Raw genomic sequence first — 57671 nt, 5'->3', positions numbered from 1 at the left:
TACTTAATTATTGTGCTTGTAAAAGCACAGCGACAAAACGCTCTAAGTACTGTTTATCCACCTCATCGAAACGGTCTTTCACAGGGCTATCAATATCCAACACCCCTATAAATTTCCCCTCTACCACCATCGGGACGACAATCTCTGATTGGGAGGCAGCGTCACAGGCAATATGACCTGGGAATGCATGAACGTCCGCAACTAGCTGCGTTTCTTGAGTGGATGCAGCCGTTCCACAAACTCCACGGCCGAAAGGAATTCGGACGCAAGCAGGAAGTCCTTGAAATGGTCCTAGAACGAGCATGTTTTCCTTTTGCTCATCTGTAAGGTAAAACCCAACCCAGTTAACTTTATCTAAAAAAGCATTAAGCAGTGCTGAGGCATTAGATAGGTTTGCAATAACGTTTGGTTCGTCCGCAATCAATGCCTGTAGTTGTTTTATCACTAATTCATAATTTTCTTCTCGCGTACCTGTATAATTTTCGACTTGGAACATCATAAACCCCTCACATTTTTAATAGAGATTGTGGAAAAAATCAATTTTTAGTAGAAAACCAATTAAACTTGTCGACATTTAATAAAAGGATAATGGTTTCATTTCTAGAAATCAATAAATAAGATTTCAGCACTGGGAAAGGGTGAGGGAGATGGAAAGTACAAAGCAACGAATAATTGACGCAGCTGTTTTATTATTTAATACCAAAGGATATGATGGAACATCCATTCGAGAGTTAGCTAAAAAAGCAAAAGTCAATGTTAGCCACATTTCCTATTACTTTGATAACAAAGTGGGCTTACAGGAATATCTGTTAACAAGCTTTTTTGATCAGCATGTCAAATTACTCGAAGCAGAGTATAAAAAGCTGCCGAATAAATCTGCTACAGAGTGTCTTCTTCAAAGTGTAGATAGTGTTATGAAGTTTCATAGAGAAAACCGACAGCTTGCAAGATACGTCTACCGAGAAATTACACTAGATACCATCTTAGTCAGAGAAATTATGTCTACTTATCTGACAAAAGAAAAGTTTTATTTCAAAGCGATAATTGACAAAGGAAATAAAAGCAAAGAATTTCATGTGACGTCTCTGCTGCAAACCATCATGCAGTTGAAAAGTATGATTAGCACGCCATTCCTTCAATCACAATACCTTGCGGAGGTTTGGCATATTATGCCTTATGAAACCACCGCTGTTGATCAATATGAAGAAATCATTAAACAATGGCTTGAAAAAACAGTATTCAGGCAAAAGGTCAAACAAATAGCTCTTTAGTCGTTTAACGTTGCTTTTTCCAACCTGTTATACCCTTGCGCTAATCCCTTTGCACTGTGGGCATCTGAGCCATAATGCAAAGGGATTTTTCGTTTGAATGCTTCAAGAGCAATGTGACTAGGAGGATAGGAATCTTTACATAAGGGCTTCACGAAACCTGCGCCATTGTAATCTAATTCGTATCCTTTCTTTGCGATTTCATCCAACAACGGAATAACATAATGATCAATCCCAATAGCATGAGGGAAGCGATGCTTGAATTTTTCAACTAAGGTAATATGACCAAGCCGCTTTGGTTTAAAGGGACCAAGGTCACTGTTGATGGACTTATAAAGAGTAGCAAAGTAAGTGTTATAAATCTGCTCGAGACTGCCGAAATGGCCGATCATCCGATCAAACTCCTCTTCACTAAAGTCCATACAAAAATAGCTATCCTTGTTTTTTAAAAAATGCACAGACAAAATACTGTCATCAAGATAGGGTCCATATTCATTTAAAAATTCTTTTGTCTCGTGTTCAAAGCCTTCAATATAATCAATTTCAAGTCCAATGTTTATTTTCAGTGCATTTCGATAGTAGGACTTTAAATTTGTTAATTCTTGAAGGTAAGAAGCCAAATTGGATATATCCATGGCACTATCTTTATCAGGTGCAGGATCCACAAAATTTTTTGGCAAGGGCGCATGCTCGGTAAAGGAAATTTCCGAGTAATGTAAGCTTAAAGCCTGTTCAATGTACAATTCAAATGAATCTGTGCTACCATGCGGACAATAAGGTGTATGGACATGTTTGTCGATAATCACGAAAATCCCTCCGAACAATGAGAAATATGTAAAAAATTTAAAATTATTGGTCAAAAAATGTCGTATACATGGTATCATAAAGTCATTGTTACATAAATAAAATGGGCTAGATGTACATATCGACAACTATTCTTAATTTACTTAAGCTCTTTTCTAAAAGATTTTGAAACTCCTCCACGGAGGGTCTTAACTATACGCAGTAGCAACAAAGTTTGCGAAAGCAGCCTTTACAAAAGAGCTTTCACTAATTATATGACATATTATTCATTTTTAACATGCGAGCTTATTATTGTAGACAGGAATCACCATCCGGTAGAAGGGGACTAGGTATGGAAATTATCATTGGGATTATCGCAATTATCGTACTATTTATCACTTTTGGTTATTTTAGAAGAAAAAAAATCTATACAGAAGTGGATCGCCTAGAAATGTGGAAGGTATCCATCATGAACAAGCCTGTGTCAGAAGAGCTTTCCAAAGTGAAGGATTTAAATATGACGGGCCAGACTGAGCAATTGTTCGAGAATTGGCGCTACCAGTGGGATGATATTCTATCAACAGAACTAATCAATATTGAAGAGTATTTATTTGACGCAGAAGATTATGTAGATAAATACAGATTTGGAAAAGCCAAACAGGTTTTGCAATTGGCAGATACGAAGCTTCAAGATATAGAACAACGAATTAACGAGATTTATCAAGAGTTAGATGAGCTTATTGGCAGCCAAGCGAAAAGTGTCCAAGATAACGAGAAGCTTGTAGAGAAGTTCCATGGTATAAAAAAGCAACTTCTTAACCAAAGACATCAGTACGGAAGCACCACTTCTTTATTAGAAAAAGAGATGGAACAGCTACAAGCACTTTTTGCTGATTTCGAGGAAGCTATTGCCAATGGAAATTATTTAGTTGCTAGAGAGCTAGTTGCTAAGGTCGAAAATGACTTATCAGAGCTTGAGATGAAAATCGAGCTTATTCCATCCATGCTAATAGATTGTCAGTCTGTTATCCCAAGTCAACTAGCAGAAGTGGATTCTGGCTATAAAGAAATGCTAGAACAAGGATACATACTAGATCATGTTAACCTTGAAAAAAGCATCGAGAGCCTTCAAGATAAAATGAAGCATATTTCAAGCCTTCTCCTCGAGACGAAGGTAGCAGAAGCAAAAGAAGGCATGGAACAAATTAGACGTGAGATGGATCAATTGTACGACGAAATTGAGAAAGAAGTACTTGCTAAGCATTATGTGGTAAAAGAACTTCCATCTGTAAAAACAATTCTAACTGCTCTTACTACGGCCAATGAAAAAACAAAGCAAGAAACGTATGCAGTTCAGGAAAGCTATCAGTTGCAGGAAGAGGATTTAAAAACCCAACGAAAAATCGAGGACTCCATCTTCACGCTAAACGACCGCTACGAAAAATTAAGTGGTCAATTGGAAGAACAAACGGTGGCGTTTTCTATCCTAAAAGAAGAGTTAGAGGATATTTGCGAACAAATAAACTCATTGCAGGAAATTCATCAGCAGTACACGGAAATCCTCACCACACTTAGAAAAGATGAAATGACTGCCAGGGAGCAGCTTGTTTCACTTAAAAAACTACTCTTGGAAGCCAAAAGATCTATTGAAAAAAGTAATATTCCTGGCTTGCCGAAAAAAGTTTATCAAGACCTGTCACTATCACATGATTTAATAAGGGCGGTAACAGATAAGCTTGAAGAAAAGCCTTTAAATATTACCGATGTTAATGTTCTCTTGCAAGAAGCGGTTTCGAGTGTCGAAAAGATTCATGAAGAAGCAATGGATATTTTAGATCATGCTTACCTAGCGGAAAGTGTTATTCAATACGGTAACCGCTATCGCAGCAAACATCCTTCTATCCATGAAAGCCTTATTGAAGCAGAGCAGCTTTTCCGAAACTATGAGTATAAATCTTCGTTAGAGGAAGCAGCGACTTCCTTGGAAAAAGTTGAGCCTGGCGTGATGAAGAAAATTGAAAAGATACTACAAAAAGAAGCGTAAAAAAGACCCGGATAAGAGTTCCGGGTCTTTTTTCTATGCGATGCTTTCTTCAGAAGATTTGGAGGTTAATGTCCCGATGAGCATACCTAAAAGCATCCCAATAATGGCAGGAACTAACCAACCGACTCCTTCATTGTAGAAAGGAAGCACAGAGAAAACTTTTTGTATAAACGTAATATCTATCCCTGCAGTTGCTAGGCCGTCAAAAAAGCTAATAACCCCTGTAAAAAGTAGGGCAAAGCCAAAGACATAAGATTCATTTTTCCAGCGAATGAAGGATAGTAAAATTAAAACAATCGCTAATGGATAGATCATGATTAACACAGGCAAGGAAAGGGAGATAAGCTGATCCAAACCAACATTTGCTACAAGCAAACTAAAGGCACTAAAAATCCCTACATATACTCTATAGGAAACTGCCGGCATTATCTTGGAGAAAAACGTACTTGTTGCTGATACTAATCCCACTGAAGTAGTTAAGCAAGCAAATGTTATAGCTGTTCCAAGAATGACAGCACCGATACTACCGAATAGGTAGCTCGCGGAGCCGGAAAGAATTTGGCCGCCATTTTCAGCAATGCCTACCGCCTTCAAGCTTGTAGCACCTAAATAGGATAGGCCACCATACACAAAGGTCAACCCGGCTGCTGCAATAAATCCAGCCTTTAAACATAAGGACGTAATTACTTTCCTATCTGTAACCCCTTTATCTTTAATTGCTGAAATTACAACAATTCCGAAAACTAAGGCAGCAATGGTGTCCATTGTAAGATAACCTTCTAAGAAGCCTTTGAAAAATGGGGAGCTTGTGTAATCCTCAGTGGGCGCCCCAATTCCTCCCATTGGTGTAATGATGCTTTTTATCACCAGTAAACCAATAACCGAAAGTAAAATCGGAGTTAGTATCTTCCCAATTCTATCAACAAGTTTCGTTGGATTTAAAGAGAGATAAAATGTAATGATAAAAAAGATGATAGTGAATATAAACAAGGCAATGCCTCCTGAATTCATAGATTCAGGTAGAAAAGGAGTCGCCCCAATTTCAAACGCCACTGTTCCTGTTCGGGGAATGCCAAAAAACGGCCCAATTGCTAAATACATCACAATGGTAAAAACTATTCCGAAAATTGGATGAACGCGATTAGCAAGTGATTGTAAATCCCCGCCAGTATACGCAATCGCCATCACCCCAAGCAATGGTAATCCGACTCCTGTAATGAGGAAGCCTAATACCGCAACACCAACATTATCACCTGACGCCTGTCCTAGTAATGGAGGGAATATCATATTTCCTGCTCCTAAGAACAGAGCAAAAAGCATCAACCCTAACACTAATATATCTTTATTTTTGTATACCTTTGTTTGCATGAATGATCCTCCTGATGACTATAAGAGATGAATACGTTTTCATCCTATCATAATTTTGATGAATTTTGTCGAATAACTTAAAAGTTCAATAATTCGCTATATTTGAAAAACATTAATATGGTAGCATGTCTATACAAGTTTGAAAAGAGAAAATGGGTAATTTCCAAAAATCCACTTATCTTTTCTGAGAGACGAAAGTATGCTAACATTATTAGTTGCTTAAAGATTCGTTATAAATAATAACATCTTTCAAAATTACCATATTATCCATAAAGGATTTTCTTTGGAGGATCTCGATGATTTATTTAGATAACAGCGCAACAACGAAACCATATCAGGAAGTTTTGGATTCATTTCTAACTGTTTCAACGGATTTTTTTGCTAATCCTTCCTCTCTTCATTCTCTTGGTGGGAAAGCGGAAAAGCTACTGCACCGCTCGAGAGAAAACATTGCATCCTTACTCGGGGTTGATGATAAGGAAGTAATTTTCACTTCTGGAGGAACAGAAAGCAATAATCTTGCCATAAAAGGAACGGCCATGGCCAAGAAACACTTAGGAAAGCATCTGATTACAACATCCATTGAACATCCTTCTGTACATTTTGCCTTTCAATCACTTGAAAAAGATGGCTTTCAAGTAACCTATCTACCTGTTGATACGTCTGGAAAGGTAACTCCTCAACAGGTAGAAGCAGCTATTACAACAGAAACGATTCTGGTTTCCGTAATGCATGTTAACAACGAGACGGGAGTAATTCAGCCCATTGAAAGCATTGCAGAGCATGTAGCCAAGTATCCTCGTGTTACACTGCATGTTGATTATGTTCAAGGCATAGGAAAGGTACCATTAAGTCTAACTAATATTGATTTATGTACAATGTCAGCACATAAATTTCATGGCCTAAAAGGAACAGGTATGTTAATTGCAAAGGCAGGAACAAAACTTACTCCACTGCAACATGGTGGTGAACAAGAGTGGGAGTTAAGGTCAGGGACGGAGAATGTAGCAGGTATCGTAGCGATGACAAAAGCACTGCGGATGACATTAGAAGCTAGCGGTAAAAGTCAATCTCATATGGAAGCGTTAAAAAATTTTTGCATATCAGAATTACTAAACATACCCGCTGTACATGTCAATACACCAGTCCATCATTCTGCTCCACATATCGTGAACTTCTCTATTCCTGGATTAAAATCGGAAGTCCTTGTCCATACATTAGGAAACAAAAACATTTTTGTTTCGACAACTTCTGCTTGTTCCTCAAAAAGGAAAACTCCAAGTCGAACTTTGACTGCGATGGGGACAACGCAGGCGATTGCAGATAGCTCTATTCGTATAAGTATGAATGCTGAGACAACAAAGGACGAAATAGAAGAATTTTTAAAAGAACTAAAAAATGCAATATACACCATAAAAGAAGTAATGAGGTAGAAAAAATGAATTATGATCATATATTAATACGCTTTGGAGAACTATCTACAAAAGGTAGAAACAGAAAGCTTTTTATCCAAAAGCTCAGTCAAAACATTTTAGAAAAAATAAAAGAATTCCCAAAGGCCAAGATTGAGAAAAGCAGAGACAGAATGTTTATTATATTAAACGGAGAGCCTCATGAGCCAATCATAGATAGACTCCAATATATTTTCGGCATTCATTCTTTTAGCTTAGCGGTAAAAACCAAAACAGATATCGAAGACTTAAAAAAAGGAGCACTCTTTGCCTTAAACGCTCTTCCTTATCAAAATAAAACTTTTAAAGTAACGGCAAAACGCTCCTACAAAGGCTTTGAACTCGATACAAACGAACTCAACTATGCCATCGGCTCGCACCTTTTACGAAACACAGAAGGATTAACTGTGAACGTGAAAGAGCCTGATATTAATGTAAGAGTGGAAGTGCGCGAAGAAGCCTCTTATATTACGTGTAAAGACATAAAGGGATCTGGTGGGCTTCCTGTGGGAACAAGTGGAACAGGCCTGTTAATGCTTTCAGGAGGAATTGACAGCCCAGTAGCAGGCTACCTATCCATGAAAAGAGGAATAAGGTTAGAGGTAGTTCATTTCTTTAGTCCACCTTATACAAGTGATCGTGCGAAGCAAAAAGTGATTGATTTAACGAAAAAATTAACGGATTATGGACATTCCATTAATCTTCATATCGTCCCATTTACCGATATTCAAGTGGCCATTCAAAAGCAGGTGCCAGAAAATTACACGATGACCTCTACAAGACGGTTTATGCTTAAGGTAGCTGATAAAATACGTGAAAAAGAAAATGCGTTAGCAATCATTACTGGCGAGAGCCTTGGTCAAGTTGCAAGCCAAACGCTAGAAAGCATGTTAGCCATCAATGAGGTAACATCAACACCAATCATCCGCCCTTTAATAACAATGGATAAACTTGAAATTATGGATATAGCTAAAACCATTGATACAATGGAAATTTCAAACAGACCATATGAGGATTGCTGTACCATCTTCACACCAGCCTCACCGAAAACAAAACCAAAAAAGGAAAAGATCAATTTTTATGAAAGCTTCTTAGATGGAGAAAAAATGGTGGAAGATGCCGTCGAACGCACAGAGAAGCTGTTAATTACCGGAAAAGAAACGACAGAAGACAAAAGAATAGAGGATCTCTTTTAACCTCCAATTATTGTGAAGAATTACCATTTTCATTTAATGAATGATGCCATGTGTTTTGACACATTCTAAAGTCACAAGGAGGTGAAAACACATGGCATACAACTCATCAAACCAACTAGTTGTACCAGGTGTACAACAAGCTCTTGACCAAATGAAATACGAAATCGCTTCTGAATTCGGAGTTCAACTTGGTCCTGATGCAACAGCTCGCGCTAACGGTTCCGTTGGTGGAGAAATCACTAAGCGTTTAGTTCAAATGGCTGAGCAAAGCTTTGGTGGCAAATAATTATATATAATTGGCTACGAGGCGGGGGAAACCCCGTCTTTCTTTATTTTCTGAAAATCCCGTCAAAATAATTCAAATTATTACAAAAATTATGTATGATAGGAGTAGTACTTATTCAAAGGGGATGACTTCAGATGAAAAGAGAAGAGTTATTGGCACCGCAAAGATACAATCTAGTTGAAGAAGTAGAAAAGTACGCAAAAGATAGTGAAAGGCTTGCCTTAATATGGGAAAGCGAACAAGGGGAGAAAAAACAAGTAACATATCAACAACTAATAAAAGATGCAAATAAAATTGGAAACGCTTTACTTTCTGAAGGGCTGCAAAAGGGAGATGTAGTTCTTGTCATGATGCCAAGGCTGATTGAATCTTATCAAGTTTACCTAGGTGCCTTAAAAGCAGGTCTTGCGGTTATTCCATGTTCTGAAATGTTAAGGGAAAAAGATCTATCGTATAGAATTGAGCATGGAGACGTAAAAGGAATTATTACTTATTATCCATTTGTTGAACAAGCAAACCAGCTCGAAGAAGTTAGAAAACTTGTACGTTTTAGCGTTGGTGGGATGCCAGAAAAAGGCTGGACAAACCTTGAGGATGCGATGGAAAAACAAAAGGATGAGCTTGCATTTGCTCAAACTACGAATGAGGATATGGCTTTCTTGTCCTATACGTCTGGAACAACGGGAAATCCAAAGGGTGTTGTTCATACACATGGCTGGGCATATGCACATCTGCGCACAACAGCTAAAAACTGGTTAGGAATCGAAGACAAGGATGTAGTATGGGCAACTGCAAGTCCAGGATGGCAAAAATGGATTTGGAGTCCATTCCTATCAACACTTGGTTCAGGAGCAACAGGCTTTGTCTATCACGGGAAATTTGATCCCAACACGTATTTAAAGCTTTTGGAATCATATGAAATAAATGTGCTTTGTTGCACGCCAACAGAATATAGGCTGATGGCAAAAGTGGACAATTTGAATGCTTACAGTCTTCCGCATTTACACAGCGCCGTTTCTGCCGGCGAGCCATTAAATCGTGAAGTAATTGAAACCTTCAGAAAGCATTATCGAATAGACGTACGGGATGGTTATGGGCAAACAGAGAATACTCTCTTACTTGGTGTATTAAAAGGAATGGAGATTAAACCAGGATCCATGGGAAAACCAACCCCTGGAAACAGAGTGGCAATTATAAACGAAAACGCCGAAGAATGTGAAGTGGGAGAAGTAGGAGATATTGCTGTTCATAGAGAAACACCTGCATTATTTAAGCATTATTATAAAGATTCTGAACGTACCTCAAGCCAATTCAGGGGTGACTATTATATTACCGGAGATAAAGCCAAAAAAGACGAAGAAGGATATTTTTGGTTTGAAGGACGAAGTGATGATATAATCATCAGCTCCGGCTACACAATCGGACCTTTTGAAGTGGAGGACGCTCTGGTCAAACATCCGCTTGTCCGTGAATGCGCCGTGGTTGCAAGCCCAGATGAGGTTAGAGGAAACGTGGTTAAAGCATATGTTGTCCTGCAAGAAGGTGTGGAACAGGATGAAGAGAAACTCACTAAACTTTTGCAGGAGCATGTGAAGGAGCTGACAGCGCCTTACAAATATCCTCGAAAAATAGAGTATGTGACGGACTTACCGAAAACTACGTCAGGAAAAATCCGCAGAATAGAGCTTCGACAAAAGGAGCTTGCTGCAAAATAATAGGAATAAAAAAGGCAGGTGAATGGCTGTAAGCGGTCAGTAGCCTGCCTTTTTTGAAAAGGAGTATACGATTATGGGAGAAATTTGGTTTGGTGGAACCATCTACACGATGCAGCGGGATGGACACAGGATTGATGCAGTTTACACGGAGGAAGGAATCATTATAGAAACAGGCACAGTTGATAACCTAATGGCTGCCTATCCAAATGCAAAGAAACATGATTTACGCGGAAATATCATGTATCCTGGCTTTACGGATAGCCATATGCACCTAATAGGTCACGGAGAGAAACTGCTTCGTCTTGATTTATCCACTTACACATCATCACAAAGCGTGAAAAAAGCATTGAAAACGAAAGTAAAAGAAACACCTGAAGGAGAATGGATTTTTGGAGAAGGGTGGAACGAGAACAATTTTGCCGATCGCAAAATTTTTCACCGAGAAGAGCTAGATGAACTCACCATGAACCACCCTATGATTCTCTCAAGGGTGTGTAGACATGCAGTTCTAGTTAATTCAAAAGCCTTGGAATTAGCTGGTATCACTAAAGAAACCGAAAATCCACCAGGTGGAGTAATTGTGAAGGATGTTTCAGGAGAGCCTACAGGATATTTACTAGATCAGGCGCAGGAGCTTGTAAAAAAAGTCATACCAAAGGCAACAGAAAACTACCTTTATCATGCATTAAAAACCTCCATAAAGGACTGCATGAGACTTGGATTAGTTGGAAGCCATAGTGAAGATCTCAGCTACTATGGTAGCTTTCGCAAAACTTATGGGGCGTTTGAAAACCTTATCGAACGAGATGGATGTAAATATCGCGCACATTTACTCGTTCACCATGAAGTGGTTGATGACATGCATGAAGAAGGGCATCATTTTAAAAAAAGCACGGACTTCATCACGCTCGGAGCAATGAAAATTTTTGCTGATGGTGCTCTAGGAGGACGCACTGCGCTATTAAGTCGTCCTTATAACGATGCACCAGAAACGTCAGGTGTAGCCATTCACTCGAAAGAAGGTCTGATCACACTTGTCAAAAAGGCTAGAAATTACGGAATGACTGTTGCTGTTCACACGATTGGTGACCTGGCTTTTGAATACATGCTCGACGCAATTGAACAGTATCCACCCCAAAAAGGAGAGAGAGACAGGCTCATTCATGCTCAAATTCTTACACGGCCATTAATTGATCGGGCGAAAAAGCTGCCTTTGATTCTTGATATACAGCCTAGGTTTGTGGCTACTGACTTTCCTTGGATTGTGGAAAGGTTAGGAGAAGAGCGCCTTGCTTATTCCTACGCTTGGAAAACGTTATTAGATGAGGGGTTAATTTGTGCAGGAGGCTCAGATGCACCAATCGAGCCAGTGGATCCACTGTTAGGAATCCATGCTGCAGTAACTAGGCAAACCCCAGGCGATAGACTGCAAACAGTGTATCAACCAGAGCAACGTCTCTCTGTTTATGAAGCGGTCGGGTTGTTTACAAAAGGGAGTGCATTAGCCATTTCCGAGGAAGACAAGCAAGGGAAAATTGAGAAAGGTTTTTATGCAGACTTTACTGTATTAGATAAAGACCTTTTTGAAATTCCTCCAGAAGAAATTTTAAATACGAATGTCATGATGACCGTTATTGATGGTACGATCATGTACGAGAACACTCAAGTCACTAGTTACTAATAAAAAGGCAACCACGCATAGCAGCGATGGTTGCCTTTTGGTTCATAGGAACGTCCTTTTGACTTTTTCCCAAAAACTATTGTCTTTTAATTTAACGGTTTTGATTTTCTTGTCCGTTAATTGAATGTCCAGACGTTCTACATGACGGATACTTAATGCCTCGTTATCAATTCCAATGGTAGGATAATCATTTCCATCCTGTATTATTTTAAGTGTTAGCTTTCTTGCACCAGCTAAAATAAAGGGCGAGCCTAGGGTACGATAGCTATTATTGTTAATGGATGCTAGCTCGCTCACTTGAAGGCATGGAAGCATCGGGTCTACCACTGCTCCTTGAACAGATTTATTATAGGCAGTGCTTCCCGTTGGAGTGGAGACAATCATGCCATCGCCTCGGAAAGTCTCAAAATGCAACTCATCTATAAAAACATCAAGGGCAAAGGTCTTAATGATAGCCGAACGGATAGAGCATTCATTTAAGCATTGAAAGGTGGAAGTGCCATCAATTGTTACTTCGATCGTTGGATATTTTCTTACTTCAATTTGTTCAAATCTCATTGCTTCGACCATTTTTGCTGTATCATCCACATGGAAATCACAATAAAAGCTAGACGTATGCCCAGTATTGATGCCAGCGTACAAGCAATCTTCTTTGAAGCCTGTTTTCTGAACAGCCTGTAGGAACGTCCCATCCCCACCAACTGCTACAATTATGTTTGCTTCTTTGTAGTCAGATAATACTTCAAAGTTATTTTGCTCTGCTAACTCAATTAGATTTTTCACTTTTTGTTCAATCTCTTCCTCACGCTTATAAAAGAAAAAAACTTTACGACGATCATTCATGTTTTTTCTCTCCCATCATAAAAAATGAAAAAATATCCAGTTTGCATTATCATTTTGGTTATTTTTTTAGTACAATTCTATATTGTGATAAGTTTACCATTTTGATGAAACTTTTTAAAACGATTATACGTATTAGAAAAGGAAGATTACTTAGGAGGGAATACAATGAGTGGAAAACGTTGGGCAGCATTAGGAATTGCAGCACTGTTGTTTTTTGTATCGATAATTACAAATGTGGTAACCAGCCCATTTGAAGATAAGGGTAATGAAGCATCCTCATTCGCTAGCATGTTAGGAACAGAGGAAGCATTTGTAGAAGAAGTTATAGAAGATGGAATATCTAATCGAAAGATCTTAGTGATGGAAGTGAATGGAGTGATTCAAGATACTGGAAGTGATGTCACCTCCTTATTTGCTCCTGGTTATAATCACCGTCAATTTCTAAAAATGATGGATCAGGCAAAAGAAGATTCTTCTGTAGCAGGTATTATCGTTCGTGTAAACACACCAGGTGGTGGAGTATCTGAAAGTGCGGAGATACATAAAAAAATCGTAGAAATTCAAGAGGAAACGAAAAAGCCTGTTTACATCTCTATGGGTACGATGGCAGCTTCTGGTGGCTACTATATTGCAGCTCCCGCTGATAAAATTTTTGCCAGCCCTGAGACCATCACTGGTTCCATTGGGGTTATCATGCAGGGAATTAATTATGCAGAGCTTGCAGAAAAATATGGCGTGAAATTTGAGACAATCAAAAGTGGTCCTTATAAGGACATCATGTCCCCAACAAAGGAGATGTCCAAAGAGGAACGCGAAATTCTCCAAACAATGGTCGACAACATGTACAATCAGTTTGTGACTATCATCTCTGAAGGCAGAGATATGAGTGAAACTGAGGTAAGAAGCATTGCAGACGGAAGAATCTATGACGGACTACAAGCCAAAGAAATAAACCTAGTAGACGAACTTGGTTATTTTGAAGATGTAATTGCTAGTATGAAGAAAGACCATGACCTTGGTAATGTGAAGGTTGTACGATACACGGAAAATCTGGGCTGGGGTTCCTTGTTCACAATGAATGCTAAATCCCTATTACAACCAGAATCAGAAATGCAGATGCTTGCAAGGCTGATTAACCAGCCGAATTCTCCAAGACTGATGTATTTATATGCGGAGTAGGAGGAGAGCATAATGAGAGATGAAAATTTCAAAGAAAATGATGAGCAAATCATAAAAGAAGAATACAATCACGAAAAGGCATTCAACGACAATAGAGTAACTGTAAAGACAGAAGAGCAGCATCAAGGGCCTTCTTACCGATACGCTGGTTTTTGGATGAGATTGTGGGCATTTTTGCTTGATATGATTGTCATCTGGAGCATTGGAGCAATAATAATTTTCCCTGTGTTCCGCCTGACGGGAATATCTACTAGCGAGAGCTTCATGTTCTCACCAGCCTCCATTGCAACGGCCGTCGTTCTATACGGATACTTTATTTTAATGACAAAATACTTCCAACAAACATTAGGGAAAATGGTTTTTGGTTTAAAAGTAGTAGATTTGAGACATGCTGAACTGTCCTGGAAAACCATTTTGTTCCGAGAAGGGATAGGAAAATATATTGCTTTTGTGTTCCAGCCACTCACCTTCATCGTGTTTCTAGTAGTTGCTTTTACAGGGAAAAAGCAAGGTGTACATGATCTATTTGCAGACACAACCGTTGTACACGAAAAATAAAAAATAAACCTGTCGTCAGACTATCTGGCAGACAGGTTTATTTTTTTTTTGCAAGGAAATAATGAGAGGATGTAGGAAAGGGTGTGAAATGATGATTTGGACCAGTGTTATATTCGCCCTTCTTTTCATTCTAATAGTTAGTGTTATTTTGACCCGAATAACCGTCCATTTTTATTTTCACCATGCAGAGGATAATGATCAATTAACCATAAAGCTACGAGCTTGGTATGGATTGCTGCGGTACACCATCGATGTTCCATTGATCTCCATAGATAAGGATACGGCATCCATTCATGTAGAAGAGAAAACAAAGGTGGGAACTGGAGACCCTGCAAAAGGAAAGCAGAAGGAGAAGGATTTCTCGCCAAAAGAAATACTACAAAGCTTTCAAGACACATACGAGCTAATTCGTCATGTTGTTGGAATGCATGAAATAGTAAGGCGGTTTCTCTCAAGATTAGAAGTGAAAGAAGTCGAATGGCATACAAATATCGGAGTAGGAGATGCTGCACATACAGGAATGGTAACAGGTGCTGGTTGGGCAATTAAGGGCGGAATTATCGGGATTATTAGTCATTATACAAACTTTCAAGCTCAGCCCATTATTTCTATCACACCATACTTCCAACATAAGGTTTCGCAAACACTTTTTACGTGTATGATTCGCTTTCGAATCGGGCATGCTATGTTGGCAGGTATAAGAATCGTTAAATATTGGAAGGGTGGCAGGCCGAAATTTAAAACCCGCCCACTTTCTGTTTTGTCCAAAAATGATGGTCAACAATCTATGTAGCTGTTAAGAGGAGGATCAAGATGAGCGAACATCCAATTAAAAGTTTAATGACAACAGCAATGGAAAATCTGAAGGATATGATTGATGTAAACACCATTATTGGTGACCCAGTCGAAACACCTGATGGCAGTGTCATACTAACTGTATCCAAAGTTGGCTTTGGATTTGCCGCTGGAGGTAGCGAATTTAAAGGAAGCACAGGATCTGGACCAGAAAAACAACAGGATGGTCAGTCCCAGCAAAACCAACAAGGTGGCGGACACAAGCTGCCATTTGGTGGAGGTAGTGGGGGAGGAGTTTCCATTACTCCTATTGCATTCTTAATTGTGAATTCCCATGGTGTGAAAATGCTACATCTTGATGAAAGCACACATCTTTATGAAAGACTGTTGGATTTAGCACCACAGGCAGTGGAAAAAATCCAACACATCCTAAACAATAATAAACGACATAAAGGAAGTCATTCCGGTAGCAATTATAGTGACCACAAACAGGATGATCTAGATTTTTAACAGAAAAGATAAGACCAGCTGTAAGACAGTTGGTTTTTTTTATGGCATTCTATCTCCCCATATTAATTGCAAATCAATAGAAAGATAGCTATCATAATCAGTGTAGTGTACATATTTTTTGAAGGAGGGAATTTTCATGGCAAATGTTACATTTAAAGGGAATCCAATGACTTTAGTAGGCAACGAAGTAAAGGTAGGAGACAAAGCACCTAATTTTTCTGTTTTAGCAAATGACCTTTCAGAGGTTACCCTTGATAAGTATAAAGGTTTCAAAAAGCTAATCAGTGTCGTACCTTCCGTTGATACGGGAGTATGTGATGCACAAACACGTAAATTCAATGAAGAAGCATCAAAATTAGATAACGTAAAGGTTATTACGGTAAGCATGGACCTGCCTTTTGCTCAAAAGCGTTGGTGTGCAGCTAGCGGACTTGATAATGTAGAAATCGTTTCTGATCACAGAGATGCTTCCTTAGGAGAGGCTTATGGCGTATTAATGCAAGAGCTTCGCTTACTTGCTCGTTCTACATTTGTTGTGGATTCCAATGATACAGTGACATATGTAGAATATGTCGGAGAAGGAACAGACCATCCTGACTACGCTGCTGCAATCGAAGCGGTAAAAGCAGCGGAATAATAGCATCATACAACAAGTAAGGCAGGCTGTTGTACTAGCAGTCTGCTTTATCTTTTTACTTTATCCGTGTAAAATAAAAATTTAAAAGGGAAGGAGCGGGACCATGTCCATAACAAAATTGGAAAACACATTTAGTTTGTTTGATTCCACAGCAAAAATGATGCAAGAAGAATTACAATGTACATATTTGGAGGCATTAGCGGAAACGGCAGAAAACCTTTTTCATGGAAATGTGGTGCAAGAGGAACTTTCTGAAGTGACGAAAAGAAGACTAGAAAAGGAATACAGCAAAGCAAATCTCGCCTCCTTGCAAAAGGAAGAGATTCGTAAAGGGTTTCAGCTGGCAATCTTAAAAGGAATGAAAGAAGGGGTACAAGCGAACCATCAAATGACTCCTGACGCCATTGCTATGTTTATGGGGTACCTCATCGGAAAATTCACCTCACATCTCTCACAACTCTCCTTATTGGATCCTGCCATTGGCACAGGCAATCTCCTTACGGCTATCATGAACCAGCAAGCAAGTAAAAAGCTTGAAGCTTACGGAGTAGAAGTGGACGATTTATTATTAAAGCTTGCTTACACAAATGCTAATCTTCAGGAACAGCCAATCAGTTTATTCAACCAAGATGGTTTGAGCAATCTTTTTGTGTCCCCGGTGGATATTGTTGTAAGTGATTTGCCTGTGGGTTATTACCCAAATGATGAGAATGCTGCAAACTTCAAATTAAAACGAGATGAAGGACACTCGTATGCACATTACTTATTTATCGAACAAGGGCTTCGCTACACAAAGCCGGGCGGCTATTTATTCTTCCTTGTCCCTAACTTCATGTTTGAAGAGGATGAAGCAAAACACGTGAATGACTTAATAAAAGAAGAAGCCTACATTCAAGGCATGCTGCAGCTTCCACAAACGATGTTTCAAAATAAAAACAATGCCAAGAGTATCTTAGTACTCCAGAAAAAGGGCATTGGGGTAGAAGCACCAAAAGAGGCGTTGCTCGTCAACCTACCAAGCTTCTCCAACCTACAAGCAATGGAAAAAATCATGGCCCAAATCAACGAATGGTTTAGTGGCAAATAATATAAAAAAAGCGATATCCTTTGTGGATTTCGCTTTTTTTATGTTTCATTTCTCTGAAAAAAAAGAATATATATGGTAAGCGTTATCATCTTCGGAAGCCCCTTGCAAATGAAGAATGACGGTGTTTAAATGGAAAAGGTATATAGAAAATTGGAACTTTGCACAAGATAGGTAGAGTGTGAAATACTGAAAAATTTAAACAAAAGTTTGACCATATAAAGGAGTTGTACCAAACAATATGTCAAAAGTCATAGCAATTAATGCTGGGAGCTCTTCCCTTAAATTTCAATTGTTTGAAATGCCAAGTGAGAATGTCATCACTAAGGGATTAGTAGAGAGAATTGGCTTAAATGATTCAATTTTTACTATTAGTGTCAACGGAGAAAAAGTCACTGAAATCACGGATATTCCTGACCATGGAGTAGCAGTGAAAATTCTATTAAGCAAACTTATTGACCTTGGAATTCTGCAAAGCTTTGATGAAATCACAGGTATCGGTCACAGAGTGGTTCATGGCGGAGAAAAATTTAATGATTCTGTAGTAATTACGGATGAAGTGCTTGCGCAACTTGAGGAGCTATCTGAACTTGCTCCCCTTCATAATCCAGCAAATATTGTAGGAATTCAAGCCTTCAAAGAAATCCTACCAAATGTGCCGGCTGTAGCGGTATTTGATACTGCATTTCATCAATCTATGCCTGAAAAATCCTTTCTTTACAGCCTTCCTTATGAATATTATGAGGATTACGGGATTCGTAAATATGGTTTCCACGGGACATCTCATAAATATGTTTCCGAACGTGCGGCTGAACTATTAGGCAGACCAGTAGAACAGCTTCGACTAATCTCGTGCCACCTTGGAAATGGTGCAAGTATTGCAGCTATTGAAGGCGGAAAGTCTATCGATACATCTATGGGCTTTACACCGCTTGCAGGAGTGGCGATGGGAACTCGTTCTGGTAATATTGATCCTGCTCTGATTCCATTTATTATGGAGAAAACAGGCAAATCTGCCGATGAAGTACTAGATGTGCTTAACAAACGAAGTGGAATTCTAGGTGTATCTGGTTTCTCTAGTGACCTTCGTGATATTGAGTCTGCTGCCCAAGAAGGCAATGAACGTGCAGAGCTTGCATTAGAAGTGTTTGCTAGCCGTATTCACAAATACATCGGTTCTTATGCGGCAAGAATGTTTGGAGTAGATGCCATCATCTTTACTGCTGGTATTGGTGAAAACAGTGATGTTATTCGTGCAAGAGTTTTACAAGGCTTAGAATTTATGGGTGTGTATTGGGATCCTGCTTTAAACAAGGTCAGAGGAAAAGAAGCGTTCATCAACTATCCTCATTCCCCAGTAAAAGTAATGGTCATTCCGACAAACGAAGAAGTAATGATTGCAAGAGATGTTCAAAAACTAACGTAATACTTTTCTTATTACAGTCCTTTTCTCCAAGTGAAAAGGACTGTTTTTCATTTGTAAAACCGCTATGATATAATGAAGAAAATATGGTAGGGTAAGCGAGGGGAAAAGTGTGACTAATAAGTACCAAGGGGATCGGTTTATGCAAGAGCTTGCACAATGGGAAGAAACCCTAGCTACATATGAGCCATCTCAGTTTTCAGAAACGCTAGATTATTGGATAGAAAAGGCCTTTGATTTATTGCCTCAGGAAAAAAGAGACCTGTTTTTTGCTCAAATTGACACATGGTTGTTTCATTTGCACGGATTTATCCAACAATCCTCATTTCAATCCCAAGCCGAAGAAAGGATTGTTTCCATGGCCAAAAGCTATGATGAAACGATTCAAACGATTGAAGATATAAAAGAGTTAAAGCTTTCGCAAAAGGTGTTTATTGCAGAACAGCAAATCTCAAAACAAAAGCTTTATTCTGTGATACAGGGCGGAATGACGGGAACTGCTAAGCTATCCACCATTGCAGTGGACCTACCGGCTTTTGCAGCATTGAATATTCGAACCACCCAGCTTGTTGCCATGTCCTTTGGGTATCGTTCAAGCTCCCCGATTGAAATGGTAAAATCGTTGCAGCTTTTTTACAGTGCAACCATACCAAAAAAATATCAATATGAGCGCTGGCTTGAATTAAAGGAAGACCTGGAGCAGGAAAAGGATTCATACTTTGATGTGCTGTCTGAAAAAGACCATCCAACAGTCTGGTTGCAACAACCCCTCTTACATCTGATGAAGCTGCTATTTGTAGCCGTTGTTAGTGGGAAAAGAATAAATAACCTTCCGTTTCTTGGTATGCTAACTGCAGCTGGAACCAACTACTACTGGACAAAAGAAGTGGCAGCCTACTCGAAGCACTATTATATGATGAGGCATTTTATAGAAACACAACAGGAGATCAATACAGATACATATTAAAAACGCAGCTCCCTTTTAATGGAGCTGCGTTTTTTAGGGATGAATTTTATCGTTGGTTAGATGCTGGTTCATTCTATACCAAAGCCATAGGTCATTAATAATACTGGCAAGCTCTGCTATTTCCGCATTGAGCTCACAGGAGCGCTCAAAATTGGACTCATCATTAAGCATTGCTTGTTTATTATTTATTGACGTTTCTAGATCTTTAATTCGGTCAGGAATTTTCCCGCGTATCTTTTCCCATTCCAGTAGAATACTTTGTTGTATGGCTTTATCATAATGGTTCCAGTCTAACTCTAAATATGGTAGTGCTATTCCTAGACGTTTGTCTTCCTTAAAAGAATACATTGATTCGACCATCCTTTGTCTCCTCTTTCGTCCATTGTATACCAACTAGACACAACATTCTACGCTGGGTTATATTCAATTTTTTTCCATCATTAAAACGCAAGAGGTTTGAAAAGCTAAGAAAGAGTTATAGTTCAAAGGAAGGTGGTTTTGGAGATGAAGAAAAAAGACCCAAGAGAAGTGTATTCATATGATGATGCAGCAGTCAATGAGGTGCACAACCAGATTACCGATGCATATTCCAGTGGTGTAGTTGGCGAGCAATACAGCTCTAACGCGTATCAGCCAGTAGAAGAGGAAAGCGACGATACGACAAAGCAATAATGGCAAAAAAAATAGGTGCCCTTTTTGGACACCTATTTTTGCAATTTGTAATAGAGGAAATAAATGCCTCCGGTGAAAAGAAAAGCGACAAAGCCCGGAGAAAGGGTTTCTGGTACAAGTAGGTATAGCAATATTCCTGCAGCAATACAAACAAACGCAGGCTTATTATAGGAAGGTAATCCTTCTATAATCTCAATTTTTTTCTTCTTAATCAAAAGAAAATCTATCACGATCACAGCCGATAATGGAATAACAAATGCACCAATAAAAGAAATAAATTGCTTTGCTTCTTCCACTAAATATGGTGTAAGAGAAAGAGTGATTCCTATTAATCCAAAAATTACACAGCTCTTAATACGGCCAAGCCCAGGGAAGGAGTTTAATAAGCTGAACCCTCCAGTATAAGCGTTGCTTAAATTTATCGATATCATGGAAAGAATAGCAGCTCCAAGAATGATAGAGGTGAAAATAGCAGAATCTGTCAAGCCACTTGTCACGATAAATGGATTGCTGCTTCCTGTAAGCACTGCTGAAAAGGCACCAAAAAAGGCGGTTAACATAAAGCCAGTTACATTACCCAAAAATAGACCCCAAAATCCATGGTTCGCATGAACGGCGTATCTGGTCATGTCAGCAGAGGCGGACACCCCTGACACATATTGAACAAACGCTAAGCTACCAAAAAACAACATAACAGGAATGTTCCAAGACCCCTCAGAAAAAAGGATTTCTCCTTGGCCTTTTATTCCATTATTCGTTAGAAGGTAAATCATGAGAAGCTGTCCAATTAATAAAATCGGCATAAAGTATTTTGTAGCATTTTTTACAGCTTGAAAACCTATAAGTGCTAAGAGACTCATAGTTGCGGCGAGAAAAAAAGCAATAACAGAAAAGGATGGAGCAATGGAGAAGCTCTTTTCTAGTATGTACTGAATGACCAACGTTCCTCCAATGGTTTGTACAGCAAACCAATATAAGGACGTAATGGTGCGAATGGGAGACGAGATAAATCTGGCTCCTTTCACTCCAATAATAGAACGGATAGCAAATTGAGCCGGTATTCCTTGATTGGCTCCAGGTAAAGATAAATAGGAGACGAAGAGGAATGCAAGCATGGCACCAAGGACGGTGGAGACAAAAGCTGCACCAAAGCTAAGTCCACCTTGTATCACGGCAAAAGCGGGAACTAAGAAATTTCCAGCATTAACGGAAAATGCAATTTGAATAATACTATACTCATACCATTTTGTTTGTCTAAGCTCTAGTGGAATTGCCTCTAATCCAAAGCGCTCTATACGATTTTTAGAAGCAAGGGTGGCTGGCTGCGCGTTAGCCATTACAAGTATTCCTCCTTTTTTTCGTGGACCTAAGAATCATTTTATCGTATCTTCGCAGCTTATATGTTGTAAATTTTTTTAAAGTGCAAGAAAATAGAGATGGAACGTAACCAATTAAAGGGGGAATCCAGTTTGAAACATGCAGTTATTACGGCTGGTTCCAAAGGACTTGGCAAAAAAGTAACAGACATGCTGTTAGCGAAAGGCTGCTCTGTTACCGTGAATTTCCGGAGTGACGTAGCTGCAATAAACAGTTTAAAAGATGAATGGAGCCATCTTGGAGAAGAAAGACTCCATTTTTTCCAAGGTGATGTGACGAAAAGAGAAGAGATGCATCAGCTTATTGAAGAAGCCTTAGAAAAGTTCGGCAGAATTGACTATTTAGTGAATAATGCCGGTCCCTATATTTTTGAAAGAAAACGACTGGCTGATTATTCTGATGTCGAATGGGATGAAATGATTGAGGGGAATTTAAGTGCGGTGTTCCATCTCGTCCGTAAAGTTATTCCTGTGATGAGAAAGCAGAAGTTTGGAAGAATTATTACATACGGATTCCAAGGAGCTGAATCCTCTCCTGGTTGGATTTATAGGTCCGCTTTTGCTGCTGCCAAGGTAGGTCTTGTTTCCTTGACGAAATCCATCGCAATCGAAGAAGCCGAAAACGGCATTACCGCAAACATGGTTTGTCCAGGTAACATCATCGGTGAGATGAAAGAAGCCACTATAGAGCAGTCAAAAATGCTCAAGGACAGTAAGGATACTCCAATTGGAAGATCTGGTACTGGTGAAGATATCGCAAGGGCTATTGGCTTTCTTTGTGAGGACAATTCCGATTTAATAACCGGAGCAGTGTTAGAAGTAACTGGTGGGGTAGAAGTCATTAATCGCTTGCGATAAGATTGACAATTCTGCCTTTTTGAAGCGCTTTCAAAACTATTGAAAAAACTATTTTACATTTTCTAGTTTAATGTTATATTAGTTACGTCTTAACGCTTTCTGACATATATAGAAGGAGGTATTTGATCCATGAGAATTGGAGTACCTAGAGAAATAAAGAATAATGAAAATCGTGTTGCGATGACACCTGCTGGCGTAGTGAACCTAGTTGGATTCGGACACGAAGTATACATAGAAAAAGAAGCTGGCTTAGGGTCTGGTTTTACAGATGAGCAGTACATTCAAGCTGGTGCCCATATGGTGGACAATGCTGAAGAAGCTTGGTCTATGGATATGGTCATGAAGGTAAAAGAACCTCTTCCTGCAGAGTACCATTATTTCCGTGAAGGACTTATCCTATTTACTTACCTTCACCTAGCACCAGAACCAGAGCTTACAAAGGCTCTAATTGATAATAAAGTTGTCGGAATTGCTTATGAAACGGTACAACTTCCAAACGGCTCTCTACCGCTTTTAACTCCAATGAGTGAAGTTGCTGGACGCATGGCAACGCAAATTGGCGCTCAATTTTTAGAGAAAATTAAAGGCGGAAAAGGGATTCTTCTTGGAGGCGTTCCAGGTGTTCGTCGCGGAAAAGTAACAGTTATCGGTGGAGGAGTTGCAGGAACAAATGCAGCGAAAATGGCAGTTGGTCTAGGTGCTGATGTAACAATCCTTGATTTAAATCCGGACCGTTTACGCCAGTTGGATGATATTTTCGGAAAAGACATCCAAACGCTTATGAGTAACCCATTAAATTTAGAAATCGCCGTAAAAGAATCTGACCTTGTCATCGGAGCGGTGCTTATCCCAGGAGCAAAAGCACCAAAGCTTGTAACAGAAGACATGATTAAGTCCATGGGAGCAGGCTCTGTTGTGGTTGATATCGCGATTGATCAAGGTGGAATTTTTGAAACAACGGACAGAATTACCACTCACGATGATCCAACCTATGTGAAGCATGATGTAGTGCATTATGCAGTGGCAAATATGCCAGGTGCGGTACCGCGTACTTCTACAATTGCCCTGACAAATGTAACGGTTCCTTATGCAGTACAAATTGCGAACAAAGGGTACAAGCAAGCATGTCTTGATAATGAAGCATTGCTAAAAGGTATCAACACGTTAGACGGATATGTAACCTACGCAGCTGTTGCAGAATCACACGGCTTGGCATTTGAAAGTGCAAGCAATTTATTAGTAAAATAATTTTAAAAAAGGCCACCAATACCGATCCTTCGGTTGGTGGCCTTTTTCTTATGGTTTAATGATTTTTAAATCTTTTGGATAGCTTGTAAGAAGCTCCAATCCACTGTCTGTTATTAAGATATCATCCTCAATTCGTACTCCACCTACACCCGGCTTATAAATGCCAGGCTCAATCGTGAACGTCATGCCCTTTTGCAGGTTCATGGTGTTCATAGCATTCATAGAAGGATACTCATGCACTTCAATTCCAAGTCCATGTCCGATGCGGTGAGTGAAATACTCGCCATACCCAGCATCTGTAATAATAGACCTGGCAAGCCGATCCAGCTGCCCAATTTCCACACCCGGCTTACAAGCATCCACTGCAGCAAGCTGAGCCTTTAACACTGTTTCATAAATTTCTTGCTGCTTGTCATTTACACTACCAAATGCAACCGTGCGGGTAATATCAGAGCAATACCCATTTAGTACAACTCCTAGGTCAAATAAGACAAGGTCACCATCCTGTACCGTCTCTAATCCAGGCTTCCCATGGGGAGCAGCTGTTTTCTCTCCAGTTAGCGCCATGGTCGAAAAAGACATCTGACTGATTCCTTTTTTCTTCAGTTCGTATTCAATAATAGCAACTAGCTCTTGTTCCCTAACCCCTTTTTTTAGGTGATGAACGCCAACTTCTACCCCGTAATCAGCAAGCTTTGCAGCTTCTCGTAATATAGCGATTTCATCCTCATCTTTCAATAGGCGAAGCTCATACATCTTATCTTCCGCAGAGGCTAATGCTACGCCTGGAAAAATAGACTCTAATTTATGTAATCTTGCAACTGTCATATGTTCTTTTTCAACCGCTAGCTTCTCCACAGTTATTCCCTGCTGCTTCACATACTGCCCAACTTTTTGCCAAGGGTCATCTGTGTCATCATAACCAATGATATCAAAGTTCCAACCCGTCTTCTTAACCTGCTCTACCTCCATGTTCGGACACACAATAGCAGGGTTATTATGAGGAAAAACAAGCATCCCTAGAAGTCGCTCATGTGGATCTGTGTAAAAACCACTGATATAAAAAATATTTGGTGTAGATGTTAAAAAACAAGCAGATAACCCCTCTTGCGTTGTCCAGTTCACAAGCTGTTGCAAACGATTCTCTTTCATCTTTAGCCAATTCCCCTCTCGTTACTTCTAGTTACGAAGTATTATATGTTTACAAATAGATTAACAGGGAATCATACATCTGTAAATTTTAAAAAAGAAGGAATTCGTATAAAAAGAGAGAAGGAATATTGGAGAAGTTGATGATTAAAGGCTATGTTATAGTTGGAAACTCAAAGCATGAGGTATTTTAGCTGTAGCTTATAGCAAGAGGCGTAGACTCCTATTTTCTGCGTGCCATGTATCGCTGCCGCAGCATTCCTTTTCCTACGGGAATGAAGCGACAATCTTGTGCCCCCACAGGCGAAAAGTCGAGGTGGATCATGGTCGCCTGTAGAAAGCTTAGCCAATTGCGGAAAGTTACAAATAGCCTTCACAAAAGGAGAGGTTTCGCATGAACGTATCGTATCATGGACATTCAGTGGTAAAAGTAGAAGCAAACGGAAAAACGATTCTTTTTGATCCATTTATTACAGGAAACAGCTTAACAGACTTAAAAGCAGACGATGTGAAAGTAGATGTTATCCTCCTCACTCACGGTCACAACGATCACGTGGGAGATACAGTGGACCTTGCCCTAAAAAACGACGCACTCGTCGTCGCTCCTTTTGAACTTGCAGAATACCTAGAATGGCAGGGGTTAAAAGTACATCCAATGCATATAGGCGGCAGCCATGAATTTGATTTTGGAACCGTAAAGCTAACACAAGCATTTCACGGCTCAAGCTACACTGATTATGAAACGAAAACCATCATTTATACTGGTATGCCAAGCGGAATTCTTTTAACCATTGATGGCAAAACTATCTATCACGCTGGCGACACCGCACTATTTTCTGATATGAAAATGTATGGAGAGCAGCACGATATCGACCTTGCCTTTCTTCCAATTGGCGATAATTTCACGATGGGACCAGGTGATGCTGCGATTGCAGCAAAATGGCTAAACGCCGCCACCGTTGTCCCTATCCATTTCAACACCTTCCCTGTAATTGAGCAGAATCCGCATGCCTTTGTTTCTACTCTTGCCAATGGAGTTGGAAAGGTATTAGAGGTAGGAGAATCTATCAAATTTTAATGCTAGAAAGAAGCGCGTATTTTCGCTTCTCAGCTTGTAGAGAAACCCTATGTTTTTCTCTACAAGCTTTTTTATTTTGGTGGACCATGTGATATTATCTTGCATCACACTTGAGAGAAAAAGGTTCCCACACACCTAGCCTAGCCGGGCTAGGTGTGTGGCAATCTTCTTCATGTTTTGGCAGGCTGCTGTGAGTAACACTTGTTCACTCACATTGCCTTCTCCCCTCAACCTACAGTAGCGAAGCCCATGCAGTTCTTTTGAATCTGCAAAGCTTCGCTCCACTTTTTCTTTCCTGTATTTATAAAGCATTTTTCCAGACTTAGAAAGCCTGTTTAATCGAACCTGTTCTTTATGATCTTCCCATACGTGACGGGTGACCACTTTTTGATGATTTTTGGATTGTGTACACTGATCAAGTAAAGGACAAACCTTACATTTCGAAGGATCCGATTTATACTCTCGATAGCCTTCGCGCGTGGTGGTTCGATAGGTTAAGACATCTCCGTTTGGGCAAATGTATTGATTGTTCTCTGGTTGATAGGTGAATTTCCATTTTGGAAAGAGACCTTTGATAGGGTGAAACCTTCTATGTGCGATTACTCCAAAGATGTTCCTATCCGATAATCCCTTACAAATGGGATTGGTAAGATAACCAGAGTCAAGTGCCACAGCTTCCACTTTAAATTCAAAGCGTTCCATTTGGCGGTCTATACGTGAGAGATAAGGAACAGAGTCATGAACGTTTCCAGGAGTCACAAAGGCATCAGTAATGATGTTAAATTTCATATCCGTCGTACGATGGTCAAGGTAACAGAACATTTCTTGCTTTTGATCTCGTGACATAAAGCCACAATCCGGATCCGTTAAACTTTTGCGGATTTCTTTGGTCTCTTTCACCTCCTCCCGTTCTTTTAGAGCTTTTTTCCGTTCTTTTCTCGATCCTCGCTGATAGCTTGATTTAATTCTTCTATGTATTCTCGTGTCTCTACTTCAACGGTTTTTCTTGTGAACTTATGCTTATTGGCGTTTGCTTTTAAATGGGTAGAATCCGTAAACAATACGCGTCCACCAACCATTTTGTGGTTCATGGCTTGAAGGACGATTTCATCGAATATCTCTTGGAAAATATTCGTCTTGTTAAAACGTTTGCGTCGATTCCAACTAATTGTGGAGTGGTGAGGAACAGGGTCGGTTAAACGTAATCCTAAAAACCAACGGTACGCGATGTTCATTTGAATTTCTTTTTCAAGTTGTCTTTCGGAGCGAATTCCATAAAAGTAGCCAATAAACATCATTTTGAAAAGTACGAGAGGGTCTAAAGAGGGACGTCCATTATCTTCAGAGTAGTAGGGGCGAACGCGTTCTAGGATGAAGGAAAAATCAATGTACTTATCAATTTTCCTGAGTAGATGATCTTGGGGAACGAGGTCTTCAATTGAGACAAACTCAACTTCATTTTGCGTTGTATTTCTTGTATTAAACAATAGAATCACCGCCTATATGTATTAACTATATTATAACATATTAACGCGGTAATTTGTTGAAGTTATTGAATATAAAAATGGCTGTCGAGACTTTCTCGACAGCCTGAGAAGCGCGTATTTTCGCTTCTTTTTTTTATGTGTACGCATATATTTGATACAAGCTATTTTAAAAGGAAAGGAGTGCAGAATCATGAAAAATCGTCTACTATTAGCCATGCTTTGTATTGCAGCCATGCTCTATATTGCCATCCCGCGCCTACCACTCGCTGCTGATGGACTTGCTGGCTTGTTTGCTCTTGCCTGGATACTGCTTGCCATCATGGCTGTTGGAGGCAATATCGCCGCTCTTCTCTACTTGCCAAAAAGAAAAAGAGTCATCCAAAAGGTAAAACTAGCCGAAGCAAAAAGGGCAAGGTTACGTCAATATCAGTAAACACATTGAATACGAACGCATTCATCCGTATAATAAAGATATAAATAATTAGTGGACGGGTGAAAAAATTGACGAAGCATGAGCAAATTCTCCAATATATTGAAGAGCTACCTATTGGAGAAAAAATTTCAGTTCGACAAATAGCAAAAGCACTGACAGTAAGTGAAGGAACCGCGTACCGTGCAATCAAGGATGCAGAAAATAAAGGCTATGTCAGCACCATTGAACGAGTCGGTACCATTCGTATTGAACGTAAAAAGAAAGACAACATTGAGAAGCTAACCTTTGCCGAAGTTGTCAATATTGTGGATGGACAAGTGTTAGGTGGCAGGGAAGGCTTACATAAAACCTTAAACAAATTCGTCATCGGCGCCATGAAGCTTGAAGCGATGATGCGCTACACAGATGCCGGAAACCTATTGATTGTCGGAAACCGCACCAATGCCCATAAGCTCGCCATTGAAGCCGGTGCAGCCGTGCTCATTACCGGTGGCTTTGATACCGATGATGAGGTGAAAGCCCTCGCTGACGAGATGAAGCTCCCAATCATCTCAAGCAGCTACGACACCTTCACCGTCGCGACCATGATCAACCGAGCTATCTATGACCAATTAATCAAAAAGGAAATCGTCCTTGTTGAAGATATATTAACGCCAATTGAGGCAACCACTTACCTTACTACAGAGGACACGATTACAGAATGGTACAAGGTCAACGAGGAAATTAAGCACAGCAGATTTCCAATCATCGATAAAAATTTCAAGGTGCAGGGAGTCGTGACTTCTAAAGATGTACTAGGGAAGGAAGCCACCACCCCGATTGAAAAAGTAATGACCAAAAACCCCATTACTGTTAATGGAAAAACCTCCGTAGCTTCAGCCGCCCATATCATGGTATGGGAAGGAATAGAAATGCTCCCGGTTGTTGACCCAAATCATCGTTTGTTAGGTATCATCAGTCGTCAGGACGTATTGAAGGCCTTACAGATGATTCAACGACAGCCACAAGTCGGAGAAACATTAGATGACATCATCACCAATCAATTCGTTGATGTCACCGTGTCTAAAGGGGATGAGCTTTACCAAAGTGAAGTGACTCCGCAAATGACCAACTCAGTCGGAACCATTTCCTATGGCGTTTTCACGACCATCGTGACAGAAGCAGCCAAGAGGGTGGTTCGAAACATGAAGAAGAGCGACATGGTCGTTGAAAACATCACCATCTACTTTATCAAGCCAGTGCAAATTGATAGCACCATCTCCATTCGTCCAAAGGTACTCGAGCTTGGCCGAAAGTTTGGCAAAGTGGATGTAGAAGTGTATCATGACGGTCTTGTGGTGGGCAAGGCGATGATGATGGTGCAGTTGATACAGTAGGAATAGTTGGATGGGCACTCCTTGGATTAAGGGGTGCTTTTTATTTTGGGTTGAAGTTGGAGTTGTGGGGGGAGCGGAAGGGTGGTGGGCGTGGGACAGGTGGGTAGGCCATGCGGAAATTGATGGATTTTGTCGGAAGTTGACTTATGGCTGATAAGTGCTTAGGTTTGGCTGATAAACATAAGTAACTGGCTGATAAAATGAAATTCTGGCTGATAAATCACCATTTTGGCTGATATTTTAAATGGAAAATCCAATTTCCAAATTTAAGAAGGACATCAAACACCGCTTATAGAATACTTTGCAATGAAATCACCAAAAAGGAGTGTAAAAATGATAAGCAAACCTCGAGAAAAGTCGGTAAAGTTACTCACCCTTGAAGCGGCAACAAGAAGAGTTCCATTAACACATGAAAAATACCCCCTGATTGAAAAAGAACACGCAAAATATCATTATGGTTACATAGGTGAAAAAGCTATGGACTATTTTCTCACCTTTCTTCCTCAGCAAAACATCCACATCCTCAATAGCCTTAGAATTGCAGATCCACTAAAAAGACACTTCCAAATGGATTCCCTTCTGATAACCCCTTGCTACTGTTTAATTCTCGATTCAAAATACATCTCCGGCACTTTAGAAGTTGACCTACCATCTGGCCAATTATTACGCCATAAGGGAGAAGAACGAGAAAGATTTGGTGACCCACTAGCGCAAATTTCCCGCCAGAAATACCAACTAAGTCTTTGGCTACAGAAAAATAACTTCCCCACTCCACCCATATTAGGCTATATAGTCTTAACCCATCATAATGCTACTATAATAAACACTCCCACTCAGATGGACCAAATCACCTACCACACTACTCTACCTGATAAAATCAAAATGATTGATAAGACTTACCGGAATCCTATATTAGAAGTTGATGACATAAGGCGATTAGTAAAAACATTAAAAAAGAAACATGAAAATGATTATCTCCATTTTTTAGCTAACTTCGGTATGAGCTATAAGGATCTAATAAAAGGGGTGATTTGTCCTTCTTGTTATAAGCCCCCAATGTTAAGAAGTAACGGAAAATGGCGATGTAGTTCTTGTATGCATTTTTCAAAAACGGCACACTACCCAGCTATCAATGACTATAAATTATTGGTAGGTGACACAATTACAAATGGTCAGCTGCGTGATTTTCTTATACTTAATTCTGAGAGTGTCCCAAGAAAAATCCTCTGCTCATTAAACTTACCAACTATCGGAATGAATAAAAACAAAACCTACCTCCTAGAAAAATTCACCCCAAAATAAAAAAACCGCCCCCCCAACCCTGGGAGACGGCCACACAAAACTTCAATTCGTTATCGTCTTCTCTTTCATTTCCATCTCTTTCACTGCCTCTGCTTCTTTAACTGCATACGGCAAGTAAAAACGATATGCCTTAATTCCAGCCCAAGCACTTCCGAGTCCCACGAGCATGAGGACAATTCCAACCACCGTTGCCACTGTTGAGAGTGGATTAATGAGCGTGTTTAGACCGAAAAAGAAAACAAAGCTACCAAGGGCGATACTTGATTTTGCACCTAGCCACTTTTTCTCAGCTGGGAGATGAGTACGGAAATATTTTACTTTATACATGACGTAGAACATAAGGGAAAAGATAATGAGAAATACAAAAATAGCCAAAAGGAACACTCCTTGTTTAATCGATTATTCTATCGTTATTTTAACATAAGCATACAAGCTATATTGTAACGGCTTCGTGAACAAAAAACCAGTTTTCTGAGGTAAGGGCATTTTAAGTAGGTTATTCCTTTGAGAACTGTCTGAATTGTGATTAAATAAATGTAATGATAAGCGAAAATGAGGGATAAGATGAGGCAGCAAATTATAGATGAGATTAAAGCACATGAAACAATCATCGTTCACCGCCATGTTCGTCCTGACCCAGATGCGTATGGCTCTCAGTGTGGACTGGCGGAATTGATTAAAGCAAGCTACCCTGAAAAGAAGGTATACCGGGTTGGGGAAGAAGAAACGTCCTTGCGCTTTTTAAGTAAACTTGATGAGATTCCTGATTCTACCTATGACGATGCGTTGGTTATTGTTTGTGATACAGCGAATACTGATAGGATTTGTGATAAGCGCTATAAGCTTGCGAAGAAGTTGATAAAAATTGATCACCATCCAAATGAAGATAGGTATGGCGACTTGATGTGGGTTGACACAGACTCAAGCTCAACGAGTGAAATGGTGTATGAGCTTTATTTAATTGGTAAAAACCAAGGCTGGATTATGACAATGGAAGCAGCGAGATTAATTTTTGCAGGTATTATTGGTGATACCGGGAGATTTCTTTTCCAAAGTACTAACACGAAAACGTTTCAGTATGCAAGTGAATTGCTAAGCTATGGATTTTCAATGACCGATCTTTATGATGAGCTTTATCGTACTAAGCTGCATATAGCAAAGTTAAGTGGTTATGTGCTGGAAAACTTCAACTTGCATGATAATGGGGTTGCATCTATGAAGATTACACGCGAAATTTTGCAGCGCTATAATGCGCTTCCATCAGAGGCGTCTCAGCTTGTGGGAATGCTAGGAAATATCGATGGGATTAAGGCGTGGGTATTTTTTATAGAGGAGCCAGATCAGGTGAGGGTTCGGTTACGCTCAAAAGGGCCAATTGTGAATGAAATTGCCAAAAGATACAACGGTGGGGGACATCCGCTTGCTTCTGGAGCTTCCATTTATCATTGGGAAGATGCGGAGAATGTGCTCGAGGATTTAATCTCAGCATGTGCGACTTCAGCAAAATAATGAAGGCAGAACTGGTGCGATTCAACCAGTTCTGCCATTATTCCATATTGACGATTAACAGGTCAATTTCAATGGTAGTGTCGATATACAGAAAATCAACTTCAAAACTATATTGCTTTTCATCGAGAACATAGTGTTTGTTCTCAATCATTTTTATAAGCAACTCTCTGTTTTCCTTAATGTTTGCAACGTCCTTTGATACTAGATGATTTAAATCTTCTGTGATCCTTGAAATGATGGATGTTCTGCTAAACGAATCGAGTTTATATTTTTCATGATTTATGATAGAAATGTCAAAGTCCTCAATTTCTAACTGATCCTTTTCTTCTTTCAGCTTGTCGTTGTCCTCTATTAAGATATGCATTCTTTCTTCAAGCAGTTTTACTTTTTCTCGATGTTCATTTAGTTCTCCAACATATATTTCCATGGAGGTACCGTAAATCCAAATAAAGATGAGCCAGCCAACAATGGCCCCAATTACAGCACCTGAAAAGAAGCGCTGCCAGCCCGGATCACGGTTATAGGGGGGGACTCTCATACTAAAAATTCTCCTGAGTGAACCAGCTGATTATTAATGCTCCAAGTTGAGCGCCACCTGTTGCGGAGATAATGAGAAGCAGCTGCTTTACAAGGAATTTTGTTTCACCGTCGAACAAACCCTTCTCCAAATTATAAAACGTATCAAACGTTCCGCCTATTGCGGCAACGATGGCCCATATTTTTAGGCTGTTGGCTAATCGCCACATGCGTGTGAGGGGCTGATCACCTACTAAAAAAGCAGCAATGCCTCCGATGAGCGCTCCGCCAAGAATAACCCCTATGGCAATAAAAAAACTAAAAATGAGCGTTGCAATAAATGGATCTTTTACGTCCATGATTATCATCCTTTCTGTGCTTATTTCATATATATGGACAGGGCTAAACAAGTATGTGAGGTTAGTCATTGTTTTTTGACGGATAAGAATTCTATAATAAAAATAGGAAGTTTAATAAGGTGTGATCTTACATGAGTGTTGTTCATTTACATATCAAAAGTTGCTATAGTCTTTTAAATAGCAGTGTGCGAATTCCAAGCCTAATTCAGCGTGCACAGGAGCTGGGTATGACCTCGCTTGCGCTGACAGATGAAAATGTGATGTATGGAGTGGTGGATTTTTATAAGGCCTGCAAAAAAGCAGACCTTAAGCCGATAATTGGACTAACATTATCGGTACGAAAGAAGGATGAAGAAGAGAGCGACTGCTATCCTATCATTCTTTTAGCAAAGGACAATCAAGGCTATACCAATTTAATGAAACTGTCTAGCAGTGTGCAGACAAAAGCAGTGAATGGCGTACCAAAAAGGTGGCTACGTCATTATTCTAAAGGGTTGATTGCCATTCTTTCTGCAAGTGACTCAGAACTGGCAAGTGACGAGGAAGCTTCTTCCACTGAATTCTTGGAAATGTTCGGTGGTGAGAATGTCTATCTTGGCATCAACAGAAATACAAAGGAATCCGCTCAAAAATCAGAAGAGGTCCAGAGACTACACCCAGACTTAAATTTAGTTGCATTAAGCGGTGTCCATTACTTACATAAAGAGGATGTCTTCGTTGTTGAGTGCCTTCGTAACATAAAAAATGGGACAAAGATGGAAGCAATACCGGAGAGAGCTCCTGATTATTTTAGAGATGCAAATGAATTAGTGAATCTTTTTGAGGATATTCCTGATGCTTTAGAAAATACCATTAAAATTAGCCGGATGTGTGAGGTGGAGCTTGAATTTGGTCAGGCTGCCTTGCCGAAGTACCCTGTGCCAAGTGAGATAGATGCAGATCATTATCTCGAACAATTGTGCAGGGAAGGGCTTGAGCAACGGATTGGAAATGCATCTTCTGAATACGTGCAAAGATTAAAGCACGAGCTTGAAATTATTAAAGGAATGAAATTTAGTGATTATTTCCTGATTGTGTGGGACTTTATGTATTTTGCTAGAAAAGAAGGGATTCTTACAGGACCAGGGCGTGGATCTGCTGCTGGCTCGCTTGTCGCCTACACCTTATATATTACAGATGTGGACCCAATTGAGCATGAACTGCTGTTTGAACGTTTTTTAAACCCTGAAAGAATATCGATGCCAGATATAGATATCGATTTTCAGGACAATAAACGAGATGAAGTCATTCAATATGTGGCCAAAAAATATGGAGAGCTGCATGTTGCTCAAATCATTACTTTCGGTACTTTAGCCGCTAAAGCCGCTTGGCGCGATGTGGCAAAGGCTCTGAATCTCTCAGGTAAAGAGCTGGAGATGATTTCAAGAATGATTCCGTCCCGTCCTGGTACGACATTGCAGCAGGCATACAAAGAAAATGACCGACTGCAGCGTGCAATAGGGGAAACAAAAGAACGCATGCGAGCATTTAAGACTGCCCAAAAGATAGAAGGATTACCACGGCATACATCCACTCATGCTGCTGGAGTTGTCATTACAGAAAAACCTTTAACCGAATTAATACCAGTTCAATCAGGTCAGCAGGATATTTATCTGACACAATTTCCAATGGAAACCTTAGAGGAACTGGGCTTGTTAAAAATGGATTTCTTAGGTTTGCGTAACTTAACTATGATTCAAAGTATTCGCTATAGCGTGCAGAAGGAAACAAAAAAGAAACAAAAATTCTCTATTCCAACAGATGATCCGGCTACGTATCGACTTTTAAGTGCCGGTGATACTTCAGGTATTTTTCAGCTCGAGTCTTCTGGAATGAGAAAGGTACTCGAAAAGCTTAAGCCAACCAGTTTGGAGGATATTGTTGCAGTGAACGCTTTGTACCGCCCTGGGCCAATGGAGCAAATACCTGTATTTATCGACAGAAAACATGGCAGACAAAAAGTAGAATATGCACACCCAGATTTAGTGACAATACTTCAAAAAACCTTTGGAGTCATCGTTTATCAGGAGCAGATTATGCAAATTGCAGCAAGTATGGCAGGGTTCTCTCTTGGAGAGGCGGACCTGTTAAGGCGAGCGGTAAGTAAAAAGAAGAAAGAGGTCCTAGACGAAGAAAGAGCGCATTTTGTGAAAGGCTGTTTGCAAAAAGGCTACAATGAGGAAACAGCAAATAAGGTGTATGATCTCATTGTCCGTTTTGCCGATTATGGGTTTAACCGTAGCCATGCGGTGGCATACAGTATGATTTCGTATGAGCTTGCCTATCTTAAGGCGACGTATCCAAAAATATTTATGGCTACCTTGTTATCCTCTGTAATGGGAAATGAACAAAAGCTATCTCAATACATTACCGAAACGAAAAGAAAAGGAATCTCGGTATTACCGCCTTCCATTAATAAAAGTGGAATTAGCTTTACGGTAGAGAAGGAAGGTATCCGCTTTAGCCTCCTAACGATCAAAGGAATTGGTGTGCAAGTAATCAAGGGTCTGATGGAAGAAAGAGAAAGAAAAGCGTTTGTCGATTTATTTGATTTTTGTAAGCGTGTCGGAACCAAGCTTAACCGCAAAATCTTGGAGATGCTTATTTTTGCTGGCGCATTGGACGAGTTTGGAGAGGATCGAGCAACGCTACTTGCAACTTTGGATGTGGCGCTTCAACACGCTGAACTAATGATGCCATCAAAGGACAACCAAATAGATTTCTTTTTAGAGGAAGAGTTTAATATTAAGCCAAAGTATGTCAAGGTAGAGCCGCTACCTTTAATGGAGCAGCTTCAGCTGGAAAAAGAAGCGTTGGGCTTTTACCTTTCCAAACATCCGACAGAGCCTTTTAAGGACTTTTTCCAGCTAGGAGGAGCACAGCCAATTATCGATATCGTGAGCGGCGATCAAAAAAGGGTGAAGATTGGGGCATTTATTTCTAATGATCGTGTGATTAGGACAAAAAAAGGAGAATTAATGGCATTTCTTACCCTTTCTGATCAAACAGGAGATTTAGAGGCGGTTGTTTTTCCAGATTTGTTTAAGCGACTTTCTCATAGTATCCAACCAGGACATACCCTATTATTTGATGGCCATATGGAAGAGCGCGAAGGGAAAATGCAACTCATTCTCAAGCATGCAGAAGATACTGAAACTCTCAAGGAAAAATATGCGTCCCTTGTTGGAAATCTGTTTTTACAAATTGATGAAGAAAAGCATGAATCAGAAGTACTTGAACATTTACAAAAGGTGTTAAGAAAGCATCATGGGCCATCTCCTGTTTATGTTCATTATATTCATGCGAAAAAGACGATAAAGCTTCAGCCATCCTTTTTTGTAACACCAACGGAGGAGTGCTTGGCAAAGCTTGAAACATTGCTTGGAAAACCAAATGTGGTATTCAAAAATTCTTTACAATAATTGATATTATGATATAGTTAACAGGAGGTGGTCAGACCACCTTTTTCTTCTTATTTTTCTAAATAAAATGATGATGAGAGTAATAATATCATGACGACAAAAGCAGGGGGGACATGAAACGTGTCTTTAAAAGAAGAAGCATTACATATGCATAAAGTTCATCAAGGTAAATTAGAATCCAAGTCCAAAGTTCCTGTGAGAAATGCGAAAGACCTCAGTCTTGCCTACTCTCCTGGTGTAGCGGAGCCTTGTAAAGCGATATATGATGATAATAATAAAGTTTATGATTATACAATGAAAGGCAACATGGTAGCAGTTGTTTCTGATGGTACGGCTGTATTAGGCCTTGGAAATATTGGTCCAGAAGCTGCATTGCCTGTTATGGAAGGAAAGGCTGTCCTGTTTAAAAGCTTTGCAGGAGTAGATGCTTTCCCAATTTGCTTAAATACAACAGATGTGGATAAAATTGTAGAAACAGTAAAGCTCTTAGAACCAACTTTCGGAGGCGTGAACCTTGAGGATATTGCGGCACCGAACTGCTTTGTGGTGGAAGAACGTTTGAAAAAAGAAACGAATATTCCTATTTTCCACGATGACCAGCATGGAACTGCGATTGTAACAGTTGCTGGACTCGTAAATGCCCTAAAGCTTGTTGGGAAAAATATCGGCGAAATTAAAGTGGTGGCAAATGGCGCTGGTGCTGCTGGAATTGCGATTATTAAATTGCTTTATCATTACGGTGTAAGAGACATCACGATGTGTGATTCTAAGGGTGCTATTTACGAAGGTCGCCCACTGGGAATGAACAGTGTGAAGGCAGAGGTTGCGACATACACAAACCGTAACAAAATAGAGGGCACGCTTGCTGATGTGATGAAGGATGCAGATGTATTTATCGGTGTGTCAGTTGAAGGTGCATTAACTCAAGCGATGGTGGAAAGTATGAATGAGCGTTCTATCATTTTTGCGATGGCAAACCCAAACCCAGAGATTATGCCACAAGAAGCGAAACTTGCAGGTGCAAGTGTCGTAGGAACAGGTCGTTCAGATTTCCCAAATCAGGTGAACAATGTTCTTGCCTTCCCTGGAATTTTCAGAGGTGCTCTTGATGTACGTGCCACACATATTAATGAGCAAATGAAAATTGCGGCAGTAGAAGCGATTGCAAGTCTTGTAAGTGAGAGTGAATTGTCTCCTGATTATGTTATTCCAGCTCCTTTTGATCCACGCGTAGCCCCTGCAGTTGCTGCTGCAGTTGCGAGAGCCGCAATGGAAACAGGAGTGGCCAGAATTAAAGTGGATCCAGAAGAGGTTGCTGAAAAGACCAGAAGAACAGCCATTATTGGAAAAAGTGAATAGTCTATGACGACAACAAAAATGTATCTGGAAATAGTGAAAAAAATCCGCTTCATTATTGTAGAAGATGGATTGAAAACGGGTGATAAAATTCCATCAGAAAGGGAATTGTCCGACAGACTAAATGTCGGACGTTCTTCTGTTCGTGAAGCACTCAGAGCCCTTGAACTGCTAGGTCTTATCGAGACCAAGCGAGGAGAAGGAACGTTCATTAAAGATTTCAAAGAGCATCATTTGGTTGAAATACTAGGCACCTTTATTTTGGAGCAGGATAAAACAAAAACAGATTTACTAGAAACAAAATCTGAAATCGAAAAATCCTGCATGCTTCTGTTTATGAAAAAGGCAAGTGAAAGAGATTTTGAGCTTTTGGAGAAGCTGATAAAAGAAGGGCCGGATCGATCGAATTTTTTTAAAGAGATTGTGACGGTCGTAAATAATAATTTAATGTTAAGAATATGGACTCTTGTTAATAGTTATGCTCAGATTATTGCCAAGCATAATAAGATAGAGAGTGATGTTTTCAAAGAATTGCTAGAGTGGATGAGAGAAAAAAAGAGTGGGAACGTAATAAAATTATATGAAAAACATTTTGCGGAAATTGTCGACAACGAGTAGACAAGAATCTACAACATTCCAATTAGGGTTTCCGTTACATTAACAGTATGAAAGAAAAGGTAAGTAAAGGATTTTGTTTATTGAAATAATGTTAACAGCCTTACTTACCTATATTTTGACCTGTTGTTAGGACCAAATACCAAAGCTAAGTAATAACTGGAATGAAAGTTTGAATAGAGGCCAAGCCTGGTTAGGCTTTTTCAATGGCTCAAATAAAGGGAGGTTCTGTAGCTTTGCTAAAGGATTTGTTCACAAAAAAGAAAAAATATGCAACTATTCCATCTGAACAAGCAAAACAAGATGTACCAGAAGGAATCATGACAAAATGTCCAAGTTGTAAAAAAATTATGTACACGAAAGAATTGATGAAAAATCTAAAGGTCTGCTTACACTGTGGGCACCATCACCCAATGAATGCGAAAGAAAGAATACAGAGCTTACTTGATGAAGGCAGCTTTGTGGCTTATGATGCCGATATGATTTCAGAGAACCCTCTGAATTTCCCTAACTATCTAGAAAAGCTGGAAAGTGATCGCAAGAAAACAGGTATTAATGAAGCGGTCGTGACAGGGGAAGGGAAGATCAATGAGCTTCCACTAGTAATTGCTGTTATGGATTCTACTTTTAGAATGGGAAGTATGGGATCGGTTGTTGGGGAAAAAATAACCAGAGCCATTGAGAAAGCAACGGAAAAAAAGGTACCTTTTCTTATTTTTACAGCATCAGGTGGCGCCAGAATGCAAGAAGGTGTTCTTAGTTTAATGCAAATGGCGAAAACGAGCAGTGCGTTAAAACTGCATAGTGAAAGTGGTGGGTTGATTATTTCTGTGATGACGCACCCAACTACAGGCGGGGTATCTGCGAGTTTTGCTTCTCTTGGTGACTATAATTTCGCTGAACCTAAAGCATTGATTGGTTTTGCAGGCAGACGTATTATTGAACAAACAATCAGGGAAGATCTGCCGGAGGATTTCCAAACAGCAGAATTCCTTTTGAAATGTGGACAGCTTGATGCAGTTATTCCACGCCTTGACTTAAAAGAAACACTAACTAATGTATTAGACATCCATCAGGAAGGAGGAGAGGCAGGATGGTAGGGGAATTGGAATTTGAAAAACCGGTTGTCGAGCTTCGCAAGAAAATCGGCGAGTTAAAAGAGTTTACAAAAAACAGTGATATGGATCTTACGAATGAGATTGAAAAGCTTGAGGTAAGACTTCAAAAATTAGAGACTGATATATATGGTAATCTTAGTCCGTGGGATCGAGTTCAAATTGCAAGACACCCAGAACGTCCAACTACCCTTGATTATATCGAAAGAGTGTTTACGAACTTTCTTGAACTTCATGGCGATCGTTTTTACGGAGATGATGAAGCCATTGTTGGTGGAATTGGTAAATTTGACGGAGTTCCCGTTACGATTATTGGCCACCAGCGCGGGAAAGATACGAAGGAAAACATTCGAAGAAATTTCGGTATGCCTCACCCTGAAGGATACCGTAAAGCATTAAGGCTGATGTATCAAGCGGAGAAATTTAACCGACCGATTATTTGCTTTATTGATACCAAGGGAGCATATCCTGGAAAAGCTGCAGAAGAACGAGGGCAAAGTGAAGCAATTGCCAAAAACCTTTTTGAAATGGCTGGCTTAAAGGTGCCTGTTGTATGTATCGTCATTGGCGAAGGTGGAAGTGGAGGCGCTTTGGCGCTTGGAGTTGGTAACCATGTTCATATGCTTGAAAACTCTACTTACTCTGTTATTTCTCCAGAAGGTGCCGCAGCGATCCTATGGAAGGATGCTTCTCTTGCAAAAAAAGCAGCAGAATCCATGAGAATAACGGCCCCTGACCTTCATGATTTAGGTATTATAGATAAAATCATTCCTGAAGCAAAAGGCGGTGCCCATAAAAACGTTGATTTCCAAGCAAAAGGAATCAAAGAGATTTTAAAAGAATCGCTACAGGATTTAATGCCGCTTACAGCAGATGAACTTATTGAACATCGTTATGCCAAGTACAAGCGGATGGGAGAATTCACCTTTATGGAACAGCTTAAGGAAAAGAAAGCTCCCGAAAAAATCAACCATTAAAAAGTAACAGACTCAGAAAGGACGAGGTTACACTCGTCCTTTTGTGATGAAAGAAATGAATTTTGAAAATTGGTAGTTATTTGCAGGGAACTAGGGTATCTTAAACGATGAGGCCGCATAAAATTTCACTTCTTGAAACAATTGGTCGACAAAAATCTATTGTTTTCGACACCTCTGCATGTTAATTTTGATAAAGATGCTTTACATCTTACGCTTTTTTCTAATAAAATAAGTGTTTGGATATATATAGCTCAAGAGGTGAGATAAATGAAACGAATAGGCGTATTAACTAGTGGTGGAGATGCACCTGGTATGAATGCGGCAGTGCGTGCTGTAGTCAGGAAAGCAATCTTTCATAATTTGGAGGTATACGGTATCTATCGTGGATATGCAGGACTGATTGAGGGCGACATAAAAAAGCTTGAAATTGGATCGGTAGGAGACATTATCCAACGAGGAGGTACCATGCTTTATTCTGCCCGCTGCGAGGAGTTTAAAACGCAAGAGGGCCAGTTAAAAGGTATCGAGCAACTGAAAAAGCTTGGCATTGAGGCACTGGTGGTTATCGGTGGAGATGGCTCATATCAAGGAGCAAAAAAGCTAACCGAACATGGTTTTCCATGTATTGGCGTTCCTGGAACGATTGATAATGATATTCCAGGTACAGATTTTACCATTGGATTTGATACAGCATTAAATACAGTAATTGATTCCATTGATAAAATTCGTGACACTGCAACTTCGCATGAGCGTACATACGTAGTAGAAGTCATGGGGCGTCATGCAGGAGATATTGCTTTATGGGCGGGTCTTGCCGGCGGTGCAGAAACCATTTTGATTCCAGAAGCTAAAGATGATATGCAGGAAGTCATTTCACGTTTGAAGCGTGGGACAGAGCGTGGCAAAAAGCATAGTATCATCATTGTAGCAGAAGGTGTTGGCAGTGGTGTGGAGTTCGGAAAGAAAATTGAGGAAGAGACGAACTTCGAAACCCGTGTAAGTGTGCTAGGCCATATTCAGCGAGGTGGCTCTCCAACAGCATTTGACCGCGTATTGGCAAGTCGCTTAGGTGCAAGAGCTGTGGAATTATTATTGGATGGTCATGGTGGCAGATGTGTTGGTATTCAGAAAAATGAACTTGTTGATCATGATATTATTGAAGCATTAGCCCAACAACACACGATTGATAAAAAGATGTATAACCTGTCAAAAGAACTTTCCATTTAATAATGTAATGGTTTTGGAATCGTTTTCATAACCAGGTGTGAACGTATTATTGGTGTAAGAACTGCCATTTACTTTATAATAAAAATGATAGAGTAGAACGGTATATCATATAGGAGGAAATGTTACATGAAAAAAACCAAGATTGTTTGTACAATTGGACCTGCCAGCGAGACTGTTGAAAAGCTAACTCAGCTTATTGAAGCAGGTATGAATGTTGCCCGCTTAAATTTTTCACATGGAGATTTTGAGGAGCATGGAGCAAGAATTCGTAATATCCGTGAAGCAGCAGAACGCACAGGAAAAAATGTTGCGATTCTTCTTGATACGAAAGGTCCAGAAATCAGAACGCATACCATGCAAGACGGTGCGATTGAACTGATAGCTGGTCAAGAAATTACGATTTCCATGGAAGAGGTTGTTGGAACTCCTGATAAATTTTCTATCACATATCCTGGCTTGATGGAGGATGTGCATCCTGGGTCAAAAATTCTGTTGGATGATGGATTAATTGGTCTTGAAGTACTGCATGTTGGAAATAGTGAAATCAAAACAAAAATTTTAAACTCTGGTACCTTGAAGAATAAAAAAGGTGTTAACGTTCCCGGAGTAAAAGTAAATCTTCCTGGTATTACCGAAAAAGATGCCAATGATATTCGCTTTGGAATAGAGCAAGGAGTTGATTTCATCGCTGCTTCCTTTGTTCGCCGTGCATCTGATGTGTTAGAAATCCGTGAATTACTAGAAGCACACAAAACACCTGAAATTCAAATTATCCCTAAGATCGAAAACCAAGAAGGTGTAGACAACATCAACGAAATTTTGGAAGTTTCTGATGGGCTTATGGTTGCTCGTGGTGACCTAGGTGTAGAAATACCTGCAGAAGAAGTACCTCTTGTGCAAAAAGAATTAATTAAAAAGTGTAATCTTGCTGGTAAGCCAGTCATTACTGCAACACAAATGCTTGATTCCATGCAGCGTAACCCGCGTCCAACGCGTGCAGAAGCAAGTGACGTTGCAAATGCTATTTTTGATGGTACAGATGCTATTATGCTTTCCGGGGAAACGGCAGCAGGGTTATATCCTGTTGAAGCGGTACAAACGATGCACAATATTGCCTCTCGTGCAGAACAAGCTTTATCCTACGGGGAGATTTTAAGCAAACATAGTAAACAAGCAGCATTAACGGTGACGGACTCTATCGGACAATCTGTAGCGTATACAGCGATAAACCTTGATGTTTCAGCAATTGTTACACCAACGGAGAGTGGACATACTGCAAGAATGATTTCTAAGTATCGTCCAAAAGCACCTATTGTAGCTGTCACTTCATGTGAAGCTGTTTCTAGAAAACTTGCATTGGTTTGGGGAGTATATCCTCGCATTGGTCGTCAAGCAACGTCCACAGATGAAATGCTAGAAGTAGCTGTTGAAGAATCTTTAAACACTGGAATTGTTTCTCACGGTGATTTAATCGTGATTACAGCAGGAGTTCCTGTTGGTGAAAAAGGAACGACAAATCTAATGAAAATTCATGTGGTTGGAGACGTTCTTGCAAGTGGACAAGGAATTGGCAGAAAATCTGCTTTTGGTAAAGTAGTGGTGGCAAAAACAGCAGAAGAAGCAAAAGCAAAAATGACAGAAGGTGCTATTTTCGTAACAAATGGTACGGATAAAGACATGATGCCTGCATTGGAAAAAGCTGCGGCGCTTATTACAGAAGAAGGTGGCTTAACAAGTCATGCTGCCGTTGTAGGATTAAGCTTAGGCATTCCTGTTATCGTTGGAGTAGAGGATGCGACATCTATCCTCCAAGATGGCCAAGAAATCACTGTCGACTCATCCCGCGGTACTATCTATTCCGGTCACGCAAGCGTACTATAATTTTTGTACAAACCCCCTCTTTTCTAGCATACGTTAGATGGAGGGGGTTTTTTTACGTATAGGCTTATATTAGAGTTATGGAACGTTATTTGGTATAATTGAAAAGAATTTTCATAATGGAAATGAGGCTGGTCTCTATTGTTTAGACTATTATTACTATTGATTATTGTTATTCCTGCTCTAGAAATATGGGTGTTAATTACAGCTGGAAAATTGATTGGCACCATCCCAACTGTTCTCTTGATTATTTTAACTGGTATTGTCGGAGCTTGGCTTGCCAAACAACAAGGACTTTTTGCCTTAAAAAGTGCCCAGCAAAAAATGAACAGTGGACAAATGCCAGGAGAAGTAATTATTGATGGATTATGCATATTAGTTGGCGGTGTATTGCTGTTAACTCCAGGTTTCATTACAGATGCCATTGGCTTTGCGCTCCTATTACCTGGTACAAGAAACCTAATAAAGCCATCCATTTTGCGAGCGATACGAAACAGAATAGACAGAGGACAGTTTATTGTTATTAACAGAAGATAATTGTCTTTTTAGTAAGGTTAAAGATAGAAAAAAATTTTGTATGAAGATAGTGGGGGAAGAATCATGAAGCATTGGTTTAAATTTTTGCTAGTGTTAGCCTTGGTTATTTCTGGACTCAGTTTTTCAACAACATCCTATGCAGCAGGTGACAAAGAAGAAGAAAGCATCAATGAAAAATTCGGCTTACCAATTGTTGTATTAGGTGGAACACTAAATGATGATCAAAAGCAAGAAGTTCGAGAGATGTTAAAAGTAAATGATCCTGACATGGTTGAGGAAATTACCGTTACAGGAGAAGATCTTGTAAAATATATTGATGGGGAAGACCGAAATGCACGTATGTTTTCCTCTGCCAAAATTACGAGAAAAGAAAAAGGAGAAGGCTTGAACATCTCAAGGGCTACTCCTGAAAATATCACACAAGTGACCGATGATATGTATGCTAATGCCTTGTTAACAGCTGGAATTGAGGATGCAGAGGTTATCGTTGCTTCACCTGTGAAAGTTAGTGGACACTCCGCCCTTGTTGGTATCTATAAAGCTTATGAAGTAAGTGGAGAAGAATTAAATAAAGACCGCATGGAAGTGGCGAATGAAGAGCTATCAATTGCTACTAAATTAGCAGAAGAAGAAGGATTGGATAGTGAAAAAGTTAGTGAACTTCTTACGGAAATAAAAAAACAGATTGCTGAGCAAAATCCAGCAACACGCGAAGAAGTAGAGCAGATTGTAGAAGAGCAACTATCCAAGCTTCAAATTGAATTGAGCGAAGAAGACAGACAGCTTCTCATCGATCTTTTTGAAAAAATGCGCGAGCTCAATATCAATTTTGATAGTGTGAAAAAACAACTTGAGGACATTTCAACGGATATTAAAAATCGCATTGAAGAGGTGGTAGGAAACGAAGGATTTTGGCAAAGTGTTGCCGATTTCTTCCGTAACCTGTTCCAATCCATCGCTAACCTATTTAAATAAAAAAAGTGCCTTTTCTCTATGAAAAGGCACTTTTTTTATTCTAAACAACTCTATTTTTCCCTACTACATATAAATAAATATCTTTCATTACCCCAGCCTTCCATAGTGTGTTAAAAATAACAACGGTAACCGGTCCTACAATCAAACCTAGAAACCCAATTAACTGGAAGCCGACGAATAAGGCAATTAACGTTGCCAATGGATCAAGACCAATACTGGAGGAAAGAATTTTCGGCTCCATTAGCTGACGTTGAACAATAACAATTAAATACAAAACTCCTAAACCTATTGCTAATGGAAGATTTCCGCTAATCGCTAAAAAGATAACCCACGGAACAAATACTAGCCCTGTTCCAAGATAAGGAATCAAATCGACCAGTCCGATAATTAGAGCAACGGTGATGGCATATTCTACACGTAAAATTAGGAGTCCAATTAACACAATGATAGTCGTGATCGAAATTAACGTTGCTTGTGCCCTAATAAATCCGAAAAAGGCTCTTTTTAAGCTAAAGAAAACATTTGCCAAGCTGCCTTGAATTTTTTTAGGAGTCATCTTTGTTAGCCTTGCTTTTAACTTATACCAGTCCTTGCTAATAAAAAAGGTAGCCAATAAAGAAAAAATTAACACGGTAGCAAAGCTTGGTATCCATGTAAGTATTTTAGGAAGGTTGGTTAGAAAGGTTTGAATAAACTCTCCTACATTAGTGGCAATCGAAGCGCCTAAGTTTTCAATATTTGTTAGCAAGGACTCTTGTTGCCCCTCTTCAAGGCTATGAAACATCGTTGTGATTTGGTTGAAAAAAGGAATAACCTTTGTCACGACAAATTGCTCCACATACACCACTAATGTTTCAAAATGTCCAGGGACCACCTTAGCTAAATATTCAGTGCCTGATACGATTTCAACAATTAATAGTGTAACAATTCCTGCTACTCCTGCAAAAACTGCTAAAATGGAAATGAATACGGCCAGACTTCTTGGAAGCCTTCCCTTGATTTCGAGAAAATTTACTAAAGGATTAATGAAGAATGCGAGTAACAAAGCTATGATGAATGGATACGCGATGGAGAAAATATGAAATGCAGCATAAAGACCGAAAATGATGATAGCAAGTACTAGAAGAAGACGAAAGAAAATATGTACATAATTCCAGTTCACAGAAACACCACCTTTTACCAAAAATTCCTTATCCTTATTTTACAGCTAACATTCTTCTTTTCCCAGTATAATATTTCAAAATTTTAAAAATTGTAAGCAATTTCAATTCTTTTTCTTTCTCTTTTCATTATGGTAGGATTAAAGTGGGTTTTGCTATTGGAAGGATGAAAAGAATGATAAGTTATGCCACGCTGTTTCTGCTTATACTACTATTAATAGGGTTTTTAGCAAAAAATCCATCTCTCATGATTGCAGTCATCACTCTGCTTGTTATTAAAACTATTGGGCTAGATAACAAAATATTCCCTTACCTGCAGGCAAAAGGGATTAACTGGGGAGTGACGATTATCACCATTGCGGTACTTGTGCCAATTGCAACAGGAGATATTGGCTTTAAACAGCTGGGAGATGCGCTTAAATCCTATTATGCTTGGATTGCTCTGTTTGCAGGTGTAGCAGTTGCGCTGATTGCAAAAGGTGGGTTAACGCTTCTTGCAAACGATCCTCATATTACAACAGCGCTTATTTTTGGTACGATTCTTGCTGTAGCTCTTTTCGGAGGTGTAGCGGTTGGTCCATTAATTGGTGCGGGGATTGCGTACCTAGCAATGAAAATCGTGGAGTACTTCACTTAAGAGATTATTTCACAAATTGTTTTTTTGTTATAATATTTTTTGTAATACTTTTGTTCTTTTCATTCACAAAGTTCAGATAATTGTTTATAATAGGGACAAGGACACTTCCTTCCTATATAGCAAAAGGTACATTGTTCGCCGAAAATGCGCGCACACCCATGAATCTAATGGTTATGGCGCTTATTTTTATGAATGGAAATGTAAGCATTTTCTTAGTTTGCTAGATTTTGAATTGATAAATTACTCTTAATATTTTTGCATATATTTGTCTTTTATCATTATGTTGAGCAAGCGTTCGGGTGAGCAATGACAGTTAAGGAATTTGGGAAATTTCACATAAAGGAGAGGGTTTAAATGACAACAACTAAAGGTCTTGAAGGAATTGTAGCGACAACATCTGCAATTAGCTCCATCATTGACGACACATTAACGTATGTTGGCTACAATATTGATGATCTGGCAGAGCATGCCAGCTTTGAAGAGGTAATTTATCTTCTATGGCATCAAAAGCTTCCGAACAAGAAGGAGTTAACTGCGTTAAAACAAGAATTGGCTGAAAATGCAGCTCTTCCTGAAGAAGTGATTAACCATTTCAAAACTTATCCAATTGACAAAGTGCACCCTATGGCAGCTCTTCGTACAGCAGTATCTTTGCTTGGTCTTTATGATGAGGATGCTGACAAAATGGAAGAGGAAGCAAACTATCATAAAGCAGTCCGCTTGCAGGCAAAAATGCCAGCAATTGTGACAGCGTTCTCAAGAATTCGCAAAGGCTTAGAACCAATTGCGCCAAGAACGGATTTGGGCTTTGCAGCGAACTTCTTATACATGTTAACCGGAGAAGAGCCATCTGAAGTTGCGATTGAAGCATTTAACAAAGCGCTAGTGCTTCATGCTGATCATGAGCTAAATGCTTCTACATTTACTGCACGCGTTTGCGTAGCGACGCTATCGGATGTTTATTCCGGTGTGACGGCTGCAATTGGAGCTCTAAAGGGGCCTTTACATGGTGGTGCAAATGAAGCGGTTATGAAGATGCTTTCTGAAATTGGTGAAGTGGAGAATGCGGAAAGCTATATCCGTGAAAAGCTTGCTAACAAAGAAAAAATCATGGGCTTTGGTCACAGAGTGTACCGTCAAGGAGATCCACGTGCGAAGCACTTACGTGAAATGTCTGAAAAGCTAACTCATTTAACGGGTCAATCCAAATGGTATGAAATGTCCGTGAAGGTAGAGGAAGTGGTAACTTCTGAAAAGCCACTACCACCAAATGTTGATTTCTATAGTGCATCTGTTTACCACTCTTTAGGAATTGATCATGATTTATTCACACCAATTTTTGCAGTGAGCCGTGTTTCTGGATGGCTTGCACATATTCTTGAGCAATATTCCAACAACCGACTTATTCGCCCACGTGCAGAATATACGGGACCTGGAAAGCAAGATTATGTTCCTTTAGAAAAAAGAGGATAATTTCTAAATAGAGCGAAAAAGCATACTAATTTGTTATACTATCATGGGGAGGGATTTCACTCCCCAAAAAACATCAAGCACTTTATCATTTTTAGGAGGTTTTCACATTGACACAAGGAACAAAAATTACTGTTACTGATGGTGTATTAAACGTACCTAACAACCCAATTATTCCATTTATCGAGGGAGACGGAATCGGTCCTGACATTTGGGCTTCTGCATCCCGCGTTTTAGAAGCAGCTGTTGAAAAAGCATATAATGGCGAAAAAGGAATTGTTTGGAAAGAAGTATTGGCTGGGGAAAAAGCATTCAACCAAACTGGTGAATGGTTGCCAAGCCAAACGCTTGAAGATATTCGTGAGTACATAATTGCAATCAAAGGTCCTCTAACAACTCCGGTTGGTGGCGGAATCCGCTCTCTAAACGTTGCATTGCGTCAAGAGCTTGATCTTTTCACTTGCTTGCGTCCTGTTCGTTATTTCCAAGGAGTTCCTTCTCCAATCAAACGTCCAGAAGATACTGACATGGTTATTTTCCGTGAAAACACAGAAGATATTTATGCTGGTATTGAGTATGCAAAAGGTTCTGAGGAAGTAGAAAAGCTTATCAACTTCCTTCAAACAGAAATGGGAGTTAACAAAATTCGTTTCCCTGAAACGTCTGGTATCGGCATCAAGCCTGTATCTGAAGAAGGTACTTCCCGTCTAGTTCGCGGTGCCATTAACTATGCAATCGAGCATGGGCGTAAATCTGTAACTCTAGTACACAAAGGAAACATCATGAAGTTTACAGAAGGTGCGTTCAAGAACTGGGGCTATGAGCTTGCTGAAAAAGAATTCGGCGACAAAGTATTCACTTGGGCTCAATATGACCGTATTGCTGAAGCGGAAGGCAAAGATGCTGCTAACAAAGCTCAAGAGGTTGCTGAAGCAGAAGGCAAAATCATTGTTAAAGATTCTATTGCTGATATCTTCTTACAACAAATTCTTACTCGTCCAAAAGAGTTTGATGTTGTTGCGACAATGAACCTGAACGGTGATTATATTTCTGATGCACTTGCTGCACAAGTAGGTGGAATCGGAATTGCTCCAGGAGCAAACATCAACTACGAAACTGGCCATGCTATTTTTGAAGCAACACACGGTACTGCTCCAAAGTATGCAGGTCTTGATAAAGTAAATCCATCTTCTGTTATCCTTTCTGGTGTATTAATGCTTGAACACCTTGGTTGGACAGAGGCTGCACAACTTGTTGTAGATGCTATGGAAAAATCCATCGCTTCTAAGGTTGTCACTTACGATTTTGCCCGCCTAATGGATGGAGCAACAGAAGTAAAATGCTCTGAGTTTGGTGACGAACTAATCAAAAATATGTAATAACAAAAGCGGAATGCGCCCATTTTGCTAGTCGCTGGCGCATGGAGATGGACGCTCTACTTTGCAGACTAATTATCCTAAAGCTATGTTACAAGAAGCAAAAGCTCCTTTTTGGAGTTTTTGCTTCTACATATATAAAGGGTTAAGGAGGAATGAACATGACAATGAGGCGTAAAAAAGTATCTGTAATTGGTGGAGGCTTTACTGGAGCTACCACAGCATTCTTGTTAGCGCAAAAAGAGCTAGGGGATGTCGTGTTAGTCGATATTCCGCAAATGGAAAATCCGACAAAGGGAAAGGCATTAGATATGCTAGAGGCCGGTCCTGTCCAGGGGTTTGATGCAAATATCATCGGTACTTCCAACTATGAAGATACGGCTAATTCAGATATTGTGGTCATTACAGCAGGAATTGCCCGTAAACCAGGGATGAGCCGTGATGATTTGGTAACAACCAATCAAAATATCATGAAAAGCGTCACAAAAGAAATTGTTAAATATTCTCCTAATTGCTATATCATTGTTTTAACTAACCCGGTGGATGCAATGACTTATACTGTTTTCAAAGAGTCCGGCTTCCCGAAAAACCGTGTAATTGGACAGTCAGGGGTACTTGATACAGCAAGATTTCGCACCTTTGTTTCCCAAGAGTTAAATCTTTCTGTAAAAGATATCACAGGTTTCGTTCTAGGTGGACACGGGGATGACATGGTGCCACTTGTTCGCTATTCCTATGCTGGTGGGATTCCACTTGAGACATTAATCCCGAAAGACCGCTTAGATGCCATAGTAGAAAGAACGAGAAAAGGCGGGGGAGAAATCGTGAACCTGCTAGGGAATGGTAGTGCCTACTACGCACCTGCAGCCTCCATGGTTGAAATGGTAGAAGCAATTCTTAAAGATCAACGCAGGGTTCTTCCTTCCATCGCCTATCTTGAAGGAGAATATGGACATGAAGGGATTTACCTTGGCGTTCCTACTATTTTAGGTGCAGGTGGAATTGAAAAAGTGATTGAACTTGAATTAACAGAGGACGAAAAAGCAGCACTTGCAAAGTCTGTTGAGTCAGTAAAAAGTGTAATGGAAGTGCTATCCTAGCATCGCAGGAAAATTCGGGGAATGAGATCCCCGAATTTTTAACATAATAATGTAATCGCTTACAGGGAATTTCTAACTTCAACAGGGGGTGTCTCTATGTTACTAGGTAAAAAGAGAAAGCTTGGGAGAAAGTTAACAGAGATACAAGTAGGGGAAAAATTAGAATTAACGGAAAAAATCGAGGACAAAGATTTATTATTATATTTAGGGCTAACAAACGATGCTAATCCTTTATACATTCAACATGATTATGCATCGCAAACACCTTTTAAAAAGCCGATTGTACCTAGCATTATGCTTACGGGGATCATCACTTCAGCTGTATCTAAATACTTACCAGGACCAGGAAGCCATATTATTAGCCAGGATATTGCCTTTCCAAAGCCTGTTTATCACTATGCTACCATTCAGTTTTTATTTGAAGTGGCAGAAGTGAATGACGAGGATCACAGCATCGTAATGAATATCCTTGGAACAGATGATAACCAGCAAACGGTTATAAAGGGTTCCATCACTGTCTGCCCTCCACACCGCCTAGAGCCAATGGAAAGCAGCGCACTAGAAAACTTTTAGTAGTTGATATAAGCAAACTATTTTTACACTAACCTAAGCTTCACTAAAGCAAAAGGCGTAGACTCCTGCGGGATGTAACGCGTTTCGGGAGACCCCACAGGCTATAGCCGAAGAGGCTCCCGGACCGCCCACAGGAACGCAAAGCCTTGTGAACAATTGAAAAGATAGCGTTAATTTCCTAACAAAAGCTGTCTAGAAGTCAAAAACACTGACTTCTAGACAGCTTTTATTTATTGTAAATGTATATTGTTCTTGTGTAGAATGGAACAGTAAAGATATAGAAAAAAATGTGGCTATAGGGTGAAGGTGTTTCCAAAACAATGCAAGTGGAGGAAAAGAATTTGAAAAAGATACTGATAGTGGATGACGAACAATCAATTGTAACCTTACTACAATACAATCTAGAACATGCTGGTTATGACGTAACAGTTGCAATGGATGGAGAATCTGGTTTAAACAAGGCTTTAGAAAACAAATTCGATATTATTGTTTTGGACCTGATGCTACCAAAGAAAGATGGTATTGAAGTTTGCAAGGAATTAAGACAGCAAAAAGTAAATACACCGATATTAATGCTAACTGCAAAAGATGACGAGTTCGACAAAGTATTGGGATTAGAGCTTGGTGCAGACGACTATATGACAAAACCGTTCAGTCCTAGAGAAGTCGTAGCTAGAATAAAAGCAATTTTAAGAAGGGTGCAACAGCTGCAACAGGAAAGTGGAGAAGCTGCTGCGAAAAAGGGTGAAGAATCTTTAGAAACCCTCAAAATAGGAGAAGTGAAAATTTTACCTGAGCAATTTGAGGCGTATTTTAAAGGGGAACCGATTGAGCTGACACCAAAGGAATTTGAACTATTGGTCTATCTTTCTAAAAACAAAGGAAGAGTTTTAACGCGTGATCAACTTTTAAGTGCGGTCTGGAATTATGATTTTGCTGGTGACACTCGAATTGTGGACGTGCACATAAGCCACCTTAGAGAAAAAATAGAGACAGATACCAAAAAACCTCAATATATTAAAACGATAAGAGGGCTTGGATACAAGCTGGAGGAACCAAAGTTTCATGAATAAATTCCGTTCACGGTTATTATTCGCTTTAATCACATTAATTGTGGTGGTCCTTGTTGGATTAGGGTTATTGCTTGGACAGCTCTTTAAATCCCTTTATCTGAACACGTTTAATCAACGGCTTGTAAAAGAAACCAATATAGTGACCATGCAGGTGGAAGAGGAAACTAGCATAACATCAGAGCTTGCAAAAGACTTGGATGATATGAGTAAAACGTTAGCTGCACGAATCAGTATTACAGATAAAAATGGAATCGTTCTCTTCGATACAGAAGGACCAGCTCCCACAGGTGAGAAATCTCATCAAAAAATCATGAAAGATGCTGTTCAAAAAAATTCAGATAAGGACCGCATTTTTTATGAACAGAATAATGAGATGTACTATTATGGAAGTGCGATTTATAGAGATGGGAGCAAGGATGGGTATGTGATGCTTAGTACTCCAATTGATTCCCTTAATAGAGTAAATCAACAAATTTGGGGATTGCTTATTGCAAGTCTTGGTGCCGCTTTTGTTGTTATCCTATTGCTTGGTGTAAGAATTACCGCTCAATACACGCGTCCTATTGAGGCTGCGACCAAGGTGGCAATGGAGCTTGCAAAAGGCAACTATAAAGCAAGAACCTTCGAGGAGCATGTTGATGAGACAGGCATGCTGAGTCAATCCATTAACATTCTTGCCAGAAACCTTCAGGAGATGACGCAAGCCCAAGAGATGCAGCAGGACCGATTACGAACTCTTATAGAGAGTATGGGGAGCGGCCTCATCCTAATAGATGGACGTGGCTATGTTAATCTCATCAACCGGTCTTATAAGGAAACCTTTGAAGCAAATCCTTCTGAATATTTATACAGGCTATATTACGAAGCAATTGAGCATAAGGAAGTTGTTGAATTAATCGAAGAAATCTTTATGACGGAGGTAAATGTTCGAAAGCAGATGCTACTGCCTTTAAGCATTGAACGCAGGCATTTTGAGGTGTATGGGGCACCGATTATTGGGACGAATGATGAATGGAAAGGGATCGTACTTGTTTTCCATGATATTACCGAATTAAAGAAACTCGAGCAAATGCGTAAAGATTTTGTTGCCAATGTCTCGCATGAGTTGAAGACCCCGATTACTTCGATTAAAGGATTTTCTGAAACCTTACTGGATGGGGCAATGAATGAAAGAAATACACTAGAGAACTTTCTTTCCATTATCTTAAAGGAAAGTGATAGGCTTCAATCTCTAATTGAGGATCTCTTAGATCTCTCCAAAATAGAAAAACAAGGCTTTAAAATGAATCCTAGTTATATTGATCTCAATGTCCTGCTCGAAGAAATTTTAATTATTTTAGACCGTAAAGCAAAGGAAAAAGATATTATATTGACCTTTGAGAGACCAGCAAAAGATCTCTATCTTTTCGTGGACGCTTCTAGAATAAAACAAGTATTTATTAATCTTGTGAATAATGCCATTGCCTATACGCCTGCAAATGGTGAGGTGAAGGTTTCTGTGAAGGATGCAGGGGAAGATGTTGAAATTAGCGTCTCTGATACAGGAATTGGAATTGAAAAAGCAGAAATCTCAAGGATATTTGAACGCTTTTACAGGGTGGACAAAGCGAGAAGCAGAAATTCTGGAGGTACTGGCTTAGGGCTGGCAATTGTGAAACATATTGTCGAAGCACACCATGGAAGTATTACGGTTGAAAGCGAGTTAAATAAAGGTACTATCTTTAAAGTGAAATTATCTAAAGAAAACAAACATTTACAATAGCTTAACAAATGTTTCATGGTCACTTTACATACCTCTGCTAATATAGTCCTTGAAAACCCCTTCATCCAAGGAGCCAATTTTGGAAAAGGAGAGAGCCCACCCTGCTCTCTCCTTTTTTTATGCTCATTTTTAAAAGATTGTGGCTAAAAATAGGAAAAAGTCAGCTTTAGGACTTTTCCATTTCTAAGCAAACAAAAATTCCTTCATCTACTTCCGCTAAAAGAGCACGACAGTAACACCAATTCATTCGCAAGCAGCAACAAAATGACCAAAACAGCCTTTAATTGTGTGATTGGTGAAACTTTTCCCTTTTTAAAGCGTAAGAATTAACTGAGAATAAAAAAAGGGGAGAGTACAACTTGATGAGTTTAAAACGGATTTATGCAGCAGTTTTCTTAATCTTCCTGGCAGCTGTCATAGGGTCAGTTGCGCTAACGTCGTGGTACACAGTGGATCAATCAGAACAAGCTGTCATCATGACGTTTGGGAAAGTGGAAGAGGGGATAAGTGAACCAGGCTTACACTTTAAAATGCCATGGCCCATTCAAGAAGTAGAAAAAATGTCCAAGGAAACCTTCAGTCTACAATTCGGCTATGAAGAAAAAGACGGAAAAGTAGTCGAATTCACGAATGACACGAAAATGATCACAGGAGATGAAAACATCGTCTTAGCTGACATGGTCGTCATGTGGAAAATAAGTGACCCAGGCAAATACTTATTTGAATCAGAAGATCCACAAGCTGTTTTATATAACGCAACCTCTGCATCGCTACGAAGCATTATTGGAAGCACAGAAATTGATGAGGCACTAACATCCGGTAAAGGTCAAATAGAACTAGAAGTGTTTGAGCTTCTTACCTCCTTGATGGAAGTGTATGATATCGGAATATCTGTTACTTCTGTTAACCTTCAGGAGGTAGAGCTACCAAATGAAGAGGTCCGAAAAGCATTTACAGATGTTACGGATGCACGGGAAATGGAAGATACAAAGAATAATGAAGCAGAAAGATATCAAAATCAACGCATGAATGAAGCAGAAGGGGAAAAAGCAGCTATTATCTCCAAAGCAGAAGGGGAAAAGACCGCAAGAATTGAACGTGCACGGGGAGATGTAGCAAAATTTAACTCCATTTATACTGAATATGCTAACGCCCCTGAATTAACAAAAAAACGTCTTATCTTAGAAACAATGGAAGAAGTATTGCCATATGCTGAAATTTATATAATGAATGACGATGGTAATACCATGAAGTATTTCCCACTTCGTACAGAAAACCCTGCACCAAAACCTCCAGCAAACACGGAAGGAAGTGGGAACAATGAGTGATCAAAACATTATTAATCTTGAGGACAAAAAGCCGGATCTTAAGTGGAAAACCATGATTCGTGGTGGATTGGGTGCAGTTGTCATCCTCATCCTTTTAGGAGTGTTTCTTGCAAATGTTTTTGTCGTAAAAGAAGGAGAATATAAAGTAGTCCGCCAGTTTGGTGAAGTAGTGAAAATTATTGAAGAACCTGGCCTGAATGTAAAAACACCATTCATTCAATCGGTCACAACCGTACCAAAATATCAGATGCTATATGATGAAGCAGGATCTGAAATTAACACTCGTGATAAAAAACGCATGCTCATTGATAACTATGTTGTTTGGAGAGTAACAGATCCTGAAATGATGATCAGTGAACTAGCAAACATTGTAAATGCAGAAACGAAAATGTCCGAGTTTGTTTTTTCTGTAGTTCGGAGTGAGCTTGGACAATTAAACTATGATGATATCATCAATGACGAAAAATCCTCTCGTGGAAGCCTGAATGACCGGGTAACGGAAAGAGTGAATGCGTTGATGGAAGGATACGGTGTCGTTGTAACAGATGTTAGAATGAGAAGAACTGATCTGCCACCGGAAAATGAACAATCTGTTTTCACACGGATGATTTCGGAGCGTCAGTCCACAGCTCAGGATTATTTATCCCGAGGGGACGCTAAGAAAAATAAGATAATGGCAGAAACAGATCGAGCAGTACGTGAAATGCTTGCAAAGGCAGAAGCGGATGCATCAACAATAGTCGGACAGGGTGAAGGAGAGGCAGCTAAAATTTATAATGATGCTTTCTCAAAAGATGCAGAATTCTATGCACTTTACCGGACGCTTGAATCCTACAAAAAGACGATAGACGGAGAGACGGTCATTGTGCTCCCATCTGATTCTGAATACGCTAAACTGCTAATGGGCGAAATCGAATAAACGTTCCTATAATTCGAGCCACAATTTTTCTTTCTAATCCTATCCATGATAGAATAGAAAGAGGATTGTGGCTTTACATTTTTCATACATACATAAAAATGAACCCTATAAGGAGGAGCTTGCTTTGTCGAATAAATTAGTGTTAATTGATGGAAACTCAATCGCCTATCGTGCGTTTTTTGCCTTACCGCTCCTTAGCAATGAAAAAGGCATACATACCAATGCCATTTATGGTTTTACGATGATTCTAATGCGAATTTTAGAGGAAGAGAAGCCTACTCATATGCTCGTAGCCTTTGATGCTGGGAAAACTACCTTTCGCCATAAAACATTTGGTGAGTACAAGGGTGGTCGCCAAAAGACTCCTCCAGAGTTATCTGAACAATTTTCTTTCCTACGCGAGCTGCTGGACGCCTACAATATTAAGCGCTATGAGCTGGAAAATTATGAAGCAGACGATATCATCGGAACGCTCGCGAAACAAGCAGCACAAGATGATTTTGTCGTAAAAATTATCTCTGGCGACAAAGACTTAACTCAGCTTGCCTCAGATAAAATTACTATTGATATTACAAAAAAAGGGATTACGGATGTGGATTCCTATACACCTTCTTTTATTCAGGAGAAATACGGCTTAAATGTTGATCAAATCATTGATATGAAGGGTCTAATGGGGGATAGCTCTGATAATATCCCTGGGGTTCCTGGGGTTGGTGAAAAAACAGCTATCAAGCTTCTAAAAGAATTTGGTACCATTGAAACCCTCTTAGAATCGATTGACAGTGTTAGCGGCAAAAAACTGAAAGAAAAGCTAGAGGAGAACAAAGAGCAGGCTATCATGAGTAAGGAGCTAGCGACAATCATGACGGAAGCTCCGATCAGCATAGCAGTGGATGATTTAACCTATGATGGCTATGATGCTAAAAAAGTAATCTCTATTTTTAAAGAACTGAGCTTTAATTCCTTACTGGACAAGCTTGG

54 protein-coding genes (1 of these 54 running past the window's edge) are annotated in these 57671 nt (G+C 39.7%); 42 read left to right on the top strand and 12 right to left on the bottom strand.

Annotation, left to right across the window (positions count from 1 at the left end):
- Nucleotides 1-7: 7 nt before the first annotated feature.
- The gene (locus FIU87_RS15750; protein WP_152446608.1) at nucleotides 8-496 is read right to left on the bottom strand and encodes a GAF domain-containing protein; all 489 of its coding nucleotides are present in this window, start codon (nucleotides 494-496) and stop codon (nucleotides 8-10) included.
- A gap of 151 nt (nucleotides 497-647) precedes the next feature.
- On the opposite strand from FIU87_RS15750, the gene refZ reads away from it, so the two are divergent.
- A complete protein-coding gene (gene refZ / locus FIU87_RS15745) occupies nucleotides 648-1271 on the top strand; it encodes a forespore capture DNA-binding protein RefZ (RefSeq protein ID WP_152445466.1) in 624 nt (207 codons plus the stop codon).
- Here the strand turns inward: refZ and hisJ are convergent.
- A complete protein-coding gene (gene hisJ / locus FIU87_RS15740; RefSeq protein ID WP_152445465.1) occupies nucleotides 1268-2074 on the bottom strand; it encodes a histidinol-phosphatase HisJ in 807 nt (268 codons plus the stop codon). The genes refZ and hisJ overlap by 4 nt on opposite strands.
- Nucleotides 2075-2403: 329 nt before the next feature.
- Between hisJ and ezrA the strand changes: the two genes are divergently transcribed.
- Nucleotides 2404-4095, top strand: coding sequence for a septation ring formation regulator EzrA (gene ezrA, locus FIU87_RS15735; protein ID WP_172971080.1), 1692 nt, complete (start codon nucleotides 2404-2406; stop codon nucleotides 4093-4095).
- Between the two features lie 33 nt (nucleotides 4096-4128).
- Here ezrA and brnQ read toward each other — a convergent pair whose 3' ends face one another.
- Nucleotides 4129-5463, bottom strand: coding sequence for a branched-chain amino acid transport system II carrier protein (gene brnQ / locus FIU87_RS15730; protein WP_152445463.1), 1335 nt, complete (start codon nucleotides 5461-5463; stop codon nucleotides 4129-4131).
- 296 nt (nucleotides 5464-5759) lie between these two features.
- On the opposite strand from brnQ, the gene FIU87_RS15725 reads away from it, so the two are divergent.
- The 5 genes from FIU87_RS15725 (at nucleotide 5760) to FIU87_RS15705 (ending at nucleotide 11792) form a co-directional block, all read left to right on the top strand.
- Nucleotides 5760-6896, top strand: a complete 1137-nt coding sequence (locus FIU87_RS15725) for a cysteine desulfurase family protein (RefSeq protein WP_152445462.1) — start codon at nucleotides 5760-5762, stop codon at nucleotides 6894-6896.
- A 5-nt stretch (nucleotides 6897-6901) separates the two neighbouring features.
- On the top strand, nucleotides 6902-8110 hold the full coding sequence (gene thiI, locus FIU87_RS15720) for a tRNA uracil 4-sulfurtransferase ThiI (RefSeq protein WP_152445461.1): 1209 nt from the start codon (nucleotides 6902-6904) through the stop codon (nucleotides 8108-8110).
- A 91-nt stretch (nucleotides 8111-8201) separates the two neighbouring features.
- Nucleotides 8202-8396 (top strand): alpha/beta-type small acid-soluble spore protein, encoded by a 195-nt coding sequence (locus tag FIU87_RS15715; protein WP_152445460.1) that lies wholly within the window; start codon nucleotides 8202-8204, stop codon nucleotides 8394-8396.
- Between the two features lie 134 nt (nucleotides 8397-8530).
- Nucleotides 8531-10111 carry an acyl-CoA synthetase MbcS gene (locus tag FIU87_RS15710; protein WP_152445459.1) on the top strand — a complete coding sequence of 527 codons (1581 nt, stop codon included), beginning with the start codon at nucleotides 8531-8533 and terminating at the stop codon, nucleotides 10109-10111.
- Between the two features lie 73 nt (nucleotides 10112-10184).
- Nucleotides 10185-11792, top strand: a complete 1608-nt coding sequence (locus tag FIU87_RS15705; protein ID WP_152445458.1) for an amidohydrolase — start codon at nucleotides 10185-10187, stop codon at nucleotides 11790-11792.
- Nucleotides 11793-11834: 42 nt separating this feature from the next.
- Here the strand turns inward: FIU87_RS15705 and FIU87_RS15700 are convergent, their stop codons facing one another.
- Nucleotides 11835-12635: an NAD kinase gene (locus tag FIU87_RS15700; protein WP_152445457.1), complete on the bottom strand. Its 801-nt coding sequence runs from the start codon at nucleotides 12633-12635 to the stop codon at nucleotides 11835-11837.
- 165 nt (nucleotides 12636-12800) lie between these two features.
- Between FIU87_RS15700 and sppA the strand changes: the two genes are divergently transcribed.
- From sppA to FIU87_RS15660, 8 genes are all read left to right on the top strand, one after another.
- A complete protein-coding gene (sppA, locus tag FIU87_RS15695; RefSeq protein WP_152445456.1) occupies nucleotides 12801-13814 on the top strand; it encodes a signal peptide peptidase SppA in 1014 nt (337 codons plus the stop codon).
- A 12-nt stretch (nucleotides 13815-13826) separates the two neighbouring features.
- Nucleotides 13827-14372 carry an RDD family protein gene (locus FIU87_RS15690; RefSeq protein ID WP_152445455.1) on the top strand — a complete coding sequence of 182 codons (546 nt, stop codon included), beginning with the start codon at nucleotides 13827-13829 and terminating at the stop codon, nucleotides 14370-14372.
- 88 nt (nucleotides 14373-14460) lie between these two features.
- Nucleotides 14461-15165: a DUF2953 domain-containing protein gene (locus FIU87_RS15685; RefSeq protein ID WP_253905441.1), complete on the top strand. Its 705-nt coding sequence runs from the start codon at nucleotides 14461-14463 to the stop codon at nucleotides 15163-15165.
- Nucleotides 15166-15185: 20 nt separating this feature from the next.
- Nucleotides 15186-15677 carry a GerW family sporulation protein gene (gene ytfJ, locus FIU87_RS15680; protein ID WP_152445454.1) on the top strand — a complete coding sequence of 164 codons (492 nt, stop codon included), beginning with the start codon at nucleotides 15186-15188 and terminating at the stop codon, nucleotides 15675-15677.
- Nucleotides 15678-15813: 136 nt separating this feature from the next.
- Nucleotides 15814-16314 carry a thiol peroxidase gene (gene tpx, locus FIU87_RS15675; protein ID WP_152445453.1) on the top strand — a complete coding sequence of 167 codons (501 nt, stop codon included), beginning with the start codon at nucleotides 15814-15816 and terminating at the stop codon, nucleotides 16312-16314.
- 103 nt (nucleotides 16315-16417) lie between these two features.
- On the top strand, nucleotides 16418-17401 hold the full coding sequence (locus FIU87_RS15670) for a class I SAM-dependent methyltransferase (RefSeq protein ID WP_152445452.1): 984 nt from the start codon (nucleotides 16418-16420) through the stop codon (nucleotides 17399-17401).
- A gap of 238 nt (nucleotides 17402-17639) precedes the next feature.
- Entirely contained in the window at nucleotides 17640-18824 is a 1185-nt protein-coding gene (locus FIU87_RS15665; protein WP_152445451.1) for an acetate kinase, read from the top strand.
- Nucleotides 18825-18963: 139 nt separating this feature from the next.
- Nucleotides 18964-19788 carry an EcsC family protein gene (locus FIU87_RS15660; protein WP_152445450.1) on the top strand — a complete coding sequence of 275 codons (825 nt, stop codon included), beginning with the start codon at nucleotides 18964-18966 and terminating at the stop codon, nucleotides 19786-19788.
- 33 nt (nucleotides 19789-19821) lie between these two features.
- Here the strand turns inward: FIU87_RS15660 and FIU87_RS15655 are convergent, their stop codons facing one another.
- Entirely contained in the window at nucleotides 19822-20148 is a 327-nt protein-coding gene (locus FIU87_RS15655) for a hypothetical protein (RefSeq protein WP_253905440.1), read from the bottom strand.
- A gap of 144 nt (nucleotides 20149-20292) precedes the next feature.
- On the opposite strand from FIU87_RS15655, the gene FIU87_RS21095 reads away from it, so the two are divergent.
- Nucleotides 20293-20460: a hypothetical protein gene (locus FIU87_RS21095; protein ID WP_172971078.1), complete on the top strand. Its 168-nt coding sequence runs from the start codon at nucleotides 20293-20295 to the stop codon at nucleotides 20458-20460.
- A gap of 32 nt (nucleotides 20461-20492) precedes the next feature.
- On the opposite strand, the gene FIU87_RS15650 is transcribed toward FIU87_RS21095, so the two are convergent.
- Complete coding sequence (locus FIU87_RS15650; protein WP_152445449.1) at nucleotides 20493-21797, bottom strand: cytosine permease; 1305 nt, start codon at nucleotides 21795-21797, stop codon at nucleotides 20493-20495.
- A 99-nt stretch (nucleotides 21798-21896) separates the two neighbouring features.
- Between FIU87_RS15650 and FIU87_RS15645 the strand changes: the two genes are divergently transcribed.
- Nucleotides 21897-22694: an SDR family oxidoreductase gene (locus tag FIU87_RS15645; RefSeq protein ID WP_152445448.1), complete on the top strand. Its 798-nt coding sequence runs from the start codon at nucleotides 21897-21899 to the stop codon at nucleotides 22692-22694.
- Nucleotides 22695-22823: 129 nt separating this feature from the next.
- Nucleotides 22824-23942, top strand: coding sequence for an alanine dehydrogenase (gene ald / locus FIU87_RS15640; RefSeq protein WP_152445447.1), 1119 nt, complete (start codon nucleotides 22824-22826; stop codon nucleotides 23940-23942).
- Nucleotides 23943-23990: 48 nt separating this feature from the next.
- Here the strand turns inward: ald and FIU87_RS15635 are convergent, their stop codons facing one another.
- Nucleotides 23991-25094, bottom strand: a complete 1104-nt coding sequence (locus FIU87_RS15635) for a M24 family metallopeptidase (RefSeq protein ID WP_152445446.1) — start codon at nucleotides 25092-25094, stop codon at nucleotides 23991-23993.
- A 391-nt stretch (nucleotides 25095-25485) separates the two neighbouring features.
- Here FIU87_RS15635 and FIU87_RS15630 point away from each other — a divergent pair, with 391 nt between their 5' ends.
- Nucleotides 25486-26169: a metal-dependent hydrolase gene (locus tag FIU87_RS15630; RefSeq protein ID WP_152445445.1), complete on the top strand. Its 684-nt coding sequence runs from the start codon at nucleotides 25486-25488 to the stop codon at nucleotides 26167-26169.
- A gap of 135 nt (nucleotides 26170-26304) precedes the next feature.
- Here the strand turns inward: FIU87_RS15630 and FIU87_RS15625 are convergent.
- A protein-coding gene (locus FIU87_RS15625) for an IS1182 family transposase (protein WP_152446459.1) occupies nucleotides 26305-27662 on the bottom strand; the annotation gives its coding sequence in 2 pieces (ribosomal slippage) (nucleotides 26305-27089 and nucleotides 27089-27662; 1359 coding nt in all).
- A gap of 184 nt (nucleotides 27663-27846) precedes the next feature.
- Here FIU87_RS15625 and FIU87_RS15620 point away from each other — a divergent pair.
- From FIU87_RS15620 to FIU87_RS15610, 3 genes are all read left to right on the top strand, one after another.
- Complete coding sequence (locus FIU87_RS15620; protein WP_253905439.1) at nucleotides 27847-28089, top strand: hypothetical protein; 243 nt, start codon at nucleotides 27847-27849, stop codon at nucleotides 28087-28089.
- Nucleotides 28090-28157: 68 nt separating this feature from the next.
- Nucleotides 28158-29465, top strand: a complete 1308-nt coding sequence (locus FIU87_RS15615; RefSeq protein WP_152446604.1) for a CBS domain-containing protein — start codon at nucleotides 28158-28160, stop codon at nucleotides 29463-29465.
- A 333-nt stretch (nucleotides 29466-29798) separates the two neighbouring features.
- The gene (locus FIU87_RS15610) at nucleotides 29799-30767 is read left to right on the top strand and encodes a nuclease-related domain-containing protein (RefSeq protein ID WP_172971077.1); all 969 of its coding nucleotides are present in this window, start codon (nucleotides 29799-29801) and stop codon (nucleotides 30765-30767) included.
- Nucleotides 30768-30809: 42 nt separating this feature from the next.
- On the opposite strand, the gene FIU87_RS15605 is transcribed toward FIU87_RS15610, so the two are convergent.
- Complete coding sequence (locus FIU87_RS15605; RefSeq protein ID WP_152445443.1) at nucleotides 30810-31142, bottom strand: YtpI family protein; 333 nt, start codon at nucleotides 31140-31142, stop codon at nucleotides 30810-30812.
- Between the two features lie 177 nt (nucleotides 31143-31319).
- Here FIU87_RS15605 and FIU87_RS15600 point away from each other — a divergent pair, with 177 nt between their 5' ends.
- Complete coding sequence (locus FIU87_RS15600) at nucleotides 31320-32276, top strand: DHH family phosphoesterase (RefSeq protein ID WP_152445442.1); 957 nt, start codon at nucleotides 31320-31322, stop codon at nucleotides 32274-32276.
- A 37-nt stretch (nucleotides 32277-32313) separates the two neighbouring features.
- Here the strand turns inward: FIU87_RS15600 and ytrI are convergent, their stop codons facing one another.
- Complete coding sequence (gene ytrI, locus FIU87_RS15595) at nucleotides 32314-32814, bottom strand: sporulation membrane protein YtrI (protein ID WP_152445441.1); 501 nt, start codon at nucleotides 32812-32814, stop codon at nucleotides 32314-32316.
- 1 nt (nucleotide 32815) lies between these two features.
- Entirely contained in the window at nucleotides 32816-33151 is a 336-nt protein-coding gene (locus FIU87_RS15590) for a sporulation membrane protein YtrH (RefSeq protein ID WP_152445440.1), read from the bottom strand.
- Between the two features lie 131 nt (nucleotides 33152-33282).
- Here FIU87_RS15590 and dnaE point away from each other — a divergent pair, with 131 nt between their 5' ends.
- The 9 genes from dnaE (at nucleotide 33283) to FIU87_RS15545 (ending at nucleotide 45292) form a co-directional block, all read left to right on the top strand.
- The gene (dnaE, locus tag FIU87_RS15585; RefSeq protein ID WP_152445439.1) at nucleotides 33283-36612 is read left to right on the top strand and encodes a DNA polymerase III subunit alpha; all 3330 of its coding nucleotides are present in this window, start codon (nucleotides 33283-33285) and stop codon (nucleotides 36610-36612) included.
- A gap of 120 nt (nucleotides 36613-36732) precedes the next feature.
- A complete protein-coding gene (locus FIU87_RS15580) occupies nucleotides 36733-37971 on the top strand; it encodes an NADP-dependent malic enzyme (protein WP_152445438.1) in 1239 nt (412 codons plus the stop codon).
- A 3-nt stretch (nucleotides 37972-37974) separates the two neighbouring features.
- The gene (locus FIU87_RS15575; protein ID WP_152445437.1) at nucleotides 37975-38586 is read left to right on the top strand and encodes a FadR/GntR family transcriptional regulator; all 612 of its coding nucleotides are present in this window, start codon (nucleotides 37975-37977) and stop codon (nucleotides 38584-38586) included.
- 233 nt (nucleotides 38587-38819) lie between these two features.
- Nucleotides 38820-39683: an acetyl-CoA carboxylase, carboxyltransferase subunit beta gene (accD, locus tag FIU87_RS15570; RefSeq protein WP_152445436.1), complete on the top strand. Its 864-nt coding sequence runs from the start codon at nucleotides 38820-38822 to the stop codon at nucleotides 39681-39683.
- Nucleotides 39677-40675 carry an acetyl-CoA carboxylase carboxyl transferase subunit alpha gene (accA, locus tag FIU87_RS15565; RefSeq protein ID WP_152445435.1) on the top strand — a complete coding sequence of 333 codons (999 nt, stop codon included), beginning with the start codon at nucleotides 39677-39679 and terminating at the stop codon, nucleotides 40673-40675. The genes accD and accA overlap by 7 nt, the downstream gene beginning before the upstream one ends.
- 267 nt (nucleotides 40676-40942) lie before the next feature.
- Complete coding sequence (gene pfkA, locus FIU87_RS15560) at nucleotides 40943-41902, top strand: 6-phosphofructokinase (protein ID WP_152445434.1); 960 nt, start codon at nucleotides 40943-40945, stop codon at nucleotides 41900-41902.
- A gap of 126 nt (nucleotides 41903-42028) precedes the next feature.
- Nucleotides 42029-43783 (top strand): pyruvate kinase, encoded by a 1755-nt coding sequence (gene pyk / locus FIU87_RS15555; RefSeq protein ID WP_152445433.1) that lies wholly within the window; start codon nucleotides 42029-42031, stop codon nucleotides 43781-43783.
- Between the two features lie 138 nt (nucleotides 43784-43921).
- Entirely contained in the window at nucleotides 43922-44317 is a 396-nt protein-coding gene (locus FIU87_RS15550) for an FxsA family protein (protein ID WP_152445432.1), read from the top strand.
- Between the two features lie 63 nt (nucleotides 44318-44380).
- The gene (locus FIU87_RS15545; protein WP_152445431.1) at nucleotides 44381-45292 is read left to right on the top strand and encodes a DUF1002 domain-containing protein; all 912 of its coding nucleotides are present in this window, start codon (nucleotides 44381-44383) and stop codon (nucleotides 45290-45292) included.
- Nucleotides 45293-45332: 40 nt separating this feature from the next.
- Here FIU87_RS15545 and ytvI read toward each other — a convergent pair whose 3' ends face one another.
- Entirely contained in the window at nucleotides 45333-46454 is a 1122-nt protein-coding gene (ytvI, locus tag FIU87_RS15540) for a sporulation integral membrane protein YtvI (protein WP_152445430.1), read from the bottom strand.
- A gap of 173 nt (nucleotides 46455-46627) precedes the next feature.
- Between ytvI and FIU87_RS15535 the strand changes: the two genes are divergently transcribed.
- The 10 genes from FIU87_RS15535 to polA all read left to right on the top strand — a co-directional run.
- A complete protein-coding gene (locus FIU87_RS15535) occupies nucleotides 46628-47089 on the top strand; it encodes a DUF441 domain-containing protein (protein WP_152445429.1) in 462 nt (153 codons plus the stop codon).
- A 354-nt stretch (nucleotides 47090-47443) separates the two neighbouring features.
- Nucleotides 47444-48562, top strand: a complete 1119-nt coding sequence (citZ, locus tag FIU87_RS15530) for a citrate synthase (protein WP_152445428.1) — start codon at nucleotides 47444-47446, stop codon at nucleotides 48560-48562.
- A 107-nt stretch (nucleotides 48563-48669) separates the two neighbouring features.
- The gene (gene icd / locus FIU87_RS15525; protein WP_152445427.1) at nucleotides 48670-49938 is read left to right on the top strand and encodes an NADP-dependent isocitrate dehydrogenase; all 1269 of its coding nucleotides are present in this window, start codon (nucleotides 48670-48672) and stop codon (nucleotides 49936-49938) included.
- A 158-nt stretch (nucleotides 49939-50096) separates the two neighbouring features.
- Entirely contained in the window at nucleotides 50097-51035 is a 939-nt protein-coding gene (gene mdh, locus FIU87_RS15520; RefSeq protein WP_152445426.1) for a malate dehydrogenase, read from the top strand.
- Between the two features lie 96 nt (nucleotides 51036-51131).
- Entirely contained in the window at nucleotides 51132-51608 is a 477-nt protein-coding gene (locus FIU87_RS15515; protein WP_152445425.1) for a MaoC/PaaZ C-terminal domain-containing protein, read from the top strand.
- A gap of 320 nt (nucleotides 51609-51928) precedes the next feature.
- Nucleotides 51929-52681, top strand: a complete 753-nt coding sequence (locus tag FIU87_RS15510; protein WP_152445424.1) for a response regulator transcription factor — start codon at nucleotides 51929-51931, stop codon at nucleotides 52679-52681.
- Complete coding sequence (gene pnpS, locus FIU87_RS15505) at nucleotides 52674-54443, top strand: two-component system histidine kinase PnpS (protein ID WP_152445423.1); 1770 nt, start codon at nucleotides 52674-52676, stop codon at nucleotides 54441-54443. Before FIU87_RS15510 ends, pnpS begins: the two co-directional genes overlap by 8 nt.
- Nucleotides 54444-54805: 362 nt before the next feature.
- The gene (gene hflK, locus FIU87_RS15500; RefSeq protein WP_253905596.1) at nucleotides 54806-55771 is read left to right on the top strand and encodes an FtsH protease activity modulator HflK; all 966 of its coding nucleotides are present in this window, start codon (nucleotides 54806-54808) and stop codon (nucleotides 55769-55771) included.
- A complete protein-coding gene (hflC, locus tag FIU87_RS15495; protein WP_152445421.1) occupies nucleotides 55764-56690 on the top strand; it encodes a protease modulator HflC in 927 nt (308 codons plus the stop codon). Before hflK ends, hflC begins: the two co-directional genes overlap by 8 nt.
- A gap of 124 nt (nucleotides 56691-56814) precedes the next feature.
- Nucleotides 56815-57671 carry the 5' portion of a DNA polymerase I gene (gene polA / locus FIU87_RS15490; RefSeq protein ID WP_152445420.1) on the top strand. Its footprint extends 1774 nt past the window's final position, so only the first 857 of its 2631 coding nucleotides appear in the window; the start codon lies at nucleotides 56815-56817; its stop codon lies beyond the right edge, outside the window.

Source organism: Bacillus sp. THAF10, assembly GCF_009363695.1.
Classification (GTDB): Bacteria; Bacillota; Bacilli; order Bacillales; family Bacillaceae_I; genus Sutcliffiella_A.
Note: the sequence above shows the minus strand (reverse complement) of the source record. Positions and strands in the feature narration are given on the sequence as shown.

What these genes read in the sequence shown, in the direction of transcription:
- FIU87_RS15750 (WP_152446608.1), bottom strand. Translation starts at nt 496, where the DNA reads ATGTTCCAAGTCGAAAATTATACAGGTACGCGAGAAGAAAATTATGAA.
- refZ (WP_152445466.1), top strand. Translation starts at nt 648, where the DNA reads ATGGAAAGTACAAAGCAACGAATAATTGACGCAGCTGTTTTATTATTT.
- ezrA (WP_172971080.1), top strand. Translation starts at nt 2,404, where the DNA reads ATGGAAATTATCATTGGGATTATCGCAATTATCGTACTATTTATCACT.
- brnQ (WP_152445463.1), bottom strand. Translation starts at nt 5,463, where the DNA reads ATGCAAACAAAGGTATACAAAAATAAAGATATATTAGTGTTAGGGTTG.
- FIU87_RS15725 (WP_152445462.1), top strand. Translation starts at nt 5,760, where the DNA reads ATGATTTATTTAGATAACAGCGCAACAACGAAACCATATCAGGAAGTT.
- thiI (WP_152445461.1), top strand. Translation starts at nt 6,902, where the DNA reads ATGAATTATGATCATATATTAATACGCTTTGGAGAACTATCTACAAAA.
- FIU87_RS15715 (WP_152445460.1), top strand. Translation starts at nt 8,202, where the DNA reads ATGGCATACAACTCATCAAACCAACTAGTTGTACCAGGTGTACAACAA.
- FIU87_RS15710 (WP_152445459.1), top strand. Translation starts at nt 8,531, where the DNA reads ATGAAAAGAGAAGAGTTATTGGCACCGCAAAGATACAATCTAGTTGAA.
- FIU87_RS15705 (WP_152445458.1), top strand. Translation starts at nt 10,185, where the DNA reads ATGGGAGAAATTTGGTTTGGTGGAACCATCTACACGATGCAGCGGGAT.
- FIU87_RS15700 (WP_152445457.1), bottom strand. Translation starts at nt 12,635, where the DNA reads ATGAATGATCGTCGTAAAGTTTTTTTCTTTTATAAGCGTGAGGAAGAG.
- sppA (WP_152445456.1), top strand. Translation starts at nt 12,801, where the DNA reads ATGAGTGGAAAACGTTGGGCAGCATTAGGAATTGCAGCACTGTTGTTT.
- FIU87_RS15690 (WP_152445455.1), top strand. Translation starts at nt 13,827, where the DNA reads ATGAGAGATGAAAATTTCAAAGAAAATGATGAGCAAATCATAAAAGAA.
- FIU87_RS15685 (WP_253905441.1), top strand. Translation starts at nt 14,461, where the DNA reads ATGATGATTTGGACCAGTGTTATATTCGCCCTTCTTTTCATTCTAATA.
- ytfJ (WP_152445454.1), top strand. Translation starts at nt 15,186, where the DNA reads ATGAGCGAACATCCAATTAAAAGTTTAATGACAACAGCAATGGAAAAT.
- tpx (WP_152445453.1), top strand. Translation starts at nt 15,814, where the DNA reads ATGGCAAATGTTACATTTAAAGGGAATCCAATGACTTTAGTAGGCAAC.
- FIU87_RS15670 (WP_152445452.1), top strand. Translation starts at nt 16,418, where the DNA reads ATGTCCATAACAAAATTGGAAAACACATTTAGTTTGTTTGATTCCACA.
- FIU87_RS15665 (WP_152445451.1), top strand. Translation starts at nt 17,640, where the DNA reads ATGTCAAAAGTCATAGCAATTAATGCTGGGAGCTCTTCCCTTAAATTT.
- FIU87_RS15660 (WP_152445450.1), top strand. Translation starts at nt 18,964, where the DNA reads ATGCAAGAGCTTGCACAATGGGAAGAAACCCTAGCTACATATGAGCCA.
- FIU87_RS15655 (WP_253905440.1), bottom strand. Translation starts at nt 20,148, where the DNA reads ATGGTCGAATCAATGTATTCTTTTAAGGAAGACAAACGTCTAGGAATA.
- FIU87_RS21095 (WP_172971078.1), top strand. Translation starts at nt 20,293, where the DNA reads ATGAAGAAAAAAGACCCAAGAGAAGTGTATTCATATGATGATGCAGCA.
- FIU87_RS15650 (WP_152445449.1), bottom strand. Translation starts at nt 21,797, where the DNA reads ATGGCTAACGCGCAGCCAGCCACCCTTGCTTCTAAAAATCGTATAGAG.
- FIU87_RS15645 (WP_152445448.1), top strand. Translation starts at nt 21,897, where the DNA reads ATGGAACGTAACCAATTAAAGGGGGAATCCAGTTTGAAACATGCAGTT.
- ald (WP_152445447.1), top strand. Translation starts at nt 22,824, where the DNA reads ATGAGAATTGGAGTACCTAGAGAAATAAAGAATAATGAAAATCGTGTT.
- FIU87_RS15635 (WP_152445446.1), bottom strand. Translation starts at nt 25,094, where the DNA reads ATGAAAGAGAATCGTTTGCAACAGCTTGTGAACTGGACAACGCAAGAG.
- FIU87_RS15630 (WP_152445445.1), top strand. Translation starts at nt 25,486, where the DNA reads ATGAACGTATCGTATCATGGACATTCAGTGGTAAAAGTAGAAGCAAAC.
- FIU87_RS15620 (WP_253905439.1), top strand. Translation starts at nt 27,847, where the DNA reads ATGAAAAATCGTCTACTATTAGCCATGCTTTGTATTGCAGCCATGCTC.
- FIU87_RS15610 (WP_172971077.1), top strand. Translation starts at nt 29,799, where the DNA reads ATGATAAGCAAACCTCGAGAAAAGTCGGTAAAGTTACTCACCCTTGAA.
- FIU87_RS15600 (WP_152445442.1), top strand. Translation starts at nt 31,320, where the DNA reads ATGAGGGATAAGATGAGGCAGCAAATTATAGATGAGATTAAAGCACAT.
- ytrI (WP_152445441.1), bottom strand. Translation starts at nt 32,814, where the DNA reads ATGAGAGTCCCCCCCTATAACCGTGATCCGGGCTGGCAGCGCTTCTTT.
- FIU87_RS15590 (WP_152445440.1), bottom strand. Translation starts at nt 33,151, where the DNA reads ATGGACGTAAAAGATCCATTTATTGCAACGCTCATTTTTAGTTTTTTT.
- dnaE (WP_152445439.1), top strand. Translation starts at nt 33,283, where the DNA reads ATGAGTGTTGTTCATTTACATATCAAAAGTTGCTATAGTCTTTTAAAT.
- FIU87_RS15575 (WP_152445437.1), top strand. Translation starts at nt 37,975, where the DNA reads ATGACGACAACAAAAATGTATCTGGAAATAGTGAAAAAAATCCGCTTC.
- accA (WP_152445435.1), top strand. Translation starts at nt 39,677, where the DNA reads ATGGTAGGGGAATTGGAATTTGAAAAACCGGTTGTCGAGCTTCGCAAG.
- pfkA (WP_152445434.1), top strand. Translation starts at nt 40,943, where the DNA reads ATGAAACGAATAGGCGTATTAACTAGTGGTGGAGATGCACCTGGTATG.
- pyk (WP_152445433.1), top strand. Translation starts at nt 42,029, where the DNA reads ATGAAAAAAACCAAGATTGTTTGTACAATTGGACCTGCCAGCGAGACT.
- FIU87_RS15545 (WP_152445431.1), top strand. Translation starts at nt 44,381, where the DNA reads ATGAAGCATTGGTTTAAATTTTTGCTAGTGTTAGCCTTGGTTATTTCT.
- FIU87_RS15535 (WP_152445429.1), top strand. Translation starts at nt 46,628, where the DNA reads ATGATAAGTTATGCCACGCTGTTTCTGCTTATACTACTATTAATAGGG.
- citZ (WP_152445428.1), top strand. Translation starts at nt 47,444, where the DNA reads ATGACAACAACTAAAGGTCTTGAAGGAATTGTAGCGACAACATCTGCA.
- mdh (WP_152445426.1), top strand. Translation starts at nt 50,097, where the DNA reads ATGACAATGAGGCGTAAAAAAGTATCTGTAATTGGTGGAGGCTTTACT.
- FIU87_RS15515 (WP_152445425.1), top strand. Translation starts at nt 51,132, where the DNA reads ATGTTACTAGGTAAAAAGAGAAAGCTTGGGAGAAAGTTAACAGAGATA.
- FIU87_RS15510 (WP_152445424.1), top strand. Translation starts at nt 51,929, where the DNA reads ATGCAAGTGGAGGAAAAGAATTTGAAAAAGATACTGATAGTGGATGAC.
- pnpS (WP_152445423.1), top strand. Translation starts at nt 52,674, where the DNA reads ATGAATAAATTCCGTTCACGGTTATTATTCGCTTTAATCACATTAATT.
- hflK (WP_253905596.1), top strand. Translation starts at nt 54,806, where the DNA reads ATGAGTTTAAAACGGATTTATGCAGCAGTTTTCTTAATCTTCCTGGCA.
- hflC (WP_152445421.1), top strand. Translation starts at nt 55,764, where the DNA reads ATGAGTGATCAAAACATTATTAATCTTGAGGACAAAAAGCCGGATCTT.